This is a genomic window from Kitasatospora sp. NPDC096077 (assembly GCF_040303245.1).
GTDB lineage: Bacteria > Actinomycetota > Actinomycetes > Streptomycetales > Streptomycetaceae > Kitasatospora.
In genome coordinates, this window is record NZ_JBEOSV010000039.1 from 1 (window position 1) to 57,671 (window position 57,671).

The window sequence follows — 57,671 nt, forward strand, 5'->3', positions numbered from 1 at the left end:
GTCGCCGATGCTCCGCATGGACTCCCTCCTCCGCCTTGCGATGCACGCACCCCGACGCCGCGCGCTGATCCGACGCGAATTGTCAGACACGCCCTGGCTCTGTCCGGCCGATCCCGCCGGGTGCGGAACGGGGGTGCCGCCCGGACGGCGGCCGGGGGAGCCGCGCGCCGACCCGGCGGGACCGATCGGACAGGGCCCCGGCCCGACCCCCTTCCGTCGGGAACTCCGCCGCGCCCGCCCGTGGTTCAGGAATCAGGGAACCGGGACGGCGGAGCCGTCGGAGGGGAGCACCGCATGGACGGCGAGGCGATCATCGAGCAGGTGATGACCACGGAGGTCAGGGCCGACCCGTACCCGCTCTACGCCAGGGCGCACGAGCTCGGCCCGGTGGTCCCGGCCGGGGACGGGATGTTCGTGGTGAGCGGGTACGCGGCGGTCAACCGGGTGCTGCGCACCCCCGCCTTCGGGGTGGCGACCGCCGACATGACGGCCGGCGTCGCCCCCGAGTTCGCCGAGCACTCCTCGCTCGCCCTGTTCGGCCGTTCGATCCTCCAGCGCAACGCCCCCGACCAGCCCCGGGTCCGCTCGCTGATCGCCTCGGTGTTCACCGCCCGGCGGGTCGCCGCGCTGCGCCCGGCCGTGGTGGCGGCCGTCGCCCGGCTGCTGGACGAGCTGGCCGAGCGGGGTGCCGACGGCTCCCCGGTGGACTTCATGGACGCCTTCGCCTTCCGGCTGCCGGTCGGGGTGATCTGCGAGCTGCTCGGCGTCCCGGAGCGGGATCGCTACCGCTTCCGCGACCTCGCCGCCGACCTGACCGTCGCGCTGGAGATCATCCAGGACCTCGACGACCTGGACGCGGCCGACCGGGCCGCCGACGAGCTGTCCGGGTACTTCGTCGAACTGGTCGCCGAGCGCCTGGCCCGCCCGCAGGACGACCTGGTCAGCGACCTCGCCCGGATCGCCGTCGCGGACGGAGAGCGGCTGTCCGGCCCCGAGCTGCTGGCCAACCTGGTACTGCTGCTGGTGGCCGGCTTCGAGACCACCACCAACCTGCTGGGCAACGGCCTCGCCCTGCTGTTCCGCCACCCCGGGGCGGCCGCCGAGCTGCGCGGCGGCGCCGTCACCCCGGCCGGGTTCACCGACGAGGTGCTGCGCTTCGACTCCCCGGTGCAGGCCACCGCGCGGGTCGCCCTCGACGAGGGCCTGGCCGTCGAGGGGCTGCCGGTCCCGTCCGGCAGCGGGCTGACCCTGCTGCTCGGCGCGGCCAACCACGACCCGGCCCGGTACGACCGCCCCGGGGTGTTCGACCCGCACCGCACCGACAGCCAGCCGCTGAGCTTCGGCGGCGGCCAGCACTTCTGCCTGGGCTACCAGCTGGCCCGGCTGGAGGGCGAGGTCGCGGTGTCGGCCCTGCTGGACCGTTTCCCCCGGCTCGCCCCCGGTGGCGTCCCGACCCGGCGTGACCGCCTGGTGCTGCGGGGTTACGAGACGCTGCCGGTGACGGTGCGGTGACCGCCCGCCGCCGGTCCGGTCCGCGGCCCGGTCCGGAAAACCGGGACGTTCGGCCGTTCGTGACCAAGCCATTCGTAAGGGAGCATGGAGGGACGAATCCGGTCATTCCCGGCGAATGACCGGAGCCGGTCAGCCAGGAGGTCCTCGCCGTGTCAGCACCCCGCCCGCCGCAGCTCGCGGTCGCGCAGCCCCGGGTGCCGCGCTGGGTGCCGTGGCTGCCGGTCATCCTGCTGGTCCTGGACCTGACCGCGGAGGTCCTGGTCCCGGACGCGGTCGCCGCCGGCTTCCTGCTGACCGCCCTGCCGGTGGTGGCCGCGTTCAGCTACGGCCCGGCGCTGACCGCCGCCACCACGGGCGGCGCGCTGACCCTTCAGCTGCTGCTGGCCCTGCGCGCGGGCCACATCAACGAGCAGCACCACATCTGGGTCTACATCGCCACCGCCCTGTCCGGCGTGATGGGCACCGCCCTGTCCTGGCAGCGCACCCGGCAGAACCGCAACCTGCTGCACGCCCGTACGGTCGCCGAGACCCTCCAGCGCACCGTGCTGCGCCCGGTCCCGGAGCGGGCCGGCGGCCTGCGGGTGGCCGGGCTGTACCGCCCGGCCCAGGCCGAGGTGCTGGTCGGCGGGGACCTCTACGAGGTGTGCGACACCCGCTTCGGGGTCCGGGTGCTGCTCGGCGATGTCCGCGGCAAGGGCCTCGGCGCGGTCCGCACCGTCGCCGACGTGCTCGGCGCCTTCCGGGCGGCCGCCCACGACACCCCGGGCCTGGTCGAGCTCGCCGACCAGCTGGACCGCGCGGTGCTGCGCGACGCGGCCGACCGCGGCGACGACGAGCTGTTCGTCACCGCCGTCCTGCTCCAGTACCGCGCGGGCACCGACTGCGTGGAGATCGTCAACCGCGGCCACACCACCCCGCTGCTGCTCGCCCGGGGCACCATCGCCCCGGTGCCCTGCGCCGACGAGCTCCCGCTCGGCCTCGGCCACCTCGGCCCCGAGGACGAACCCGCCAAGCCGACCACCGTCGCCCTGCCCCCGGGCCACACCGTGCTGCTCTACACCGACGGCGTCAGCGAGGCCCGCGACGCCGACGGCGCCTTCTACCCGCTCGCCCCGCGGCTCGCCGCCCTCGGCAGCACCGCACCCGACCGCCTGGTCTCCTTCCTCGCCCAGGACGTCCACGAGTACGCCGGCCTACTCGCCGACGACCTCGCCGTCCTGGCCCTCACCCCCGAATGGGCCCCCTGACCGCCGGCACCGCCGACACGAGCGACGCCCGGCCGGGAGACCCGGCCGGGCGTCGCTCATGCATCGCGGTCTGCCTACAGGTCGTAGTTCTGATCGAACAGGCCTCTGACCTGCGTAAACACCAGCCTCGCGGAAGATCATTTCACAACCAGAGCACACGCGGCGGCCTCAACGGATGAAACAGGTCGAGAAGCGTCGAGCAGTGTTAATCGGGCCGCACTGGGCTGCCGCGTCGGTTGCTCAGGGCTACTGGGAAGCATTGCGGTTGCTCACGGGGAACGCCCGGCGGTGCCTGCTGGTCGCGGAGAAGTGTGCGAGCCCTCGAAGGTCAGCCCGATCCGCTGCCGGACAGGTGTAGCGCTATCAGGATATTCAGGGACACTCCCCTCGTGGCATGCGGCCGTGACCGGGGGAAAGTGGAGGGTCATGGCGGGAGGAGGCACCCGTATGGCGGCCCCCGCCCGGCTGCGCCGCCCTTGCCTGCATTGGCGGCTCCTGCATAGAAATCCTGGAGTTTTTCTGCATCGCGCTTGCTGGCGAGGGCACGAAGGTCCTCTGGTGAGCGTGTGCCGATGAGCCTCTCAGGATCAGTGTTTCCCCAGATCTTGTTGCCAACGACGGGAAGGGTTCCTCCATCAAGTTTCGGTACACCCACATACCCGCCGCGCGGCGGCAGTGGATTGCTCAAGTCCTCAGCAACACCATCCGATCCCACACTGAACCGGGCGTCGTTGCAATTGTGCACCAGGACCGGCGTGGTACCTGCCAGCACATAGTACGTGTGGAGCTCAGCGATGGTGAGGTCGTATGCGGTCCGAGGAATGGTGTCGTAGTTCCGTACCGTCAGGACGGTGAGCGGGCGGCCGTCTGCCGTGCGGAGTTCATCCCCGGTGCGGAGTTCCGAGGCGTTGGTCCAGCGCTGGGTGGTTTCGTCCCAGAAGAAGTGGTGCTGGGTACTGGTGAGGTTCTCCGTCTTTGCAGGTGCGCCGGTGGAGTCGGCGGCCTGCAGGGTCAGGTCGGTGAAGTGCTCGTCGTCCGGTGTGCGGATCGTGCGGGTGACGGCCTTGGACTCGGTCTTGCCCGTTGCCGGGTCCGTTGCCTGGACCTGGTCGCCGGCCTGAAGAGTCTCAATGGCTTGAGACGTGCCGTCTGCCAGGAGGACGCGGGTGCCTGGCAGGAAGCTGTGGGCATCCGGCAGCAGACTGGTGAAGTCGCACGCTATGTTTGAAAAAGCGTCCGCTTCTTGTTCGATCTTCTTTGCTTCGTTGGACGCCTTTTCGGCCTTGCCGGCCAGCTGCCCGGCCTTGCCGAGACGCCCGCCGGGAATGAGGCCGGAGAGGTTCTGGGCGGCGCTCAGGTAGTTGCCGTCGTAGGCGTCCATGACGGCGGACCCGGCAACACCGACCGCGTTCAGCCCTGGGATCACCTGAAGCGTGTCGAACAGTTCGTGGACGCTGTCCTTGACTGTTCCGCCGTGGTACATGACGAAGACGTGGTTACCAACGTAGTTGGGGTGGTCCTTCGTTCCGCTCCATTGGTTCCAGTAGGCCTCGGTCCAGGACCCGTCACGCTCGAGTTTGAACGTTTCGGTGGTGACGTTGCCCTTGTCGTCGGAGCAGGTCCCGAACCCGCCGCACACGCCCTCGGGCCGAAGGCGGCTGGGATCGCCGAGGTTGACGGGGTTGTCGGTCCAGGCGCCGGTCAGCCGGCTGAGGTGGTCATAGGTGAAGCACTGGGTGTCGGTTGCCGAGGCGTCCTGGATGTTCGTGACCGAGGTGATGCGGCCGGACGGGGTGTACGTGTAGCTGGTCTGGTCGACGGCGATCGTGTTGACCTGGCGGTCGATGCAGGAGTTGATGACCCGTCCGGTCGCCCAGTCGTACTGCTGGGTCGAGACGACCTGCGTGCCGTAGTCACCGGCGATCGTGCGGATGGGGCGGGCGAGCGGGTCGTAGTCGACCTGCATGACGACTGTCTGGCCAAGACTGGCAGTGGAGAACAGGAGTCCCGTGTTGCTGTTGGCGTAGGTGACCGACTCGGCCGGCAGCCCACCGGCGGCCGGGATGTTTGTCTTCGTCAGAGCACCGAGGACCGAGCTGTAGGAGTTGGTTGTGGTGTAGGTGCCGGCGAGGGCGCCCTCCTGGGAAGGAATCGTGATGGAGGTGCCGAGGGGCCGGTACGCGGTGTCGTAGCCGGTGACGGCCTTGGTGTAGGCGGCGCCGCTGGCTCCGCCCACGTACCGGGTGGAGGATGCCGGTTGGCCCTTGACGAGGGTGTCGTAGGTCCAGGACGCCAGTTGGTTCGCGGGTGCGACGCTGCCGTTGTACGTGCCGGTCTTCCGGCCGAGCAGGTCGTATGTGTAGGCGAGGGTGCTGCCCTTGGCGTCGGTCGTGTGGTCGATGCGTGAGTTGACGTCGTAGTAGGTCTGGGCCGTACCGGTGTCCGGGTCGGACGTGGAGACCTGCCGGCCGCGCAGATCGTAGGTGTAGTTCCAGGTGTTGCCGCTACTGTCGGTGCGGCCGGCGGTTTGGCTGACGGGCGTGTACGCGTATGTGGTGATGTCCGCGTCGGCGCTGTTGCTCGTGGCGGTCGGCGTTCGGTACTGCCAGCGAGCGATGGTCCGGCCTCGGGCGTCGGTCACGGTCGAGGTGGCTGTTGCGCCGCCTGGAGGGGTCACGTCGGTGCGGTCGGCCCCTGGGTAGGCGGTAGTGGTGGCCCACTGGGGGTTGCCGTTCGAGCGGAACTCCGAACGGACGACGCGTCCGTTGCCGTCGTAGGTGTTCCAGCTCTGGCCCGGAACCCGCCCGTCGGCCACGGGGATGAAGATCGAGTTCCCGGGGAACGAGCTCTTCTCGTAGTACGGGGCGGAGACCTTGATCGCCCAGCCATGCGTGTCGTACACGGTGTCGGTGATCAGCCGGCCGTTGGGCCGGGCGTCGCTGGTGCGCTGGCTCTGCCGCGGGCGGCCCAGGCCGTCGTAGAGGTCGATGTTCGCCGAGTAGGTGCTCGCGCCGCCGTTGAGGGATTCGGTCTTGACGGTGGAGGGCCCTGCGGTGCCCCGGAGGGAGTAGGTGAACTTCTTGCTCGGCAGGTCCTTGGTCGGGCGATCAGGTGTCCACACCGCGGTAAGACGGCCGAGCGCGTCGTACTGCGAGGTGGTGACGCGGGCGTTGGCATCGGTGCTGTTCGGTACGGATCCACGGGCCGGATCCTGTGTTGTCGTCGTGGCCCAGTCGGCTCCCATGGGCCCGGTGGTCCGCACCTGGGTCCGGAGGGCACCGGAGGTAGGCGTGAAAGCGATCTTGGTGACTGCGGGAGCAACCGACGGTCCGCTGACCTGCACGCCGGCGGCGTCGCACGTGGAGCCGTCGGTGGTCGCCGTCGACAGGCTTCGGCCGTAGGCGTCGAAGGTCGCGCTGCCGAGGTTCACATAGACGGGATTGTCGGACTGGTCGAAGTGATCAAGTGCCTGGGAACTGGTCGGCTCACCGAGTGCACCCGCCTTGCCGAACGGCTTGCCGTCGTAGATCGTCCGGCCAGCGGAGAGTGCGCTGGTGGATGTGGCAGCGCCGGAGCACGCCCCCTGGAAGGTGGTCTTCTGCGATACGAGCGTGAGCAACTGCGGATTGTCGCTTGCCGCGTAGCCGGTCGTGGTGCAGATCTCCGGGGCGGCTGCAGTGCCGTCGCCCTTGTCGTCGACCTTGATGACACGGTTGCCGTTGGCGGGTTCGGTGGTCGTGACCGTCGTGGTCGTCCGCCAGGAGCCGTCGGCGAGTTTGGCCTTGGTTGTCGCGGTGCTCTCGGAGTCCGTGTACCAGGCGAAGACCTGCGGCGCGCCGGCGCTCTGGGCGTGGGTCGCGGACGTCTTCTGTCCGTTGTAGGTGCTGCCGGACATCGCGGTGACCGTGCCGCCGGCCCGGTCGTAGGTCTCGGTGGCGACGACCCGGCCGGCCAGCTGGGCGCTGTCGGTGACCTTGCCTCCGTGGGGGCTTGCCACGTCGGGCACGGTGCGCACGGTCTTGCCGTCTGCGAGGTAGTCGCCGACCATCCCCCGCAGGTAGGTGACCTTCTGCTGGGTCTTGGGCACCTCACCGGGGTCGGCGTTCCCGGTGGTGGTCACCGTCTGGTAGCCGCGGAACTGGTCCCAGGTACGGGTCTTGGGGTCCGTGAACTCGGCGTCGTTGCGGTGCCAGGCCGTGCCACCGTCATAGGTGTACTCGGTGGTCTTGGCGACGGCGGGAGTGCTGACGAGGTCCTGCTCGGTGACGGTCCTGACGAGGGGCTTGTCGAACCAGTCGTTGACCGGGTCCTTGGAGGACTGGTCGGGCAGGTACCACTTGACGGGCATGCAGGCTTGGAGTTGCCGTCCTCGGACGCCGGCATGCGGTTGTTGACCCGGGAGCACTCGGGGTCGGCGTAGACGACGTTGATGCGCCCGCCCATCTCGGTGCTGATGCCCTGGATGCGCGGGCGCATGAACATCGGCGACGCGGGGTCCAGGCCGTCGACACGGTTGGCGCGCATCTTGTACGGGAACTGCACCGGGGGCAGGTCCTTGATCTCCGATTGTCCGTTGCTCGGGACGTGTTGGACGGAGTCGAGCTGCAGGAGGCGCTTGGTGCCGTCGCCGGGGTCGGCGAGCTGCTGGTTGAGGTTCCAGGTGTCGACGGTGCGGTAGGTGTTGTTGACCAGGACCTGAGTGCTGATCACGGTCAGTCGCTTGGTGGTGAAGGACGTCGGCGCGGAGGTGGTGCAGGAGCTGTTCGTGCAGATCTGGTCCAGTGAAGTTGCCCGCGTTGGAACCGGCGGCCCAGGCCGAGGACGGGGACATGGGAGACGCGGTGTAGTTGCCCAGCGCGCCGGAGGGTGCAGGCGCAGCGGGAGTGCGGCGGCGAGCACGGTGGGCAGCGGGCTGTGCTGGTGGAACGGGCCGAGGCCGAGCAGGGCGGCGGCGAGCACCGCGAGGTCGAAACGCAGCACCGGGCCGCGGCCGTCCAACGTGCCGTCGGCACGGCGGGCCAGCAGCCGCAGCGCGGTGGTGGTGGTGGCGAGCAGAGCGCAGACGGTGAACGGCACGTCCGGGGCGAGCACCACCGTGAACGCGCCGGTGGGCGGTACCGCGACCAGCAGCAGGGCGGTCGGGACACTCCAGCGGGCCCGGACGCCGAGCCGGGCGAGCGCGGCGACCGCGTAGCCGAGGGCGAGGGCGGCGGCGCCGGTCTGCGCCAGGGCGAGCGGCCCGGCGCCGAGCATCCGCAGCGCGGCCACGTACAGCCCGTACGGGTCCGCGCCACCGTGCCCGGCGGAGGCCGGGTAGGTGGTGGCGGTCCGCCAGTAGAGCCAGACCAGTTGGGCGGTGACCGCCACCGCGAGCGGCAGCCCGACCCGGGAGCGGACCCGCCGGTGGCGCCGTCCGGGCGGGGTGGTGCCGTGCAGCGGTGCCGGTCTGTGTCCGACGGTGGCGCTGCTGTACGTGGTCGGGCCTGCCCTGCGGTCCGCCCCCGGGCGGCCCGACCGATCGGGGCCCGCGGAGCGCGTGCGCGGCAGGCCAGCAGCCTCTGCCGGGACTGCTCCATGCCCCTGTCAGGACGTCCCCGGATCAATGTCCCCGGGCGGGAGCCGGATCAGTTGCCCCGGAGGCTCGCGACCAGGAGCACACTGCCGCCGACGATCCCGGCCAGCGCGAAGACGGCGCCGACCAGCCGGATGACGTTCGGGGTGGCCGATCCGGCTCCGGTGAACGAGTAGCGGACGATCAGGTCGAAGAACCTCTCGGCGAGGCCCGCGACGTTGAAGGCGAGCAGCAGGCCGCCGACACCGGCGATGACGAACCACAAGACGGTCAGTGCCGATCTGAGCACGGGGATCTCCAAAACGTCGGGGAACAACGATGAACGGGGGAAGGGGGCGGGACCCGCAGAAGTCGCGGGCCCCGCCTCGGTCGATCAACCAACAGGGTGTCACCCCAGGGTGAACAGGTGTTGGGTCCAAGTGTGGTCGATGGTCACACCCACGTCCGCACCGACTCCGACGCCGGCACCGGTGTTCACCAGGTAGACGTCGTTCCCACGCGAGTTGGTGGAACCGAAGGACTTCCCGACGCTGCCGATGAGCGCCGGGCCGGCACCCACCGAGCCGCCGACGCTGGCACCGTCGCCGGCGAGTTGGCTGATGTCGTCGGCGTTGGTGGTCAGCTTGGTGACGCCGACCGCGGCACCCGGGGCGCTGATCTGGAAGCCGGCAGTGCCGGTGACGCCGTAGTCCGACTTGCCGTCCGGCCGGGTTGTCCTGACCAGGCACCCGCTGACGCTGATGCCGACACCGACGGCGGCCCCTGCGTTGAGGCAGATGCCGGAGCCACCGGACCACTCGTCGATCTTGTCGGCGACCTTGTCGACGATCTTGTCCCAGAAACCGCGGTGCTTCTTCTTCTCCGCCTCAGCGGCGGCCTTGGCGGCCTCCGCGGCGCGCGCTGACTCGCGAGCCCTGGCGTCGGCCGCGGCCTTCGCCTCGGCGTTGCGCTGCGCCTGGGTCTTCACCCACGGGTTGGTCGAGTGGTCGGAGCCGCCGCCACCGTTCCCACCGCCACCGTTCCCGCCGCCACCGTTCCCGCCACCGCCGTTCCCGCCACCGCCGGTTCCGCACGGGTCGAGCAGGACGTAGTAGCAGGTCGGCTTGGTGACGATCCGGCCGTGCTCGCACTCACCGGAGTGGGACCGGCAGTAGTCCATCATGTCCGGGTCGTAGAGACCGGACGGGTCACTGCGGTTGACCGGGTTGTTGTGCGAGTAGGCGTACCCGTTCCACTGCAGTGGGTCGTCGCCGACCAGCAGCGGGTCCGGGCTGATGAAGCGCCCGTGGACCGGGTCGTACTCGCGGGCGCCGAGGTTGGTCAGCCCGGTGACGGTGTCCAGGACACCGCCGACGAAGCCCTTGGCACCGGCCCAACTGCCCGCCGTGGGCTGGGTCCCCCGCGCGTTGCCGAACGGGTCGGTGGGCCGCCGGGTGACGCTCTGCGCGGCGTCGGTGTCGATCTGCACCCCGCTGGTGCCGTGCGGGTCGGCGCACTGGTAGACCAGCTTGCCGCCGCCGGTCGTGGCCGTCACCCGGGTGATGGAGATCCCGCCGCTACCGGTGTAGTACCGGGCGTCGGACATCGACCCGGAGGCGGTGTCCAGGGTGAGCTCGTCCCTGCCCAGGTTGAGCGTGGTCTTCCCGGGGTTGCGGCGGATCAGCTGGTTGCCGTCCGCGTCGTACAGGTACGAAGTGCCCTGCGGCTGACCGGTCTTGGTCGCCCCAGCCAGCTTGTCCTCGCCGTTCCAGGTCAGCGTGCTGGTGCCGGACGCGTCGCTGACGGCGGTGGTGTTGCCCGCCGCGTCGTAGCTGAACGTCGCGGTGGCGGTGCCACCGGCCGAGCTCGTGACGGCCGAGGCCAGCGCGTGCGGGCCGCCCTTGCCGTCACCCTTGTTGACCGACTTCGGCGCGCCGAAGGTCTGGGTGGTGGTGACGTCCTTGGCGGTGTTGCCGGTGGTGTCGTGCTGCACCAGGGAGGTGCGGTTGCCGGTGGCGTCGTACCCGTAGGTCTGCCAGTACGGCGACGGACCGCCCACGCTGCCGGCCACCGGGCCGTTGGCGTTGGTGCAGGTGCCCACGCCGGGCACGGACGGCGCCGGCCGGGTGGTGACGGACCCCTTGTCGGTCCAGGCGTTGGTGAGCTGCCCCAGGTGGTCGTAGGTGAAGCACTGCAGGTCGGTCGCGGACGCGTTCTGCACGTCCTTCACCGAGGTGATCCGGCCGGCCGGATCGTAGGTGTAGCTGGTCTGGTCGAGCGAGGTGGTGCCGGTCTGCCGGTCCAGGAAGGAGTCGGTCAGCCGTCCGGTGGCCCAGTCGAACTGCTGGGTGGAGACCACCTGGTTGCCCCAGTCACCCACCGTGGTCCGGGTGGCCCGGCCCAACGCGTCGTACTGCACGTCCGTCACCAGCGTGGAGTTGCCACCCGAGGCGAGCAGCAGACCGGTGTTGGAGTACAGGTAGTCCACGCCCTCGGCCGGCAGACCGCCCATCGCCGGCAGGTCGGTGTGGATCAGCGACCCGAGGATCGGCGAGTACTGGTTGCCGGTGCTGTACGTACCCGCCAGCACACCCTCCGCCGCCGGAATGGTGACGCTGGTGCCCAGCGGGCGGTACATCGCGTCGTACCCGGTGACCGCCGTGGTGTACGCAGCCCCGGACGCCCCGCCCACGTACCGGGTGGAGGAGGCGAGCTGCCCCTTGCCGCCCGGCACCGTGTCGTACGCCCAGCCCGCCAACTGATTGGCCGCCGCCACACTGCCGTTGTACAGCCCGGTCTTGTGGCCGAGGACGTCGTACGTGTAGGCGAGCGTGGTGCCCTTGGCGTCCGTGGTGGACGTGATCCGGGAGTCACCGTCGTAGGTGGTGCGGGTGGTTCCCGCGTCCGGGTCGTTCACCTGGGTCTGCCGGCCGCGCAGGTCGTAGCCGTAGGTCCAGGTGTTGCCCGCGGCGTCGGAGCGGGCAGCGGTCCGGCCACCGGCGGTGTAGCTGGAGGTGATCACGGTCGCGTCGGCGGCGTTGCCGGTCGGCGTCGCCGTCCGGTACTGCCAGCGCTGCGTGGTGTTCCCCCGCGCGTCGGTGAAGGTGCTGATCGGAGCGGATCCCTGAGGGGGCGTCACGTCGGTGCGGTCCACACCTGGGTACGCGGTGCTGGTGACCCACTGCTGCTGGCCGTACGACACGAAGGCTTCGGCCAGCTTGCGGCCCTGGCCGTCGTAGGTGACCCAGGTCTGGGCGGGCACCTGTGCGTCCTGCGGGATGAACACCGTGCTGTTCGGCTGCGTGGTGCTCTCGTAGTAGGGCTCGGAGTTCTTCACGCCCCAGCCGTGCGAGTCGTACACGATGTCACTGACCAGCCGGCCCGTGCCGCCGGTGGCGGTGTTGCTCTGGGTCTGCCGGAGCCGGCCCAGGCCGTCGTACAGCTCGTTCTTGACCGCGTAGCTGCCGTCCTCGGTGAGCGTCTGGGAGCTGACCACCGTGGGGGCGGTTTTCCCGTTGATCGCATACGAGAACTTGTACCTCGGACTGAGGTTGGTCGCCCGGTCGGGCGTCCACACGGCGGTCAGCCGGCCCAACGCGTCGTACTGCTTGGTGACGGCGTTGCCGTTCTCGTCGGTGGAGACCAGGGCGAGGTTGCGGCCCGGGTCGAGGGTCTCGGTGGTGGTCCAGGCCGCACCGGTCGGGCCGGTGGCGGTGGTCCGGGTCGGCAGCTCACCGGTCGCCGGGGTGAACGCGGTCGTGGTGACCGCCCCGTTGGCGCCCGCCGAGGAGACCGCGCGGCCGTAGCCGTCGAAGGTGGTCGTCCCGGTCTGGTTGTAGACTGGCTGGCCGCTGCTGTCGTAGGAGTCCAGGGCCCAGGTGCTGGTCGCGTCGCCGGTGGCGCCGGCTTGCCCGAAGGCCTGGCCGTCGTACCGGGTCCGGGTGCCCGAGATGGTGTTGTCGGCGGTTGCGGCGGTGCCGCAGGGGCCGACGACCGTTCGGCGCTCCGAGACCAGCGTGCGGATCAGCGGGTTACTGCTGGTCGCGTAGTCGGTGGTGGTGCAGGTCTCCGGGGCGGCGGCGGTGCCGTCGCCCTTGTCGTCGACGGTGACCGGCCGGTTGCCGTTGGCCTGGTCGGTGGTGGTCACGGTGGCCGTGCTCCGCCAGGAGCCGTTGGCCAGCTTCGACCAGGAGGTCGCCGTGCTGGTGGTGGCGGCGTACCGGGCCACCAGGTTCGGCATGCCGTTGCTCAGCTTGCGGGTCGCGGTGGTCACCTCGGCGGAGGAGACCGTCGCGGACGCTCCGGTCACCGAGCCGCCGGCCTGGTCGAAGGTCTGGCTGCCGAGCACGCTGCCGGTCCGCCACGGCTCGTCGGTGACCGTGACCGCGCTCGCGCCCGGGTACGGGGTGAACGAGGCGGAGGCGCTGCGGGTCGAGCCGTCGGCCTTGCGGTCGCCGTTCATGCCGCGCAGGAAGGTGGTGACCTGCTGGGTCTTCGGCGCCTCGCCGGTGTTGCCGCTACCGGTGGTCTTGGTGACCGTCTGGTAGCCGCGGAAGTCGTCCCAGGCGCGGACCTTGGCGTCGGTGAACTCGCTGTCGTCCCGGTGCCAGGCGGCGCCGCCGCCGTAGCTGAAGTCGGTCGACTTGGTCAGCGTGGTACCGGTCGACGCGTCCTGCTCGGTGACCGAGCGGACCAGGTACTTGTGGAACCAGTCGTTCACCGGGTCGGTCGAGGACTGGCCGGGCAGGTACCAGTGCACCGGCATGCAGGCCATGGTGTTGGAGTCCTCGGACGCCGGCATGTGGCCGCTGACCCGGGAGCACTCGGTGTCGGCGTAGATCACGTTGATCTGGCCGCCGGTCTCGGTGGTGATCTGCTGGATGCGCGGGCGCAGGAAGGCCGGCTGGGCCGGGGTCAGCCCGTCGACCCGGTTGGGCAGTTCACGCGCGGTGAAGCTGACCGCCGGGACGGTGGCCGCGCTCTGCCCGTTGGTGCCGGTGCGCTGGATCGAGGCCAGCCACAGCGCCGGCTTGGTGCCGTCGCCCGGATCCGGGAAGGAGTGCGTCAGCGCCCAGGAGTCGACCGAGCGGTAGGAGCCGGAGACCAGCACCTGGGACTCGATCTTCGTCAGCTTCAGCGACGACCAGAAGGTCGGCCAGAAGACGGAACAGCTGCCGGTGGAGGCGCAGTTCTGGTCCAGCGGGGTGTCCGGCCAGTTGGCCTGGTTGGCGGTGGTGCGCTGCGTGGCGGTACAGGTGATCTGCCCCGACTGGTTGCACCGTTCGGCCGTGCTGAACAGCACCTTCGCGGCCGGCTTCACGCCGCCGTTCGCGGCGATCTGCTCGGGCAGCCGCTGGCCGTACGCGATCTGGGTCAGTTCGGTGGAGCGGACGTAGGCGGTCAGCGTGCCGGAGCCGCCGTTCTGGCCGGCGCCGCGGTTGTAGTAGTTCAGGTCCTGCTGGTAGCTGAGGGTGGTCAGGTTCTGGTGGGTGTCCACGACGTAGTCGAGGTTCCACCGCCAGGCCTCCTGGCAGTACGACGCCTTGCCCTTGGCCGCGTCGTAGCAGTCGTCGCCGCTGTTGGGCGAGTAAACCGGGAGGTAAGCCACCGAGTTGGTCGCCGGGTCGGCATGGTTGCCGCCGGGCAGGTGGTTCTGGCCGAAGTAGTACTGGATGCCGTCCGAGGTGGTGACCCGCCAGTACTCGCCGCCCTTGGCCTCGTTGGCGGCGCCGGTCAGCTGCTCGACCTTGGAGCCGTCGTCGCCCTGCAGGCGCCAGGTCCCGGTGGCGTCGTCGCGGACCAGGGCACCGGTGCGGCCGCCCAGGTTGAGGATCGCGTTCTGGCCGGCCCAACACTGGTCGCCCGACCCGGTGATGCCGTCCTTGGCACAGGAGCGGTAGGAGCGCTCGATGAAGCCGGGCTGGTAGTCCCAGCCCTCACCGATCCAGGAGGACTGCGGGTTCCGTGCGGAGTTCTTGCCGTCCACGGCGGCGGAGTTGTACCCGAGCACGACCGAGGGCGCGGCGCCGCCGAGCGCGGGGGGCAGCTGGATCGGGTACGAGTAGGTGAAGTTGCCGATGTTGCTGCCCGCGCCCCAGTTCATCGACGGGGCCAGCGGCGAGGCCGAGTAGTTGCCCGTCGCGCCGCCGGAGTCGGCGGTCGCGGCCAGCACGGTCGCCGACTCGGCGGTGGCCGACTGGGTGAACGCGGCCTGGACCACCCGTGAGCCGTCGGCGGCGGTCGCGGCGCTCTTGGTCGCGCCGGCCGCGGGCTTGGCGGCGAGCGCGACCTCGGCGGTCAGCACGCCGGTCTTCGGGTCGACCGCGGCGGCGACCGGGGTCTGCTGCCGGCACTCGGCCTTGTCCGGAGTGGTCAGCGCACAGGCGGGCAGCTGCACCAGCCTGGCCCGGTCGGCCCAGCCGACGCCCTGCAGGGTCTTCAGGTCGAGGGCGACCTGGAGCTTGCCGTCGCCGCCGTCGGGCGCGGTCAGGGTCACCACCGGGCCGGTGGCGCCGGCGTTCCTGCCCTGGTCGGCGGTGCCGACCTCGACCTTGACCGAGCCGACCGAGGACCCGCCCTTGGCCAGCTTCACCGGCAGGTTGCCGGCTTGGACGGGCTTGCCGTCGGCCAGCGAGATGGTCGCCGAGCCGGTCGGCGCGGCGGCCGTGGCGGCCGGCTTCCACTCCCCCGGCACCGGGTACGCCGGCGCCTGCGGCTTGCCCGCCGCCTGGTTCTCGCCCTTCACGGGCTTCTGGTTCGCCAGTGGTGTCTTCGGCGTCCACACCTTGCCGTGCGGCCGCCGGGACGCCAGCGCCTCCGCCGACGGCGCGCCCAGCAGCGGCATGACCAGCGCGACCAGGCCCACCACCCCGAGACCCCGTCGCAGGACGCCGGACGATCCGGTGCCGCGTGGCACCGGTGTTCGTCGTTCCCCCACAACCCCTCCCCATGAGACATGTCGACAAGGCGACCGCACATATTTGCGATCGCCGCGCGGTGGACCCTAGAGGCTGCAGGGACTGATGTGACATCAGTTTTTATAAATTAACCAAAAGGTGACGAGTACTAGCGGATTAACCGGTCTATTGCGACAACTTGAATCGGGCTTGACGATCCACTACTTCGCCCCCCATCGTTCCCGTCGAACGTCCGCGCGACAGGCGGACTCTTCGGGGAGGAAGAAAGCACTTCGATGTCCAACTTCAGACCGATTTCCGCCGATGCGCGGCGGAGGGCCAGGGGGGGAGGGCGTTCAGCCCGCCTGGTGGCCCTCGCCGCGACCGGTGCCCTCGGCCTCGGCATGCTCGGTTCGCCTTTCGCCCAGGCCGCTCCCAACCCACTGCCCGGTTCAGCCGCTCCGGCGGGCTCCCCGGCCGGCGCCAAGCCGGCCCTGACCGAGGTCCAGCAGGGCATCGTGGACGCGCGGGCGAAGGCCAGGTCCACCGGCAAGCCGGTGGTGGTCGACGCGATGACCACCGAGACCTCGATCACCCAGATCAACCCGGACGGGACCGCGTCCACCACCGACCACGCCGGCGACGTGCGCACCAAGCGCGGCAAGGCGTGGGCCGATCTGGACGCGACGCTGCGCCGCAACCAGGACGGCACGCTGGCTCCGGCGGTCTCGTCGATGGACCTGACGCTGTCCGGCGGCGGTACCGGCCCGATGGCGACGCTGACCACCGCGGAGGGCCAGAAGCTCGCCGTCACCGCGCCGTTCGCGCTGCCCGCGCCGACGCTGAGCGGCGACACCGCGACCTACCCGAATGTCCTGCCCGACGTGGATCTGCTGGTCACCGCGCTGGCCACCGGCGGCTGGCGGGACGTCATCGTGGTGAAGACCGCGGCGGCCGCCGCCGACCCGCGGCTGAAGAGCCTGCACTTCCCGGTGAAAGCCGACGGCCTGAAGGTGACGACCGACGCCGCGGGCAACGTCAGCGTCAAGGACGACGCCGGCAAGGTCCGGCTGCACGCACCGACCCCGCTGCAGTGGGACTCCACCCCGCCGGCGAAGGGCGAGGACTCCAAGGCCCCCAAGGGCTCGGCCCCGGCCGGCGACGACCAGGCGCCCGAGTTCGAGAAGTCCTCCCCCGCCCGGGCCGGCGAGGGCGCGCACGAGGCCCCGATCGCGATCAAGGCGGACCAGAACGGCTTCGACCTGACGCCGGACCAGACCACCTTCGGCAAGGGCACCGGCCCCTGGTACCTCGACCCGACGATCAGCGCCGACAGCGGCACCGCGCACTCGGCCCAGGTCCAGGAGTACCACTCCGGCACCACGTACTACGACGCCGTCGGCTCGCTCGGCACCGGGTACTGCGGCTACAGCGACTGCACCGGCTACGGCCGGGAGCGCGCCTACTTCTCGATCAACGTGAACCCGGCGATCTGGACCCAGCCGGGCGGCGCCCCGGCCCCGCCGACCGTGTACGGCTCCACGCTGTACGCCAACGTGGACGGCGCCTCCAGCCCGAGCACCAGCACCCCGCTCGGTCTGTACTGGACCGGCGCGATCTTCCCGGGCGTGACCTGGAACAACCAGCCCTGCAACGGCGGCGGCACCTTCGGCGGCTGCAGCAAGATCGGTGACTCGAAGTCCATCGTCGGCACCGGGCCGATCGCCTACGACGTCAGCTGGCACATGCAGCAGGCCGCTTCGCAGAAGTGGCCCACCTTCACCGTCGGCATCGCACCCGACGACGAGAAGAACAAGTACTACCGCAAGCACATCACCAACAACCCGCACATCACCACCAACTACGACCTGCAGCCGAGCATCTGGTACCCGCGAACCAGCCCGAGCTCCGGCTTCGCCAACGCCGACGGCAACGGCAACCCGGTCGGGTACGACTGCACCACTGGCGGCCAGAACCCCTGGTCCAACCCGGCCTGGATCGGCGCTAACCAGAGCGTCACGCTGATGTCGAACAACTGGTCCCCGGCGGGCATGAACCTGTGGACCAACTTCCGGATGTGGGATGACAACGACAGCAACAATGGCTGGTCGGGTCGCACCGGATGGCAGGGCAGCTACAACACCGCCCAGGTCAACGTTCCCTACGATGTGCTGAAGGACGGCCACCAGTTCGGCTGGACCTCCAACGCCTTTGACGCCGACCCGTACTGGAACGGCCTCGGCTCGGTCGACTCCTCATGGTGCTACTTCCGCGTCGACCGGACCCCGCCGACCGTGAGCGTCAGTTCCGAGCAGTTCCCGCCCTCGGGCACCACGCTGCCGGCTGACAAGATCAAGTACGCGAACGAGGCCGGCACCTTTGTTCTCTCCGGCACCGACCCGACGCCGGGCCCCGGACTGAACGCCTCGGGCCTGGCCTGCTTCCGGGTCAGCACCAACCCGACCCCGGTCACCGGCTGGCGCTGCAACGATGCGGGCATCGTCCGCCCGGACGCCAATGGCAAGGGCACGTACACGTACACCCCGGGCACCTGGGGCACCAACACGCTGTACGTCCAGGCACAGGACCAGGCGGGCAACTACAGCCAGCCGTACGCGTACAACTTCTACGCGCCGTTCAACCCGGCCTCCTCGCCGGTCTTCGGCGACGTCACCGGTGACGGCAAGCCCGACATCACGCTGCCGGACTCCACCGGTAACCTGCGGGTGGTCACCAACCTCGCCGACCCGGTGAACGCCGGCACCATTGCCGGCTCCCAGGCCGTCGCGCCCGCCAACTCCCCGTCGGGCAACTGGAACGGCCTGCAGATCACCCACCGCGGCTCGCTGCGCGGCCAGGTGCCGGTGGACGACCTGATCGTCCACGTGCCGGGCGACCCGCAGATGCTGATGTACACCAACGACGGGCACGGCAACTACACCCAGAGGACGCCGTTCTACCCGAGCGGCAACACCACCCCGGCGCAGGTCAGCTGTGTGGACACGGCAGGCCAGAAGGTGGACGCGACGCAGACCAGCGGCTGCCCGACCGGGGTCGGCTACGACTGGTCGAAGGTGACCCAGGTCCTCGCGCTCGGCAGCCCCGACGGCGAGACCACCACCCCGCTCAGCCGCACCTCGCTGGCCGTCGTGATCAACGGAGCGCTGTGGCTGATCCCGCCGGGCGGGAACAACGCGGTGCTGCTCAAGAAGACCGAGACCCAGATCTCCACCCTGCCCTGGGACGGCGCGATCGGCGGCCACGGCTACGACCTGATCAACCCGGGTCCGGCCAACGGCACGAGCTCCTGGACCGTCAACTCGGCCACCAGCACCGCCAAGCAGGCCACCCTGTGGGCGCGTGACCGGCAGACCGGCCAGATCCTGGCCTACCCGATCACCAAGACCGCCACCGGCGCCACGGACTACACCGCTCTGGCCGACCCGACCAAGGGCATTGTCATCGGCACCGGCTTCGACACCACCACCTTCCCGGTGGTCGGCTCGTCCGGTGACTTCGACGGCGACGGCGTGGCCGACCTGTGGGCCCAGAACTCGACCGGCAAGGTCGTCCTGTTCAAGGGCGTCGCGGACGACAGTGCCAGGCCCGGCGCGGTCACCTCACTGGCCGGCTCCACCGTCGTCGGCGACCCGCGCGGTCCCCTGGCCCGCTATCCGCTGACCGGCACCATCGCCGGCGACGCCGCGCACACCGCGGACTCGACCGGCAAGACCACCGCCACCATCCAGAACCAGGTCTCCTTCACCAGCGCCAACCTGGGCGGCGCTGCCACCACCGCGGCGGTGTTCAGCCACGGCGCCGCCGATGCGACCGACGGCCGGATCACCACCACGGCCCAGGTCGACACCGCACAATCCTTCACGGTCAGCGCGTGGGCGCGGATCGACAAGTTCACCGACGGCGTGGTCGTCGGCCAGGACGGCAACTCGACCAGCAACTTCATGATCTGGCCGGGCACCTGGACCTCGGCCGGCCCGACCTGGACCTTCGCGATGGCGCGCAGCGACTCCGGCTGGGACTACGACACCACCGCCCCGGCAGCGAACAGCGGCACCAGCCACGACTACGCCAAGCAGAACGCGGCCGCCCGCGCCCAGCTCGGCGTGTGGACCAAGCTGACCGCGAGCTACGACGCCACCACCGGGCAGATGAGCCTGTACGTGGACGGCGCGCTGGCCGCGACCGGCTGGCACACCGCCAAGATGGCCCCGACCGGCAAGGTCTCGATCGGCCGCTACGTCAACGGTGGCGCCAGCCACAACACCTTCGACGGAGCGGTCGCCGACGTGGCGCTCTACCCGTACCCGACCGTCGCCGGCTCGACGGCCGGTTCGGTCGTGTCCGGCCTGTCCAACGCCAAGTGCCTGGACGAGGCCAACTCCAGCACCACCCCGGGTGCCAAGGTGCAGGTCTGGGACTGCAACGGCAGCAACGCGCAGGCCTGGTCCTTCCGCCCGGACGGCACGGTCGGCCTGCCCTTCGGCGGCTGCCTGGACGCCACCAACGCGGGCACCGGCAACGGCACGCCGGTCCAGTGGTACACCTGCTGGGGCGGCCCGGGCAACGGGGCCCAGCAGTTCCTGCCGCGGGCCGACGGATCGATCTGGAACCCGGTCTCCAACCGCTGCGTGGACATCCCCCGCGGGGACCTCACCAGCGGCAACCAGGTGATCCTGTTCGACTGCAACGGCGGTCCGGGCAACCAGTACTGGCGGCTGAGCCCGGCCGTCTGACGGCCGTGACGCACCACCCGTGAGACCGGCCTCCCCCAGGGGAGGCCGGTCTCACGGCTTCCCGGCCTCCAGGGTCAGGCCCGCTCGGCGGCGCGCAGCGCGCGCAGTCCGCGTACCCCGATCGCGCTGATGGCAGGCCGAGTGCCAGCGAGGTGACGGCGAGCAGCAGGTGGACCCAGAAGAAGGCCGTCGGCGTCATTGGCCTCCGGGGCATTCTCGGGGCCCGCCGCGCCAACAAGTAGGCCAAGCCCACCCACCACAAGCAGCAGCCCCGCGCATACGCCATGGGGGCAGTGCCCGGACGGGGCAGTGCTCGGCGTGTCTTCGTCAGCAGCGGAAGTGTGGGGCTCGGCCACCCCAAGGGGATCTCGCCCTGAGGCAGTGGCTGGTGCGGCGGCGGAGGTGCCGGCGGGCGAGCCAAGGGAGCTCGCTGCGGCGTGGCGCGAGGCGCTGTCTGAGATCGACCCCTGGTGGGCGGCGGCGCAGCGCGCCGGGTTCGTCGGCCTGGAGCAGGAGCAGCAGGACCTGCTGACCGAGGAGGACCCGGAGCTGGCGGCCACGGCCGCCCGGAAGCAGGCCCAGAAGGAGAGGGCCGCGGCCCTACGCCGTCGTCCTGGATGTTGCACGCGCATACCTCGTTGCCCGGGCAGGAGGCGACCTTCGAGAACAACTACAGCCGCACCGGGTCACAGGGCGCCTTGCACATGGCGGCCGGCCCTGCTGCTTGGCGAGCACGGGTGACGCTTCGCCTGAGGGGTGGTAGTGAGGGTAAAGATCGAACCCGTTGAGTCAGCAGCCGCGAACGATTACTACTGTAAGTAGCGAGTGGCGTGCTACCCAATGCTGGCAAGGGCAGTGGGGGATCATCGCGAGTTCGATCTGCCCGTGCTCGTTTCACACTCATTTCACATCGCGAGTCCCAGAGGTGTTGCAGCCAGCCCCTCGCTAGACGTTTCCGCAGGTCAGAACCCTGCCCGACCTGCGGAAACGATGAGAGACCAAACTGCGTTTCCGCAGGTCAGAGGGGGTCTCTACAGGTCGTAGTACAGCTCGAACTCGTGCGGGTGGGGCCGGAGGGCGATCGGGGCGATCTCGTTGGTGCGCTTGAAGTCGATCCAGGTCTCGATCAGGTCCGGGGTGAAGACGTTGCCCGCGAGGAGGTACTCGTGGTCGGCTTCGAGGGCCTCCAGGACGGCCGGGAGCGAGGAGGGCACCTGGGGGACGTTGGCGTGCTCCTCGGGGGCGAGCTCGTAGAGGTCCTTGTCGACCGGCTCCAGCGGCTCGATCTTGTTGCGGATGCCGTCCAGGCCGGCCATCAGCATGGCGGAGAAGGCCAGGTACGGGTTGGAGGACGGGTCCGGGGCGCGGAACTCGATGCGCTTGGCCTTGGCGTTGGAGCCGGTGATCGGGATGCGGATCGCGGCCGAGCGGTTGCGCTGCGAGTAGACCAGGTTGACCGGCGCCTCGAAGCCCGGGACCAGGCGGTGGTAGGAGTTCACCGAGGGGTTGGTGAAGGCCAGCAGCGAGGGGGCGTGCCGGAGCAGGCCGCCGATGTAGTAGCGGGCGGTGTCGGAGAGGCCCGCGTAGCCCTGCTCGTCGTAGAAGAGCGGGGAGCCCTCGGTCCACAGCGACTGGTGGACGTGCATGCCGGAGCCGTTGTCGCCGAAGATCGGCTTGGGCATGAAGGTGGCCGTCTTGCCGTTCCGCCAGGCGACGTTCTTGATGATGTACTTGAACAGCATCAGGTCGTCGGCCGCGTGCAGCAGGGTGTTGAACTTGTAGTTGATCTCGGCCTGGCCGGCCGTGCCGACCTCGTGGTGCTGGCGCTCGACCTCCAGGCCGGACTTGGCCAGCTCCAGCGACATCTCGGCGCGCAGGTCGGCGAAGTGGTCCACCGGCGGGGTGGGGAAGTAGCCGCCCTTGTACTTGACCTTGTAGCCGCGCACGTCGCCCTCGGCGGCGCCGCTGTTCCAGGCGCCGGCCTCCGAGTCGATGTGGTAGAAGGACGCGTTGGCGCTGGTCTCGAAGCGCACCGAGTCGAAGACGTAGAACTCGGCCTCGGGCCCGAAGAAGGCGGTGTCGGCGATGCCGGAGGAGGCGAGGTAGGCCTCGGCCTTCTTGGCGACGTTGCGCGGGTCGCGGCTGTAGGCCTCGCCGGTGACCGGGTCCTGGATGAAGAAGTTGATGTTGAGGTGCTTCTCGGCCCGGAAGGGGTCGAGCCGGGCGGTGGCGAGGTCCGCGACCAGGGCCATGTCGGACTCGTGAATGGCCTGGAAGCCGCGGATCGACGAACCGTCGAACATCAGGGTCTCGGACGGATCGAAGGTCGCCGCGGGTACGGAGAAGTGCTGCATGACGCCCGGCAGGTCACAGAAGCGGACATCGACGAACTTGACGTCGTTGTCCTGGATGAACTGCTTCACTTCGGCGGCGTTGTTGAACATCCATCCTCCTCGGCGTGCGAATTGGGCTCACCCTAGGAATGGGTCGTTTCCAGCCGGTGACCCGCTCGTTTCCTAGATGTTAACCACGACCGCCGAACGGGCCGCAAACTCCTACGGGACGGGGCAAATCACCTCGCCGAGCTGGGGGTCCTCCGTGAAGTGGTCTGGACCACTTGGTAAGCCCGTCGAACGGGATTCACCCGGTCGTGGAGCAGTCCCCGAGCAGGCCGCGAGCGCTCCGCCGACGCCCCGCCCGCGCCCGGCCCGCGTCCCGTCCGCGCCCCGCCCGGAGGGGAGCCGGTGCCGGTCCGCGGCGTGAGCCCGGTTAGTGTGGATTCGTGGACACCAGAGAAGCGTTGGGATCGTGGATCGACGGCCCCAAGGCGGCCGCCGAGAAGATGGGCGCCGACTTCGGCTACCGCGGCGAGCGCCTCGGGCTGCCCAAGGAGGGCCCCGGCTCGATCGCCGGCCCCGGCCGACGGATCGGCGCGCTGTTCGTGGACGGCTGGCTGGTCTCGCTGGTCTCCTTCGGCCTGCTGGCCAAGGGGGACACGGCCGAGGCCAACCTGTGGACCCTCCCGCTGTTCTTCCTGGTCGCGGTGATCCTGCTCTCCACCTCCGGCACGACCCTCGGCAAGCGGCTGTTCGGCCTCCGGGTGGTCCGCCTGGACGGGCGCCGCGCGACCATCCCGCAGGTCCTGCTGCGCACCGTGCTGCTCTGCCTGGTGGTGCCGCCGCTGGTCTGGGACCGCGACACCCGGGGCCTGCACGACAAGGCGGTCGGCACCGTCGAGGTCCGGATCTAGTCCGGCCCCCGCGACAACGCGACACGCGACAACGCGACACACGACCGACAACGCCACAACGTCGAACGGCCCGCCCCGGAGGATCCGGGGCGGGCCGTTCTGGTGTCGTCAGGGGAGGGGCGGGTCAGCGGGCCTGGCCGCCCTTGGGCATCCGGGCACCCTTGGGCATCGGACCCTTGGGGATCGGCGCCTTGGAGAGCAGGTCACCCAGCGCGCGCAGCCGGTCGTTGGTCTCGGTGACCTGGGCGGCGGTGATGGAGCGGGGCAGTCGCATCAGGTGGATCTGCAGCTTCTTCAGCGGGATCTCGCCCTCGCCGGTGCCCACCACGATGTCGTGCACCGGCACGTCGCCGACCACACGGGCCATCTTCTTCTTCTCGGAGGCCAGCAGCTGCCGCACCCGGTTCGGGTTGCCCTCGCCGATCAGCGCGATGCCGGCCCGGCCCACGGCGCGGTAGACCGCGTCCTGGTTACGGGTGACGGCGACCGGGGTGGAGTTGGAGCTCCAGCCGCGCCGGATGTTGTTCAGCACCGCAGCGACGGCGCCCGGCTGTCCCTCCATCTGTCCGAACGCGGCGCGTTCGGCCCGGCGCCCGAAGACGATCGCCATGGCCAGGACGGCCACGATGAAGCCCAGGATGCCCAGGTAGACGGGATGGTCGATCGCGAAGCCGATGGCGAGGAACACGCCGAAGGTCAGCAGGCCGACGCCGGCGATGATCAGGCCGATCTTGGTGTCGACCTTCTTGGTCATGGTGTACGCCAGGCGGATCTGCTTCAGTCGCCCGGGGTTCTCGGATGTTTCCCTCGCCATAACGCTCATGGTACGTGGCACGGGTACGGGATATCCAAGCCCGGGTACCCGTTCGCCCGAACCGTGACCCTCGGGTCCGCTCACGGTCGCGCACAGCGACGCCGCGGCCTCAGCGGGGTACGGAGCGTGTTTCCGCGGCGCGCGAGGCACCCTCCGCGACCTCGGCGCCCTTCGCGACCTGGGCGCCCTCCGCACCCTCCGCGTCGTGCCGTCGGTCCGCCGCGTGCTCGCGGTCCTCGCACACCGCCGCCCAGGCGTTGCGGCGGGCGTGCCGCTGCCCGGGTGCCAGCAGGACGCTCTCGGCGAACCGCAGCGCCGCCCCCACCGACCGGATCCGCACCTGCAGCTGCATCCCGAACAGCTCCTCTCGTAGCCGGCCACGGCTGATCCCGACCGATCGCTGTCACCGATCACCGTCATCGATCACCGGTACCGATCACCGTGGCTGAGAAGAATCGAACGCCCACCAGGCGTCCATCATCCCCACCCCGTGTTACCAGTCCGTGACCAGGCAGTCAAAGCGCGGTGAAACCCGGAAGGGCGGAGCCGCAGCTCCGCCCTTCCAACGGCCCAGTGGCCGAAAACCGCTCTCGGGATCAGACCGCGGCCTGCTCGCGCCGCTCCAGCGCCTGCCGGTACAGCCGGCCGGCCCGGTACGACGAACGCACCAGCGGCCCCGACATGACACCCGCGAAGCCCAGCTCCTCGGCCTCCTCCTGGAGCTCGACGAACTCCTGCGGCTTGACCCAGCGCTCCACCGGGTGGTGGCGCAGCGAGGGCCGCAGGTACTGGGTGATGGTGATCAGCTCGCAGCCGGCCCCGACCAGGTCGGCCAGCGCCTGGCTGATCTCCTCGCGGGTCTCGCCCATGCCCAGGATCAGGTTGGACTTGGTGACCAGCCCGGCCGCGCGGGCCTGGGTGATGACGTCCAGCGAGCGCTCGTAGCGGAAGGCCGGGCGGATCCGCTTGAAGATGCGCGGGACCGTCTCGACGTTGTGCGCGAGCACCTCGGGGCGGGAGGAGAAGACCTCGGCCAGCTGCTCGGGCACCGCGTTGAAGTCGGGGATGAGCAGCTCGACGCCGGTGCGGCCGGCGGCGCGCTCGGCGGTCATCGCGTGCACCTGGCGGACGGTCTCGGCGTACAGCCAGGCGCCGCCGTCCTCCAGGTCGTCGCGGGCGACGCCGGTGATGGTGGCGTAGTTGAGGTCCATGGTGACGATGGACTCGGCGACCCGGCGCGGCTCGTCGCGGTCGAACTCGGCGGGCTTGCCGGTGTCGATCTGGCAGAAGTCGCAGCGGCGGGTGCACTGGTCACCGCCGATGAGGAAGGTCGCCTCGCGGTCCTCCCAGCATTCGAAGATGTTGGGGCAGCCGGCCTCCTGGCAGACCGTGTGCAGCCCCTCCTTCTTCACCAGCGACTGGAGGGCGTTGTACTCCGGGCCCATCTTCGCGCGGGTCTTGATCCACTCGGGCTTCCGCTCGATGGGGGTCTCGCTGTTGCGGACCTCCAGGCGGAGCAGCTTCCTGCCGTCGGGCGCGACAGCGGACACGTGCGACTCCTAGAACTAGACGGGGTACCCCCAGGGTACGCCTGTGGTTGTACGGCCTGTGCCGGGCCTGCCGCCCTGCAATCGCAGGGCAACACGGCTACCGGTCAGTAGATTCCCAGCGGCTGGGGCTTCCTTGGAGCGACCCGGGGGCCAACTGCGGAGCAACCCCGGCCTGACCCCCGGGACCAACCCCGGGCCCGACCGGAACGGGCTCAGCGGCTGAGCGCCGGCTCCGGCAGCTCCGCGAACACGTCCTTGAGGTGCCGCTCGACCGCCGGCGTCGCCTCGCCCACCGGGAAGTCGCGCCCCAGCTCGCCGGCCAGCGAGGCCACGCCCGCGTCCCGGATGCCGCACGGCACGATCTTGTCGAAGTAGGTCATGTCCGGGTCGCAGTTGAGCGCGAAGCCGTGCATGGTCACCCCGCGGGCGACCCGCACCCCGATCGCGGCGAGCTTGCGGTCGCCGCCGCGCTGCCCGGCGTTGGACGGCGCGTACTCGGGCCCGGCGAGCCGCGGGTCGATGCCCAGCGGCAGGCCCATCCGCAGGGTCAGCTTGCCGATGTCGACCACCTCGGCGGGGTCCACCACGGCGTCCGGGAGGTTCTGGCCGAGCACCCAGACCCCGCTGCGGCCCTCCACCCGGGTGGTCCCGACGCCGAAGTCGGCGGCGGTGCGGATCAGCGCCTCCTCCAGGCGGCGGACGTACGCGATCACGTCGATCGGGTCCGGCAGCTTGATGATCGGGTAGCCGACCAGCTGGCCGGGGCCGTGCCAGGTGATCTCCCCGCCCCGGTTGACCTCGACCACCGGGGTGCCGTCCAGCGGCAGGTCGGCGGGGTTGGTGCGCTTGCCCATGGTGTAGACGGGCGGGTGCTCCAGCAGCAGCACGGTGTCGGGGATCTCGTCCGCGACCCGCAGCGCGTGCAGGCGCTGCTGCTCCTCCCACGCCTCCTCGTACGGGACGACGTGCTCGCCTATGCCCATTCGAACGAACCGTACGTTCTCGCTCACCGCTGCCGCTCCTTGCCAGGCGTTCGAGACCAGCCTCGCGTTCGAGACCAACCTCGCCACTGTACGCCCCGGCCCGGACGGACCGGTCAGCCGCCCGCGCCGGGGTTCGGACGGACCGGTCAGCCGCCCGCGCCGGGGTCGGACAGCAGTTGCAGCCGCAGCGCCAGCTGCAGTTCCAGTGACCGTTCCGGCTGGTTCCAGTCCGGGCCGAGCAGCGCCTCGACCCGGTCCAGCCGCTGCACCACGGTGTTCACGTGGACGTGCAGGTCGTCCTTGGCCCGGGTGAGGCTGCCGCCGCAGTCGAAGTAGGCGCGCAGGGTGCGCACCAGTTCGGTGCCGCGCCGGGCGTCGTAGGCGAGCAGCGGGCCGAGCGTGGCGCCGACGAACCCGTCCACGTCGTGGCCGTCGCCGAGCAGCACGCCGAGGAAGCCGAGGGTGCGGGACGAGGCGCCCTCCCCGGCGCGGCCGAGTACCCGCAGGGCGCGGACGCAGCGCAGGCCCTCGGCGTACGAGGCGGCCAGCGCGGCCGGACCGGCGGCCTCCCGGCCCGCGCCGACGGTGGCCGGGAAGCCGGCCAGTCGGGCCAGCCGTTCGGCGGCCTGCCGGGCGGTCCGCTCGGGGTCGTCGGTGTCGCCCGGTGTGACGGGCACCAGCAGCACCACCGCCTCGCCGTGTTCGGCGCTGACCCCGCGGGAGCCGAACAGGTAGCGCCGGGCCGCGCCCGCCAGCCGGCCCCGGTGGTCGCCCGTCCCGTCGGCGGGTTCGGCGACCAGCACCAGGTGCGGCCGGGCGAGGTCGACGCCGAGTCGGCGGCCGCGCGCGGTGAGCCCTGCCGGGTCGCGCTCGGGGGCGGTGAGCAGGTCGGTGAGCAGTTCGCCGCGGACCCGGTTCTCGGTCTCCGCGACCGAGCGGCGCAGCAGCAGGAGCAGCGCGGTCACCACGCTGGCCCGCTCGAACAGCCGACGGTCGGCGTCGTCGAGGTCGGGCCGGCCACGCAGCACCATGGTGCCCAGCGTGTCGTGCCCGGCGAGCACCGCGCACACCCACAGCGCGCCGTGCCGCACCGACCGGCCCTCGGCCCGGGACGCGGCGACCGCCCCGACCAGTTCGGCGCCGGGCGCGGGCCGTCCGGCCAGCGGTTCGCCCTCGGCGTCCAGGACCGCTATCTCGCCGTCCAGCAGGTGGGCGACGGCGGCGGCCACGTCCGGCACCTCGGCGCCGCGCAGTACCAGGTCGGTGAGCCGGTCGTGCGCCTGCTCGGCGCGCTGGACGGCGGCGGAGTGGGCCCGCACCAGCCCGTTGGCGGCGTTCAGCTCGGCCAGCGCGGCCCGGGTGTCGGCCAGCGACTTGGCGGTGTCCAGGGCGATGGCGGCGTGCGCGGCCAGGGTGCAGAGCAGCGCGACCTCGTCGGGGGAGAAGGCGCGCGGGGTGCGGTCGGCGGCGAACAGCACGCCGATGACCTCGCCGCCGAGTAGCAGCGGCACGCCGATGATCGCCACCAGGCCCTCGTCCAGCACGCCCGCGTCGATCGTGCCGGTGTGGTGGAAGCGCTCGTCGGTGCGGTAGTCGGGGGTGGCGTACGGGCGGGCGGTCTGGGCGACCAGCCCGCCCAGCCCGTCGCCGAGGCTGAGCCGCAGGGTCTGGAACAGGACGGACACCGAGCCGTCGGTGACCCGCATGTAGGTGTCGCCGGCGGCCTCGTCCGGCAGGGTCAGGTACGCGGTGTCGGTGCCGAGCAGCATCCGGGCCCGGCGGACGATCGCCTGCAGCACGGCGTCCAGGTCCCGGGAGGCGGCGAGGTCCCCGGCGGTGTCGAACAGGGCGGTCAACTCAGCCTCGCGGCGCCGGTGTTGACGTAGGGTGCGGTGCACCCGCAGGGCCTGCCAGGTGGCGTCGTCGATCTCGGCGAGGACGCCGGCCGACGCCCCGCGGCGGCGGGCGTCGGCCAGCACCTCGGCGAAGTCCTCGGTGGCGGCGCCGGAGGCGAGCAGGTCGAGCAGCCGCCGCAGTGCGGGGGCGGCGCTCTCGTCGGGGTGGTTCACGGTGCGGGCCGCCAATCGGCGTCGGTTCCGACGGTTGCGAGGAATCGCGATGCTATCGCCTCGATCCCCAGGCCCCGTCCGGCCGATCCTGCCGGACGGACGGTGGGATCGACCCGACGGGCGGTGGGATCGACCGGACGGGCGGTGGGATCGACCGGACGGGACCTCAGGCCACGGCGGGCTTTCCGACCGTCGCGCCGTCCTCCGAGACCTCCTCCTCGACCGCCGTCAGGTCCTGTCCCCTGGTCTCCCGCGCGCACAGCACGGCCAGCAGGGTGAGCGCCGCGGCGGCGGCCATGTACACCGAGATGGGGGTGGCGCTGCCGTAGTCCTTGAGCAGCGCGGTCGCGATCAGCGGGGCGGGCGCGCCGGCCGCCACCGAGGCGAACTGGGCGCCGATCGAGGCCCCCGAGTAGCGCAGCCTGGTCGCGAACAGTTCGGAGAAGAAGGCCGCCTGCGGCGCGTACATGGCGCTGTGGAACACCAGGCCGACGGTCACCGCGAGCACCAACTGCCCGAACGAGTGAGTGTCCACCAGTCCGAAGAACACGAACGCCCAGACCCCGACCCCGGCCGCGCCCACCAGGTACACCGGTTTGCGTCCGACCCGGTCCGACAGCGCGCCGAACAGCGGGATCAGCGCGAACTGGATCGCCGAGGCGATCAGCACGGCGTTCAGCGCGCTCTGCTTGTCGAAGTGGGCGTGGGTGACGGCGTACGTCAGCACAAAGGTCGTCATCACGTAGTACGAGATGTTCTCCGCCATCCGCGCGCCCATCGCCACCAGCACCTCCCGCCAGTGGTGCTTCAACACCCCGACCAGCGGCGGCTGTTCGGTGGTCGGCCGGTTCTCCAGCGCCTGCCGGAACAGCGGCGACTCCTCCACCGCCAGCCGGATCCACAGCCCCACCGCGACCAGCACCGCCGACAGCAGGAACGGCACCCGCCAGCCCCAGGCCAGGAACGCGCTCTCCGACTGCACCGCCGTCATCAGCGACAGCACCCCGGCCGCCAGCAGGTTCCCGGCCGGCGCCCCGCCCTGGGGCCAGGACGCCCAGAACCCCCGCCGCCGTCGGTCCCCGTGCTCCGACACCAGCAGCACCGCCCCGCCCCACTCCCCGCCGAGCGCGAAGCCCTGCACCAGCCGCAGCGAGGTCAGCAGCACCGGCGCCGTCACCCCGACCGAGTCGTACGTCGGCAGCAGCCCGATCGCCGTGGTCGCCCCGCCCATCAGCAGCAGGCTCAGCACCAGAAGCTTCTTCCGGCCCACCCGGTCCCCGAAGTGCCCGAACACCAGCGCCCCGAGCGGCCGGGCCGCGAACCCGATCGCGTAGGTCAGGAAGGACAGCAGCGTCCCCGTCAGCGGATCGCTGTTCGGGAAGAACACCTTCCCGAACACCAGGGCCGCAGCCGTTCCGTACACGAAGTAGTCGTACCACTCGATCGTCGTGCCGATCAGACTCGCGGCCACCACTCGTGGGAGTGAACGGGTCGCCGCCGAACCAGGGGCAGGGGCATTCATGGGTCACCACTTCCAGACGCGGACGATGTCGCCACAAGGTAGGAACCCCACGCCCCACCGCATATGTGACAGACCCACACAGTCCCTGGGTAAGGCATGGCCCACACCCCCACAACCGCCTGACCCCTGAGCCGTTGCCCGATCCATTCGCCTTCAGGTCGAAAGAACGGCCGGGGGCCGGGCGACGAAATCGCCCGGCCCCCGGCCGCAGTGGCGCTATCCGTAGGGCCTGCAGGCCCTGCGGGCCCTACCGGCCACTAGTGTCGACAGTGCCAGGAAAGGTCCTCCACCCCCTCGGGGACGGTGCTGAACAGCACCCGGTACAGCGGGCCCTCCACCGGCTCGGTGCCCGAGGCGTTGAAGCGCACCGGGTACTCGGCGTCCTCCGCGGAGACCATCGTGAACCCTGCCTCCCGGACCAGTTCGGCGATGGCCTGCTCGGTGCCGGCGGCCGGTTCCTCGATCACCTCCACGCCGAGGATGCGGAACCTCCGCGGCCAGCCCCTGGTCACGCGCAGGAGCATGGCGTACGGGCCCACCATGGACAGCTTCAGCTTCCACTCGGCACGGCGCCGGACCAGGCCGTAGTCGAAACACACGTTGTCGTTCAGGTCGGTCATGTCCTCGACCTCGACGAGCTCGGCGAGCTTCGCGACCAGGTCACGGTGGGGCCGCTCGTCGAAGGCCCCGGCCGTGAAGCCGAAATCAGGGTCGTCCAGAGTGCCGTAGGTGAGGCGGGCACGGTCGAGATAGCCCTCGATGCGGGCCTCCTGGCTGCTGTCCCCAGGGCGTGCCATGGACCTTCCCCTTCCCCGTCGTCGCTCGGACCTTGTGCTGCGATCGGGTCCGACCGTTCTCGACCGGGCGGCGGTAGCGCGTCTCACCGAGCCGGTTCGAGCCGCGTCCGGCGCGGCCCGTCCTGCCTCAGTGTGCCGTCCAGCCGCCGTCGATGGGCAGGCTGGCCCCCGTGATGTAGGAGGCGGCGGGGGAGCAGAGCCAGAGGGCGAGGCCGGCGACCTCGGCGGGCTCGATCAGGCGCTTGACGGCGGTGCGGTCGAGCATGATCCGCTCCACCACCTCCTCCTCGGGGATCCCGTGGGCCAGCGCCTGGGCGGCGATCTGCTTCTCCACCAAGGGAGTTCGGACGTAGCCGGGGTTGAGGCAGTTGCTGGTGACGCCGTACGGCGCGCCCTCCAGGGCGACGGTCTTGCTGAGGCCCTCCAGGGCGTGCTTGGCGGTCACGTAGGCGGACTTGAAGGCGCTGGCGCGCAGGCCGTGGACGGAGGAGATGTTGACGATCCGGCCCCACTCCCGCTCGTACATGTGCGGGAGGGTGCGGCGCAGGATGCGGAACGGGGCCTCGACCATGACGCGTTGGATGAGCGTGAAGCGTTCGATCGGGAACTCGTGCACGGGCGCCACGTGTTGGAGCCCGGCGTTGTTGACCACGATGTCGGCGTCGGCCGGCAGGGCGTCCACGGCCTCGGGGTCGGCGAGGTCGGCGACGATCGCCTGCCCGCCGATCCGGTCCGCGAGTTCCCGGGCCGGACCGGCCGCGAGGTCGACCACGTAGACCCGGGCGCCGGCCCCGGCGAGGGTTTCGGCGCAGGCCCGGCCGATGCCCGAGGCGGCCCCGGTGACCAGGGCCGTGCGACCGTCGAGCGGGGTGGCGGTAGAGGTGTCCATGGCCGAGAACGGTAGGAATCCGGTGGCGCCGCTCCCATGTGGTGGACCGCTACAGCATCCTGTCGACCCATGGCGGTCACCACTATGACCATCGATCGACGGTTCGACCCCGGAAGGCCAAACCCATCCTGACCTCGCTTCCCCACAATGGGCGCGGTTGCTTCACCCGTTCGGAGGATTGCTCGGTCAGATCCACCCATAGCGCCCGAATGCTCGCTACATTCACGCCGATTCCCGACAGGGGGCGCCGCCCCAGGCGAACCGATGTGCTGGTGGAGCCCGGTGCGACGTCCGAGAGGTGTGACTGACATGCCCCAACGGCCTGCAACCGACAGCCCGGCGTACGGACCGCTCGACCCGCTCGGCCAGCGCCGAGGCCCGGTCGGCCGGGCCCTTCCGGACGCCTCCGACGCCCAGACCGCCGACACGCTGACCGCCGACGCCCCGACCGCCGACGAACTGCGGCTGCCCGCACAGGCCACACCCGCACAGGCCACACCCGCACAGGCCACACCCGCACAGGCCACACCCGCCCGGCACGAACCCGCCACGGCCCCCGCCCGGCACGAAGCCACCGCGGCCCCCGCGCCCGCGACCACCAGCGGCCACGGCACCCACCCCGGCGGCAGCCACACCGGCCACTCCGGCCCGACCCCGCAGAACGGCCAACTCGCCGCCCTGATCGAGGAGGCCGGCTTCTCGCACGCCGGCCTGGCCCGCCGGGTCGACCAGCTCGGCCTGGAGCACGGCCTCGACCTGCGCTACGACAAGACCTCGGTCACCCGCTGGCTGCGCGGCCAGCAGCCCCGCGGCGCCACCCCCGCGCTGATCGCCGAGGTCTTCACCCGCCGCCTCGGCCGCCGCCTCACCGCCCAGGACCTCGGCCTGGACGCCTGCGCCCCGGTCTACGCGGGCCTGGAGTTCGCCGAGACCCCGCAGGAGGCGGTGGACATCGTGGCGAGCATGTGGCGCAAGGACAACGGCCCGCAGTCCGAGCTGCGCCGGATCGCCTTCACCCCGGCCGGCCTGGTCGTCCCGAGCCGGGACTGGCTGATCGGCCGCACCGACGAGCGGGTCGCCCGGGACGGCTCCACCCTGGCCCGCCCGGACACCGCCACCGGTCCACCGGGTGCGGCCACCGGCGCGCCCGTGCCGGGCACGCCCGGCGCTCCCGTCGTGAGCCCGGCGCGCACCCAGCCCGCGGGCGCCCCGGGCCTCCCGGGTGCCCGCAGCACCGCCGGGACCACCGGCACCGCCGCCACCATCGGCCGGGTGCCCACCCAGAGCCGCCGCCCGCCCGCCGCCGTCGAACCGCCGTACACCGACCCGACCCGGGAGGCCCGCCCCGCGCTGCGGGTCGGCCGCGGCGACATCGCCGCCATCCGCGCCGTCGGGGACCTCTTCCGCGCGCTCGACCACGCCTACGGCGGCGGCCACGCCCGCCAGGCGCTGGTCCGCTACCTGGAGAGCGAGGCCGAGCCGATGCTGCGCGGCCGCTACGGCGAGCAGATCGGCCGGGCCCTGTTCGGCGCCGTCGCCGACCTGACCAGGCTGGCCGGCTGGACGTCCTTCGACATCGCCGCACACGGCCTGGCCCAGCGCTACTTCGTCCAGGCGCTGCGGCTCTCCCAGGCCGCCGGGGACCGCGCGCTCGGCGGCTACGTGCTGGTGACGATGAGCCAGCAGGCCGTCCACCTGGGCCACGGCCGGGAGGCCGTCCAGCTCGCCCGGGTCGCCCAGCAGGGCGTCGGCACCGCCGTCCCGCCGGTGGTCCAGTCGCTGATGCACGCGGCCGAGGCGCGCGGGCACGGCCTGCTGGGCGACGTCCGTTCCTGCACCACCGCACTGGTCCGGGCCGAGCGCTCGCTCGCGGCCTCCCGGACGGGCGACGAACTGCCGTCCTGGGCACGGTACTTCGACGAGGCGCAGCTCTCCGACGAGTTCGCCCACTGCTACCGCGACCTCCAGCAGTGGCGCACCTCCGCGCAGCACGCCGAGAAGTCGCTGCGGCTGCGCTCGCCCGCCTATGCGCGCAGCCGGATCTTCTGCCGGCTGGTGCTGGCCACCGCCCGGCTCGGCATGGGCGACCTCGACGAGGCCTGCACCATGGCCACCGACGCGCTGCGGGCGGCGGGGGAGATGCGCTCGGCCCGCTCGCTGGAGTACGTCCGGGACTTCCACCGTCGCCTCACCCCGTACCGGGGCAGTCAGGTGGCCCGAGCCTTCGAGGAGACGGCGCGCCAGGCGGGCGTGATCTGATCCGATCCCCCCGGGCCGATCCAACCAGGCCGGGTCAACCGGGCCGGGCCACCGGGGCCGATCCAACCAGGCCGGGTCAACCGGGCCGGGCCACCGGGGCCGGGAGCTCACCAGCTCTCGGCCCGGACCCTCGGCTGCCCGGAGTCCGCGGCCGCCGGCCGCGCCCCGCCCCGCACCCGCTGCGCCACCAGCGGGAACACCAGGACCGAGAGCATCCCGGCGCCGACCAGCGCCGCCGCCGTCGAGGACGGCAGATGCCCGGCCTCCACCTCGATCGTGGTGATCACCACGACCAGCGGCAGCGCCGTGGCCCCGTACAGCCCGAGCGCGGCCCGGTCCCGCCGGGCCAGCCCGGCCGGGGCGAGCAGTGCCGCCGGCCCGCCGCGCACGGTGAGGAACAGCAGCAGGAACACCGGGACGAGCAGCAGCGTGCCGGGGTCGTCCAGCAGCGCGTCCAGGTCGAACTTCATCCCGCTGACCACGAAGAAGATCGGCACCAGGAAGCCGAAGCCGATGCTCTCCAGCTTGGCCTCGATCACGTCCTCCTCGGCCTGCCGGATGCCGGCCAGCAGCAGCCGGGAGACGATCCCGGCGGTGAAGGCGCCGAGCAGCATGTCCAGGTCGAGCCAGAGCGCGGCCGCCACCATCACGGCCAGCACCAGGATCACCGCCCGGACCGCGAACTGCCCGGAGGTGCGCAGGGTGCGTTCGATCAGCCGGGTGGCCCAGGCCGGGCGCGGCCGGCGGGCGCCGAGGACGGCGACGGCGGTGATCACCGCGAAGGCGCCGAGGATGACCGCGGTCCGGGCGGGGGAGTTGCCGCTGAGCAGCACGGCGATCGCGATGATCGGCCCGAACTCGCCGACCGCGCCGGTGGCCATCACCAACGAGCCGAAGGGGGTGGGGAGTTCGCCGGAGTCGCGGAGGATCGGCAGGATCGTGCCGAGCGCGGTGGTGGTGATCGCGAGCCCGGCGAAGGCGCCGTTCCACGGGTCCCGGTTGATCAGCGCGCCCACACCGAGGGCCGCGACGAGCGAGACCAGCCACGCGGTGCCCGCCCGTTTCAGCGGGCCGCCGCGCAGCTTGGCGAAGTCGATCTCGTACCCGGCCAGGAACATCAGTATGGCCAGGCCGAACTGGGACAGCGCGTCCACCAGGTCGTCGACGTGCGCCCAACCCAGGACGTCCGGGCCGATCAGGACGCCGAGCACGATCTCGAACACCACGGTCGGTACGGCGATCCACCGCAGCAGCCGGTCGGCGAGCAGCGGCGCGGCGACGGCTGCGGCGGGGATCAGGATCAGCGCCACCGGCTGGGCGGAGGAGCTCACCTCGAAACCGGCCGAACAGCAGAAATCATCCGATGAACGGTCAGAACGCACATGCGGGAATCCTGGCACGCCGTCGGTCTGTCACCCCGGCAGACCGCTGGTGTGTCCGTCCTCCCGTACGGCCGCCCCGCGCAGGACCGGCTCGGGCAGCCCCGATGAAACCGGCCTCCGGTGCCCCGCGCTGCGCCGGCCTCAGGCCGCCGCCTCGGCCCCCCGCGCGCCGGCCGGCACCCCGAGATCGCCCAGCACCGCCTTCGCCGCCCGCCGCCCGGAGACCAACGCGCCCTGCACGGTGCTGGTGTCCCGGTGGTCCCCGGCGACGTACAGCCCGGCCAGCAGCCGCACCGGGCGGCGGGGGTTGTGCGGCGGCGGCATCGCCGGCAGCGCGTCCGGGACGTGCCGCACGCTGAGGAACTGCCAGTCCGCGGTCGGGACGCCGTACAGCTCGGCGAGCCGGGCCCGGACGGCCGGTTCCAGCCCGGCCGGGCCGCCCGCGTCGAAGGCGCGCCGCCCGAGCACGGTGCTGGCGATCAGCGCCTGTCCGGCCGGGGCGTAGGACGGGTGCAGCTCGCTGAGCACCAGCGAGTGCGAGACCAGCGGCGGGTGCCCGTTCGGCCGGTCGGCGTCGAGCAGCAGCACGGCCTCGCCGATCGGGGCGCGGTCGGCCGCGTGGAAGAAGGTGGTGACGGAGTGGAAGTCCGGCAGCCGCAGTCCGGGCAGCAGTTCGGCGGCGGAGCGGGCGTCGGTGGCGACCACCACGGCCTGGGCGCCGATCCGCCCGTGGGCGAGGGTCTCCACGCCGTCGGCGCCGATCGCGGTGACCCGCACGCCGGTCCGCACGGTGCCGACGGGCAGTGCGGCGGCCAGCTGGGCGGGCACGGCCGCGATCCCGTCGGCGGGCAGACAGAGCCGGCCGCGGGCGTAGGAGCGCAGTACCAGGTCGGCGATCCGGCTGCTGGTGCCGAGGGTCGGATCGCTGAGCAGCGCGCCGAGCAGCGGCCGCAGGAAGCCGTCGACGGTGCGCGGGGCGAGCCCGTGGCCGGTCAGCGCGCGGGCGGCGGTGGTCTCCGGCCGGGCCAGCAGCCGACCGGCCGGGGTGGTGGCGATCCGGCCGAGCCAGCTGCCGAGCCGGGCCTTGTCCAACGGGCTGCCGAGCGGGGCCCGGAGGGCGGCCTGTCGGGCGGCGGTGAGCTGCGGGTCCCCGGCGCGGTAGCGGCGGCCGGCGTTGTGCACGAGTACGCCGGGCGCGAGCGGGCGCAGGTCCAGGCGGTCGAGGTCGAGCGTCCGGCGCAGCTCGGGGTAGGCGGTGTTGAGCAGGTGGCTGCCGTCGTCGAGGCGGAAGCCGTCGAGTTCGCGGGTGGCCATCCGGCCGCCGATCCGGTCGGTGGTCTCCAGCACCTGGACGGTGAGGCCGTGGCCGGTGAGCGCGCGGGCGGCGGCCAGGCCCGCGAGGCCGGCGCCGACCACGACGACGTCCGGGTCGGACGGGCGGCGGGCGCGGCGGGTGAAGTCGTACGTGGGCACTGGGGTGCTCCCTCCCTGGTCCCGGGGCTCCGGCCGACGCAGGCAGCGGGGTGCCGGGACACGGTCCGAGGAAGGTGATGCCCAGTCGGTGTGAGCGTCAGACAAGTGCGATGGACCGGATGCGGGGCTCGCGAGGGGTTGTGCAGCGCCGGGCGGGGGCGCGGTCACGGACAGTGCGCCGTGGTGGCCGGGTTACCGGGTCGGCGGGCGCGTACGGTCACCGGGGGCGTGCGACGCGCCCGCCATGTGCTCCCGTGCGCCCCCTCTCCAAGCCCCTCCCGGAGCCCCTCCGACCCCCGTCCGGCATATGCCCCTGGCCAGGGCGAATGCCGTACGGGGACTACGCAGAACGCTGCGTCGCAGGGTCACCGGAGCGGTCGCACCACCGTTCCCGGCGGCCTCCCGGACCCCGCCCGCGCGTCACCGGACCCCACCCGCGCGCCGCGTCCCAGGAGGCCTCAGACCTCACGGGGCGTCACAGCGCCGCCCGCACCACCGAGTCCAGGTCCGGGTGCGCGAACCGGAAGCCCGCCTCCAACAGCCGCCGCGGCACCACCCGGTGGCTACCGACCACCTCGACCGCCAGCTCCCCGAGCACCGCCTTGAGCACGGCCTCGGGCACCGGGAACGGCGTCGGCCGCCGCAGCGCCCGGCCGAGCGCGGCGGTCAGCTCGGCGTTGGTGGCCGGCTCCGGCGCGGTGAGGTTGAAGGCGCCGGAGAGGTCGTCCCGGTCGAGCAGGAAGCGCAGTGCCGCCACCTCGTCGGCCAGTGAGAGGTAGCTCCAGTACTGCCGTCCGCTGCCGAGCCGGCCGCCCAGCCCCAGCTTGAACAGCGGGAACAGCCGTCCGCCCGCACCGCCCGCGGCGGAGAGCACCATCCCGGTGCGCGGGTGGACGACCCGGATCCCGGCCCGCTCGGCCGGCCGGGCGGCCGCCTCCCACTGCACGCAGACCTCGGCCAGGAAGTCGTCCCCGGCGGGGGAGTCCTCGTCGATCACCCGGTCGCCGGTCTGCCCGTACCAGCCGACCGCGGAGGCGCTCAGCAGCACCTTCGGCGGTTCCTTGAGCGCCGCCAGTGCCACGGCGAGCGTCTCGGTGCCGTACACCCGGCTCTCCCGGATCTCCCGCTTGTAGGACTCCGTCCAGCGGCGGTCGCCGACCCCGGCGCCGGCCAGGTGCACCACCGCCCCGACCCCGGCGAGCCCGTCCCGGTCGACCTCGCCGAGCAGCGGGTTCCAGCCGATCGCGGTGCTGCCGTCGGGCTGCGGCCCGGTCCTGGAGCGGTGCCGGACCAGCCGGACCACCTGGTGGCCGTCCGCCAGCAGGGAGCGGACGAGCGCCGAACCGATCAAACCCGTGGAGCCTGTGACAGCGATGCGCATGGGCCCATCCTCGCAGCTCTTATCGCCCGTCACCTTTCACAGGTGCCCCGTTAGCATCATGCGCCATGACCCGCGAAGACGATCCGATCATCCGCCCGGCCCGCCCCGAGGACGAGCACGCACTCGCCGCGCTCAACCGTGCCGCCTGGTCCCCCCTCTCCGAGGTCTCCCCGCGGCCGTCCGCCGAGGAGGGCGTCTTCGACGAGCGGCACACCCCCGACCAGTACCTGCTCGCCGTCCTGGACGGCCGGGTCGTCGGCTACGTCCGCCAGGTCCCGGCGACCCCACTGGAGTGCAACCGGCACGTCCGGCAGATCCAGGGCCTGGCCGTGGACGATTCGGCGCGCGGCCGGGGCCTCGGCCGCCGGCTGGTCGAGGCGGCCTGCGCGGCGGCCCGGGCCGGCGGCGCCCGCCGGATGACCCTCCGGGTGCTCGGCTGGAACGCCCCGGCCCGCCGGCTGTACGAGAGTTGCGGCTTCGCGGTCGAGGGCGTGCTGACCGAGGAGTTCCTGATCGACGGACGGTACGTGGACGACGTGTGGATGGCCCGCCGGCTGGTCGACTGAGCCCGTAAGTGAACTGACGCACCGTCAGTTCCGGCGGTGCAGAGTCGTGACGTAACCGCGCTGTCTGGGACGGGGATCCGCCGGGTACCGTACGCCCGTGAGCAACTCGACGCCTCCCGGGTGGTACCCGGTCCCCGGTGCGGACGGCACCCCCGGTCACGAGCGCTGGTGGGACGGCAACGCCTGGACCGCCGAGCTCCGGCCGCTCCAGGGCGGCGCCGGACAGCTCGCCGACGCCCCGACCCAGCCCTGGCAGCCGCCGGCCGGACAGCCGCCGCAACAGGGCTACGGCTACCCGGCGCAGAGCGGCTCGCCCGGCTACGGCTACCCGGCCCAGGACGCGGTCCAGTCCGCCGGCTACGGCTACCCGGGCCAGCAGCAGTACCCCGGTCAGACCGGCTACCCGGGGGGCCAGGCCGGCTACCCCGGCCAGGAGGCCTACCCGGGCGCCGGCTACGGCTACCCGCCGCCGGCCGCTCCCAGGAACCGGACCGGCCTGATCGTCGGCATCTCGGTCGCCGTGCTGGCCGTCGGCGGTCTCGTCGTCGGACTGGTGGTCGACAACGGCGGGGACGACAAGGCCGGCCCGACCCCGAACCCCACGGTCACCATCACCCAGAGTGACAGCCCGCAGCCGAGCCCCACCCCGACCCTGCCGACGCCGACCGTCCCGGCCCCCAAGCCGGTCCCCACCCTCAAGAGCACCGTCCCGGACCCCCAGCACGCGATCACCGTCCCGGTGTTCGACGGCTGGGACGCGGGGGCCAACTCCGCGAAGTCCACCGTCTACCTCGGCAGCGGCCGTTACACCTGCGCCGACGGCAACTCCTGCATCCGCGGCCAGTTCTCGGTCCAGAAGGACACCGCCCAGGGCGACACCCCCAAGGCCGCCTCCGACGCCGCGATGCCGGCCTACGCCGGGACGATCTTCACCGGGATCACCTCGCACACCGACTCCGGCTCCGGCTACGTGAGCGTCGCCGGCGTGCTCGGCTACGCCACCCGCTGGCACATCCGCACCTCGGACGGCACCCAGGGGTACGTCCTGCTGGCCGCCGTCCCGGCCAAGGGCGGCGGCTACGTGGTCTTCGAGGGCGGCGTGGACGACGACCCGGCCGCACCGGACGCCTCGGTGCTGGACCAGATCCTCAAGGGGATCAAGCAGGACGGCTCCGCGGCCTCCCCCGGCACCAGCACCTGAGGCGCCGCGACGAACCCTGGTGGGTTGGCCGGACAGGCCCTAGTCCCCGTACCGCTCCCAGAGCTTGGGGAAGCGTTTCGCCATCACGTCCGGGTCCTCGAAGTCCAGCGCCGTCCCGGCCGGCCGCCCCGGCTGCCGCCCGCCCACGTCGGGCAGCGGCAGCCCGGTGAGCTGCTCGTACGCCTCGTCGGCGGCGAAGCCGAGGTCCTCCGCCTCGCCGTCCTCCTCCTCGTCGAACTCGGGCAGCAGGTCGGCGAGGTCGTCCGGCTCGGCCAGCCCGCCCTCGAAGACCTCCCGGCCCTGGCCGATCAGCCAGCAGCGGAAGTAGTCGAAGGAGTCCTCGGAGGCGCCGCCCAGCAGCAGGTTGGCCGCACCCCACAGGTCGTGCCGGTAGGCGCGCTGGAACCGCGCCTCGAACAGCCGGGCGAAGTCGATCACGTCGTCCGGGGTCAGCTGGACCAGCTGTTCCACCAGCCTGTCGGCCTGTTCGTCGGGGTCGCCGTCGGCGGCCTCCCAGGTGTCGTCGATGATCTGCCAGAAGTCGGTCTCGTCCATCACCGCTCAAGCATCCCTGTTCCGTCGTCTCCACGCATGCCATGACCCGGCGGAATCCGCACCCCGGGAACGCCGGAGCCCCGCGCTGTCCGAGGACGGCGCGGGGCTCCGGTACGACCGCAGTCATTTCCGCGGCAGTGCCTTACAGGCCGAGCTCGACCTCGAACTCGCCGGCCTCCAGGATCTCCTTGACCGCGACCAGGTAGCGGGCGGCGTCGGCGCCGTCCACCAAGCGGTGGTCGTAGGAGAGCGAGAGGTAGGTCATGTCACGGATGCCGATGGCGGTGCCGCCGTCGGCCTCGATGACGACCGGGCGCTTGACGGTGGCGCCGATGCCCAGGATGGCGGCCTGGTTCGGCGGCACGATCACGGTGTCGAACAGCGCACCGCGCGAGCCGGTGTTGCTGATGGTGAAGGTCGCACCGGACAGCTCGTCCGGGGTGATCTTGCTGTCGCGGACCTTGGCGGCCAGCTCGGCGGTCTTCTTCGAGATACCGGCGATGTTGAGGTCGCCCGCACCCTTGATGACCGGGGTCATCAGACCCTTCTCGGAGTCCACCGCGATACCGATGTTCTCGGTGTCGAAGTAGGTGATGGTGCCCTCGGCGTCGTTGATCCGCGCGTTGACGACCGCGTGGACCTTCAGGGCCTGGGCGGCGGCCTTCACGAAGAACGGCATCGGGGAGAGCTTGACGCCCTCGCGGGCGAGGAAGCCCTCCTTGGCCTTGGCGCGCAGCGACATGATCTTGGTGACGTCCACCTCGACCACGCTGGTCAGCTGGGCCTGCTCGTGCAGGGCCTTCATCATGTTGTCGCCGATGACCTTGCGCATGCGGGTCATCTTGACCGTCTGGCCGCGCAGGGCGGACGGCGCGGCGGCGGCCTTCGGCGCAGCGGCCGGGGCGGCGGCGACCGGGGCCGGAGCGGCCTTGGCGGCCTCCGCGGCGGCGATGACGTCCTGCTTGCGGATGCGGCCGCCGACGCCGGTGCCGGCGACGGAGGTCAGCTCCACGCCGTGCTCGGCGGCGAGCTTGCGCACCAGCGGGGTGACGTAGGCGTCACCGCTGTCGGCGACCGGGGCAACCGGAGCCGGGGCAGCGACCGGAGCCGGAGCGGCAACGGGGGCCGGAGCGGCAACGGGGGCCGGAGCGGCGACCGGGGCAACCGGGGCAACCGGAGCCGGGGCGGCAACCGGGGCCGGGGCGGCAACGGGGGCCGGAGCGGCAACCGGAGCCGGAGCGGCGACCGGAGCCGGGGCGGCGGCGGCCGCACCCGGGGCACCGATCAGCGCGAGCTGGGCGCCGACCTCGGCGGTCTCGTCCTCGCCGACCAGGATCTTGACGACGACACCGGCGACCGGCGACGGGATCTCGGTGTCGACCTTGTCGGTGGAGACCTCAAGCAGCGGCTCGTCGATCTCGACCGTCTCACCCTCGGCCTTCAGCCAGCGGGTGACGGTGCCCTCGGTGACCGACTCGCCCAGCGCGGGCAGCAGCACCGGGGTGGCGTCGCCGGCCGGAGCAGCCGGAGCAGCCGGGGCGGCAACCGGGGCAGCCGGAGCAGCGGCGACCGGGGCCGGAGTGGCGGCAACGGGGGCCGGAGCGGCCTCGACCACGGGGGCCGGGGCGGCGACCGGGGCGCCGGTGCCGTCGTCGATGATCGCCAGCTCGGCGCCGACCTCGACGGTCTCGTCCTCGCCGACCTTGATCGAGGAGAGGATGCCGGAAGCCGGGGCCGGGATCTCGGTGTCGACCTTGTCGGTCGAGACCTCGAGCAGCGGCTCGTCGACCTCGACACGCTCACCCTCGGCCTTCAGCCAACGGGTGACGGTGCCCTCGGAAACGCTCTCGCCCAGCGCGGGCAGTGTTACTGAGACCGCCATGGTTTCAGCGACTCCTATCAAGTCTTGCGTACGGGAAGTACGGGAAGTACCGGAAAAGGGGGGTGGTGGGCGCGATCAGTCGTGCGCGTGCAGCGGCTTGCCGGCCAGCGCCAGGTGCGCCTCGCCCAGGGCCTCGGACTGGGTCGGGTGCGCGTGGATCAGCTGCGCGACCTCGGCCGGCAGGGCCTCCCAGTTGTAGATCAGCTGGGCTTCGCCGACCTGCTCGCCCATGCGGGCGCCGACCATGTGGACGCCGACCACGGCGCCGTCCTTGACCTGGACGAGCTTGATCTCGCCGGCGGTCTTCAGGATCTTGCTCTTGCCGTTGCCGGCCAGGTTGTACTTCAGGGTGACGACCTTCTCCTTGCCGTACAGCTCGACGGCCTTGGCCTCGGAGATGCCGACGGAGGCGACCTCCGGGTTGGAGTAGGTCACCCGCGGGACGCCGTCGTAGTCGATCGGCATCGGCTTGAGGCCGGCCAGGCGCTCGGCGACCAGGATGCCCTCGGCGAAGCCGACGTGGGCGAGCTGCAGGGTCGGGGCGAGGTCGCCGACGGCCGAGATGGTGGGCACGTTGGTGCGCATGTACTCGTCGACCAGGACGTAGCCGCGGTCCATCGCGACGCCGTTCTCCTCGTAACCGAGGCCGGCCGAGACCGGGCCGCGGCCGATGGCGACGAGCAGCAGGTCGGCGTCGATCTGCTTGCCGTTCTCGGTGGAGACGCGGACACCGGACTCGGTGTACTCGACGCCCGAGAAGCGGGCCTTCAGCTCGAACTTGATGCCGCGCTTGCGGAAGGCGCGCTCCAGCAGCTTGGAGGAGTTCTCGTCCTCCAGCGGGACCAGGTGCGGCAGCGCCTCGACGATGGTGACCTCGACGCCGAAGGACTTCCAGACCGAGGCGAACTCGACGCCGATGACGCCGCCGCCGAGGATGACGACCGACTTCGGGATCCGGTCGAGCTTCAGGGCGTGGTCGGAGGAGATCACGCGGTTGCCGTCGATCTCCAGGCCCGGGATCGAGCGCGGCACCGAACCGGTGGCCAGCACGATGTGGCGGCCTTCGATGCGCTGGCCGTTCACGTCGACCGAGGTCTGCGAGGAGAGCTTGCCCGCGCCCTGGATGAAGGTGACCTTGCGGGACGCCACCAGGCCCTGGAGGCCCTTGTACAGGCCGGCGATGACGTCGTCCTTGTACTTGTGGACGCCGTTGATGTCGATGCCCTGGAAGGTGGCCAGCACGCCGAACTCGGCGGCCTCCTTCGTCTCGTCCGCGATCTCGGCGGCGTGCAGCAGAGCCTTGGTCGGGATGCAGCCGCGGTGCAGGCAGGTGCCGCCCAGCTCACCCTTCTCGACCAGGGCGACGCTCAGACCCAGCTGAGCGGCGCGGAGCGCCGCGGCGTAACCGCCGCTTCCGCCTCCGAGAATGACTACGTCGAAAACGGTGCTGGCGTCGTTCGCCACGTCACGTCCTCCATGCAATGGGGTGGGTCGCCGGGCCGGTCGCGGTCCGGTGGGTCGGAAGCCTTTGTGGGGCGCCCAGTCGTGCCGGAAATACATCTTCGCACTTGTTCGCGGTAGCTGATGTCCGGGTCCACCCCAGGGGTGGTCCACGGAGTGGTCACCGGGGCGGGAACACCCCCGACGGAAGGGCATCATTGCAGCTCAAGGCCCTGTTGACAGCCGCCGGACGGGCGTCTTCCGCGGTGTTCGGGGCCGCCTCTTCCGCAGTGCGGAACAAAGTTTCGCCCGTGGCGAACAAGGGTGCGGTGGGGCGTTCGGGTCTACTCGTCGGTAACCCTCCGGGAACGCCGACGGGGGCCCGGCGCACACGCGCCGGGCCCCCGTCACGGGCTCAGGGCCGGAGGATCAGGCCTTGCCGTTGGCCGCGGTGTGCTCCGCGAACCGGACCAGGGTGCGCACCGCGCTCGCGGTGCCGCCCTTCGGGGTGTAGCCGAACGGGGCGCTCTCGTGGAACGCCGGGCCGGCGATGTCCAGGTGCGCCCAGTCGATGCCCTCGGCCACGAACTCCTTCAGGAACAGGCCGGCGACCAGGCCGCCGCCCATCCGCTCGCCCATGTTCGCCAGGTCGGCGATGGTCGAGTCGGTCATGCCCTTCTTCAGCTCGGCCGGCAGCGGCATCGGCCAGGACTGCTCGCCGACCTCGCCCGCGAGGGTGTGCAGGTTCTCGCGCAGCTCGTCGTTGTTGGCCATCACACCGAAGGTGCGGGTGCCCAGGGCCAGCACCATGGCGCCGGTCAGGGTCGCCACGTCGACGATGACGTCCGGGTTCTCCTCGCCGGCCTTCACGATCGCGTCGGCCAGCACCAGGCGGCCCTCGGCGTCGGTGTTCAGGACCTCGACGGTCTTGCCGCCGTACATGCGCAGCACGTCACCCGGGCGGGTGGCGGTGCCGGACGGCATGTTCTCGGCCAGCGCCAGCCAGGCGGTCACGTTGACGACCAGGCCGAGCCGCTTGGCGGCGACCACGGCGGCGAACACGGCGGCGGCGCCGGCCATGTCGCACTTCATGGTCTCGTTGTGGCCGGCCGGCTTCAGCGAGATGCCGCCCGAGTCGTAGGTGATGCCCTTGCCGATGAACGCCAGCGAGGCCTTCGCCTTCGGGTGGGTGTAGGCCACCTTCACCAGCCGCGGCGGGTTGGCCGAGCCGGTGCCGACGCCCAGCAGGCCGCCGAAGCCGCCCTTGGTCAGCGCCTTCTCGTCCAGCACCTCGACCTTGAGGCCGTGCTCCTTGCCGGCCGCCTGGGCGATCGCGGCGAAGCTCTTCGGGTTCAGGTCGTTCGGCGCGGCGTTGACCAGGTCGCGGGCGCGGTTCATCTCCTCGCCGATCGCGGCGGCCCGCTCCACGGCGGCCTTGGCGTCCTTGCTGCCCTTGCGGGCGGTCAGCACGACCAGCTCGCCGACCGGCTCCTTGCCGGCGCCGTTGGCCTTGTACGTGCCGTAGGAGTACGAGCCGAGCAGGCCGCCCAGCGCGACCGCCTCGACCTCCTCCGCGGACTCGACCGGCAGGGCCAGCGCGGCCTTCTTGGTGCCGGCCAGGGTGCGGGCGGCGACACCGGCGGCGCGGCGCAGCGTCTCCAGGTCGTAGCCGGTCTCGGGGGCCTCGCCGAGGCCGACCGCGAGCACGAGCGCGGCCTTCAGGCCGGCGGGGGAGGCCACCTTGGCGGTCTCGCCCTCGGCGCCGGTCGCGCCCAGGGTGCCGAGGATCTCGGCCAGCTTGCCCTCGAACGCCTCGTTGACGGCCTCGGCGCCGGGGGCCAGCACAATGCCCTTGGGGCCCTTCGCGACACCGACCACCAGGGCGTCCGCGCGCAGGGAGGCGGCGGAGGAGGTGCTCACAGACAATGCAGTCACGTAATGCGTCCTGTTCTTTCGCGGTCCACGGCCGGTCGCGGCGTGACTGCCGAACCGGCGCAGCCCGCCGTCACGGACCGTCCGTCCGACGGGCCCTGCGGGTCCGGGCCCCCTGGCGCGCGCGTCCGCCGGAGCGGCCGCGCACACCAGAGGACCCGGCTCCTCGGTGCGCCGGGCGGGCAGGACCTGCGACGGTGCAGGGCTGCGGTGCTTCACGCATGGTAGTCCGCATGCTGGTATCACGCGCCGCCCGGTGTCAGCCGAGCAACGCCAGGGCGAACAGCGTGCCGGTCGCGGCGGTCTCCGCCATCGCGCCGAGCACGTCCCCGGTGATCCCGCCGAACCGGCCGACACACCGCCCTAGCAGCAGCCGGGCGCAACCGAGGCCGAGCACAACGGCCAAGGGGAGACGAAGGGTTGACCAGCCGTCGAGCGCTCCGACCGCGGCCAGGGCGAGCGCGGCGAGGGCCGTCCCGGCCGCGGCCCCGGCGGGTGTGACGGTGCCCGCCACCATCGCCCCGAGCCCACCCGGGCGGGCGGCCGGCACCGACCGCCGACAGCCCCAGGCGAGCGCGCAACGCGCGGACACCGCCGAGGCGAGCACCGCGAGCGCGCCGCGCGTCGTCGAGTGCCCGAACTGACCGGCCAGCGCGGCGACCTGGGCCAGCAGCACCAGCAGCAGGGTCAGGACGCCGAACGGGCCGATGTCGGACTGCTTCATGATCCGCAGCGCGTCCTCGGCCGGCTTGCCGCTGCCCAGCCCGTCGGCGACGTCCGCCAGGCCGTCCAGGTGCAGACCCCTGGTCAGCGCGGCCAGTACCCCGACCGCCGCCACCGCACCGAGCGACCCGCCCGCCCGCCAGGCCACCAGGGCCCCGCCGACGGCCGCGATCCCGCCCAGTACCGCCCCGACCACCGGAGCCGCCGTCATCGCCCGGCCCCCCGCCGCCCGGTCCCAGCGCTCCACCCGCACCCGCAGCACCGACAGCGTCCCGAACGCGAACCGCAGCCCCTCGCCCCACGTCGCCCGCTCGCCGCCGCCGGCCATCGCTCCCACTCCTCCAGCACACCCGAACCGCACCGACAGAAACCCGTGCCCGCCCGGGCCGCACCCGGGCAAACAGAATCCCCGCGCCCCGACGGGGGCGCGGGGAAGCGCGCGGGCCGGACAGGGTCTAGAGCCGCCGCAACAGATCGGCCGCCGACGGCAGCTTCGGCTGCTCCTTCGGCGCCGACGGCACGAACGGCCGCGGTGCCTCGTCCGCGAGCGCGTCGCCCGCCGCCTGGAGCAGCGGCAGTGCGAGCACCGCGCCGACGCCCTCGCCCACCGTGATCCCCTGGTCCTGCAGCGGCGTCAGGGTCAGCCGGTCGTACGCCTTCGCCTGGGCCGGCTCGCCGCTGGACTGCCCGGCCCGCCACCACTCCGGCGCCCGGAAGGCGATCCGCTGCGCGACCAGCGCGCAGGCCGAGGAGACCACGCCGTCCAGCACCACCGGCAGCCGGCGGACGGCGGCCTGGAGCAGGAAGCCGGTGATCGCCGCGAAGTCGGCCCCGCCGGTGGCGCCGAGCAGTGCCAGCTGGTCGCCGAGCACCGGCCGGGCCCGCCGCAGCGAGTCCCGGATGGTGGCGCACTTGACCATCCAGACCCGGTCGTCGATGCCCGAGCCGCGCCCGCACACCGCCGCCGCGTCCGTCCCGCACAGCGCGCCGACCAGGACGGCGGCCACCGTGGTGGAGCCGACCCCGAGGTCGCCGAGCAGCACCAGGTCGGTGCCGGAGTCGGCCTCCTCGTCGGCCACCGCCATGCCGGCCCGGAAGGCCCGGACGGTCTCCTCCGGGGTGAGCGCGTCCTCGATGTCGATCCGGCCGGAACCGCGCCGGATCCGGTGGGCGACCACCTCGTCCGGGAAGTCCGCCGGGTCGACGTCCACCGCGACGTCGACCACCCGCAGTTCGGCGCCGTAGCGCGAGGCCAGTCGGGCCACCGGGGCGCTGCCGTCGAGCACGGCCCGCACCCGGGCCGCGGTGCCGCCGGCGGCGGGCAGCCGGGAGACGCCGAGCGCGGCCACGCCGTGGTCGGCGGCGAACAGCAGCACCTTGGGCGCCGAGACCGGCCGTACCGGGGAACGCCCCTGTACGGACGACAGCCAGCTGCCCAGCTCCTCCAGCTTGCCGAGGCCGCCACGCGGCCGCCCGGCCTCCTGCCAGCGTTCCTCGGCGGCCCGCCGGGCGCTGTCGTCGGGGCGCTCGACGAGCGAGGAGAACGTATCGAGATCCACGGTCGTGTCCATCGTCCGGAAGGCTACACGCCGCAGGTGTGCGGGCTCGGCTTGACCGTCAGAACCTGTCCGGCGACGACCAGCTGCACCCGCTCCGAGGCGTCCGCCACGGCCATGTTGAGCCGGCCCAGGGTGTCCCGGAACCGCCGTCCGGCGGCGGTGGCCGGCACGACGCCCATGCCGACCTCGTTGCTCACCGCGACGGCGGTCCGCGAGGTGTCCGCCCAGGCCACGGCCAGTGCCTCGCAGCGGCGCTGCACCGCGGCCTCGCCGCCGGCCGCCCAGGTGGCGTCGTCCCAGGCCCCGCACTCGTCCATCACGGCGGTCAGCCACAGCGCCAGACAGTCGATCAGCACCGGCGCCCGGTCCGCGTCGTCGGCCAGCACGGCCTCCAGGTCGCAGGTCTCGGCGGTGCGCCAGCCGGCCGGGCGGCGCACCCGGTGCAGCTCGACCCGCTGGGCCCACTCGGCGTCGCCGTCCCTGGTCCCGCCGGTGGCCACGTACAGGACGTCGGGGTGCGCGGCGAGCAGCTGCTCGGCGCGGGTGGACTTGCCGGAGCGCGCGCCGCCGAGCAGCAGCGTGCGGGGGAGCGGGGGGTGGGTCGCCATGCCGCCCATCCTGCCCGACAGGCATACGGAAGATCGGGCCGGGCAGGCTATGGTGCGCAGCACTACGGCACACAGCGTCAGTGGGAGGAGCCGGGCATGGTCTGGACGTGGCGGTACGAGAAGACGGACGGCACTGCGGTGACGCCGAGCCTTGCCCAGGAGGAGTTCGCCGGCCAGGGGGACGCCGAGACCTGGATCGGGGAGACCTGGAAGCAGCTCGCCGAGGAGGGCGTGGACACCGCGGTCCTGCTGGAGGACGGCACCAAGATCTACGGGATGAGCCTGCACGAGGGCTGACCTCGCCGCGGGGCTGATCCCCGCACGAGCGGGCGAGTGACCGCTACTTCGCCCCGAACACGTGCAGCAGCGCCGCGACCTGCCGGTACGGGTCGGTGCGGGCGGCCCGGTCCTCGGCCTCCAGCAGCTGGGCCAGCTGCCGCCCGTCCACCGGCGGGGCCGCGTCGTCGGGGGCGTTGTCGGTGAAGACCCGGACGCCGTACCAGTGCCGCAGCGGCACCGACACCTCGGAGAGGGTGACGGTCAGGTCGGCGAGCCGGTCGGCGCGGGCGGCCAGCCCGAGCCGGTTGTAGTACCGGTCGCTCTCGAAGGCGTGCAGGGTGGCCCGCCAGTCCCCGGCGGCGGCGGGCCGCAGCGCCAGCGCGTCGCGGTTGCGGACCAGCAGCGAGAGCAGCCCGCCGGGCGCCAGCAGCCGGGCCAGCGAGGCGATCATCGGATCGGGGTCGGGCAGGTACATCAGGACGCCGTGGCAGAGCACCACGTCGAAGCTGCGCGGGCCGAACCAGCGCCCGCACTGGTGGCTGTCGCCGCTGAGCAGCTGCATCCGGCCGCGCACCTCGGGCGGCTCCTCGGCGAGGGCCCCCTGGGCGACGCCGAGCGCGACCGGGTCGGAGTCGATCCCGGTGACGTAGTGTCCCGCCCGGGCCAGCCGCAGGGCCTGGGTGCCCTGCCCGCAGCCGATGTCGAGGACGCGCTGCCCGGTGCGGCCGGCCAGCTGCTCGGCGAGCTGCCGGGAGACCAGCTCCTGCCGGACGAAGTCGCGCAGTCCGCCGAGCCGGTCGAGCCAGGCACCGGTGCCGCCGGCGAAGGAGCCGCTGCGCGAGGGCAGCTTGCGCTCCTGGCCGAGCCGGTCGTGGCCGCCGCCCCCCTGACCGGGGAGCCCGCCGCCCTGTCCGGGGAGTGCGTAGAGGCCGGGCCCCTCCCAGGACGGCGGGGCCCAGCCGGAGTCCACCGGTTCGGCGGTCAGGGCTTCTCCCCGCGCCGCACCTGCGGCTTGGGCAGGCGCAGCCGGCGCATCTGCAGGGTGCGCATGACGCCGTAGGCGACGGTGCCGCGGGTGTTCTGCCCGGCGAAGCGCTCGGCGAGCTGCTTGCGCAGGCCGAAGCCGAGGCGGACGAAGTCCAGGATGACCAGGACGAAGAACAGCAGGAACAGCAGCGTGGACAGCAGCTGCAGGGCCGGCACCTTGACGATGCTCAGCACCAGGATGACCACGGCGGCCGGCAGGAAGAACTCGGCGAGCGACCAGCGGGAGTCCACGTAGTCGCGGGCGAACTTGCGCACCGGGCCCTTGTCACGGGCCGGCAGGTGGCGCTCGTCGCCGTCGATCAGCGCCTGGCGCTGCTTCTCGCGCTCGACCCGCATCCGGTCGCGGGCCTGGCGGGAGGCCTCCTTGCGGTCCTTGGGCACGGTCACCCGGGTGCGCCGGCTGGCCTCGGCCTCGCTGCGCTTGGGGGTGGGGCGGCCCTTCTTGGCCTGCGGGTCGCGGACCTGGGGCGTCTCGTCCTCCAGCACGGTGGCGGAGGCGGCGGCATCATCTGAACGGCGTCGGAACACACCACCAGCGTACGGGGTGCGCGGCCGCGACCACGGGTCCCCTCGGACCCAAACGCATATCGATCCGTCCGGTCGTGTCCCGACCCGGGTCGCCCGGGCTCTTCCCGTAGGGGATCAATCGGATGGACTATGGGGAGGATGAGAGGCGGATCCACCCGGGGGATGAGGATCCGACGCTGGTCGGTGTAGCAGTCTTGTTGCAGGCAGGTGCACTGCGGCGATGGGCTCGCTGCACATACACTCGTCGTGTCTGGTAACGAGATTTAAGACCGCAGGCCGGAGAAGGGGGCACCCGAGGCCCATGAGCGACGGAATCATGAAGCGTATGGGGCTGATCTTCCGCTCCAAGGCGAACAAGGCCTTGGACCGGGCGGAGGATCCGCGTGAAACGCTCGACTACTCGTACCAGAAGCAGCTCGAACTGCTGCAGAAGGTACGGCGTGGCGTGGCGGACGTCGCGACCTCGCGCAAGCGCCTGGAACTCCAGCTGACCCAGCTCCAGCAGCAGTCCGCGAAGTACGAGGACCAGGGCCGCAAGGCGCTGTCCCTCGGCCGCGAGGACCTTGCGCGCGAGGCGCTGACCCGCAAGGCCAACATGCAGTCCCAGATCAACGATCTGGAGACGCAGTACCAGGCCCTGCAGGCCGAGGAGGAGAAGCTCACCCTCGCCTCCCAGCGCCTCCAGGCCAAGGTGGACGCCTTCCGCACCAAGAAGGAGACCATCAAGGCCACCTACACCGCGGCGCAGGCCCAGACCCGCATCGCCGAGTCCTTCTCCGGCATCTCGGAGGAGATGGGCGATGTCGGCCTGGCGATCCAGCGTGCCGAGGACAAGACGGCGCAGATGCAGGCCCGGGCCGGTGCGATCGACGAGCTGCTGGCCTCCGGCGCGCTCGACGACGCCAGCGGTCTCGGCCGCAAGGACGACATCGAGGCCGAGCTGGAGCGGGTGGCCGGCGGTTCCGACGTCGAGCTGGAGCTGGCCCGGATGAAGGCCGAGCTGTCCGGTGGCCCCGCCGCCGGTCCGGCCGCGATCGAGCAGGGCAAGCCGGCTCAGCAGCCGCAGGACGCCCACCCGCAGGACACCCCGCGCATCAACTACAACAAGTGAGCTGAACGCACCCACGAACCAGGAGAAGCGCAGCATGATCATGAGGGTCATGGGTGAGGGGCAGTACGAGGTGGGCGAGGACCACCTGAACCTGCTCAACCAGCTCGACGACGAGCTGCTCACCGCTGTGGAGTCGGGCGATGAGGACAGCTTCCGGCAGGCCTACGGCAAGCTGCTGGGCGCCGTGAAGCAGTACGGCACCCGGCTGGCGGACGACTCGCTGGAGCCGTCCGAGCTGATCCTGCCGAGTGCCGAGGCGACCCTCGACGAGGTCCGGGCCCTGCTGCTGTCCGAGGGCGAGGGCGTCATCCCGGGGTTCCCCGAGTACGAGTAGCCGCGCGGCCGCTGCCAGACGAAAGGGCGGGTCCCCTCCAGTGGGAGGGGACCCGCCCTTTCGTCGTTCTCCGGGCCCGGGCTACGGCAGGGCCAGCATCCGGTCCAGCGCGGCCTTGGCGTACTTCTCGGTCTCCGCGTCGACCGTGATCACGTTCGGCACCCGGCCCTCGACCAGCGACTCCAGCGCCCAGACCAGGTGCGGCAGGTCGATCCGGTTCATGGTCGAGCAGAAGCAGACCGTGCGGTCCAGGAAGACGATCTCCTTGTCCGGGTGCGCCTTGGCGAGGCGGCGGACCAGGTTCAGCTCGGTGCCGATGGCCCACTTGGAGCCGGGCTCGGCGGCGTCCAGCGCCTTGATGATGTACTCGGTCGAGCCCACCATGTCGGCGGCCGCGACGACCTCGTACTTGCACTCGGGGTGCACCAGGACGGTCACGCCGGGGATCCGCTCGCGGACGTCGTTCACCGAGTCCACGCTGAACCGGCCGTGCACCGAGCAGTGGCCGCGCCAGAGGATCATCTTGGCGTCCCGCAGCTGCTCGGCGGTCAGGCCGCCGTTGGGCTTGTGCGGGTTGTACAGGACGCAGTCGTCGAGCGAGAGGCCCAGGTCCCGCACGGCGGTGTTGCGGCCGAGGTGCTGGTCGGGCAGGAAGAGCACCTTCTGGCCCTGCTCGAACGCCCACTCCAGGGCGCGCTGGGCGTTGGAGGAGGTGCAGATGGTGCCGCCGTGCTTGCCGGTGAAGGCCTTGATGTCGGCGGAGGAGTTCATGTACGAGACCGGGACGGTGACGTCGGCTATGCCGGCGTCGGTCAGCACGTCCCAGCACTCGGCGACCTGCTCGGCGGTGGCCATGTCGGCCATCGAGCAGCCGGCCGCGAGGTCCGGCAGCACGACCTGCTGGTCGTCACCGGTGAGGATGTCCGCGGACTCGGCCATGAAGTGCACGCCGCAGAAGACGATGTACTCGGCCTCGGGGCGGGCCGCGGCGTCGCGGGCGAGCTTGAAGGAGTCGCCGGTGACGTCGGCGAACTCGATCACCTCGTCGCGCTGGTAGTGGTGGCCGAGGATGAAGACGCGGTCGCCGAGGGCGGCCTTGGCGGCCCGGGCGCGATCGACGAGGTCGGGGTCGGAGGCCGCCGGGAGGTCGCCGGGGCATTCGACGCCGCGCTCGCTGTTCGGGTCGGCCTCCCGGCCGAGCAGCAGCAGAGCGAGCGGCGTCGGAGTGGGGTCGACGCCGTGGGTCTCGGTGATGGTGGTGGTCACGGGCGGGTGCCCTTCTGTGCGGCCGAACCAGCGGTGGGGCCTTTTCGTCTATCTGACGCTATCTATTCTAACCGGTTAGCGTCAGAGTGACGATGGCCATCCTGTCGATGTGACGAGAACCGCTCTGCGGATCGGGCCCCTGGCGCGGCCGGATAGCCAATTCGGGGGGGTCGGCCGTGGCCGAATCGATATTTCGAAGCCTCCGGGTATGGCTGAGCCCATGAAAGCAATCGCGATCAACCGCTACGGCGGCCCCGAGGTGGTCGAGTACACCGACCTGCCCGACCCCAAGGTCGGCCCCGACTCCGTGCTGGTGCAGGTCCGGGCGGCCGGGGTGAACCCGGTGGACTGGAAGGTCCGGGACGGCGCCCTGGACGGCCTGCTGGACGCGCACTTCCCCCTGGTCATGGGCTGGGACGTGGCGGGCGTGGTCCGTGCGGTCGGCGGCGGGGTGACCGAGTTCGCCCCGGGCGACGAGGTGTACGGCTACGTCCGCAAGGACGCGGTGGAGCACGGCACCTACGCCGAACTGGTCTCCGCCCCGGTCCGCACCCTGGCCCGTCGGCCCGCCGCGCTGGACTGGGCGCAGTCCGGCGGCCTGCCGCTGGCCGGGCTCACCGCGTTGCAGAGCCTGAACGCGCTGGGGCTGGCGGCGGGGGAGACCCTGCTGGTGCACGCCGCGGCCGGCGGGGTCGGCCACCTGGCCGTCCAGCTCGCCCGGGCCCGCGGCGCCCGGGTGATCGGCACCGCGGGCGAGCGCAACCACGACTACCTGCGCGGCCTCGGCGCCGAGCCGGTCGCGTACGGCGAGGGCCTGGCCGAGCGGGTCCGCGCGCTCGCCCCGGACGGGGTGGACGCGGCCCTGGACCTGGTCGGCCGCGGCGCCGTCCAGGTCTCGGCCGAGCTGGTGGCCGACCCGGCCCGGATCGCCTCGATCACCGACTTCGGGGTCAAGGCGCTGGGTGGCCACTACGTCTGGGTCCGCCCGGACGCGGCCGGACTGGCGGAGCTGGCCGCGCTCGCCGACGACGGCCGGCTGACCGTCATCGTCGCCTCCACCTTCCCGCTGGCGCAGGCGGCCTCCGCCCAGGCGCTCAGCGCCGAGGGACGCACCCGGGGCAAGATCGTCCTCCTGGTGGACTGAGCGCGCCGGGTGAACAGACGGCCTTCTCGCCGTCATCTGTCGGCGATGAACTCGTTCAGGTCATCCGCCAGAATGGGTGGCGAACCGTTTCGGCAAGAGCGGCAGTGCCAGCGCCGCCGCGCCGGGACGCCCCCTCGCCCCCCGCACGACCCGTGGAGCCCCGCACCGATGACCAGCAGCCGAGCGCACGAGGTGATCGGGACGGACCTCGACGAGACCGACCGCCAGCTCCTCGCCCGCCTCGGCAGCGACGGTCGCGCCTCCTACGCCGAGATCGGCCTCCAGGTGAACCTCTCCGCCACCGCCGTGCGCCGCCGGATCGACCGGCTCCGGGCGCGCGGCGTGGTGCGGGGCTTCACCGTGGTGCTCGACCCGGCCGTGCTCGGCTGGCAGACCGAGGCCTTCGTCGAGGTCTACTGCCGGGAGCGCACCGCCCCCGAGGAGATCCTCGCCAGCCTGAGACAGTTCCCCGAGGTGATCGCCGCCTGGACGGTCACCGGCGACCCGGACGCCCTGGTGCACCTGCGGGCCGCCGACATGCGCCACCTGGAGGCCGTCATCGAGCGGATCCGGCGCGAGCCCGGCGTCCAGCGCAGCCGCTCCTCGGTGGTCCTCTCCCAGCTGATCGGCTGACCGCCGGCCCGCCCCCGTCCCGTCCCCGTATCGGACCCGTCAAGGTCGGCGCAGGAATCCTGCGCCGACCCGTCCGAACACGCCCGAAACCTGCCTGACCAGCCGCGTTCCGACGCGCGGCGAGGCCGCCCCGCTGCCTACGCTGATCACGTCCGGTCAGTGCGGTGAGGTCCTCCTGTCGCGAGCGGACCGCCCCCCGACACCCACAGCCGAGAGGGACAGCCGTGTCCGCAGCACCCGACCGCATGCACCGGCCCGACAACGACCTGGTCGACCTGGTTTTCGACTACATGCGGGAACGGCTGCAGTACGACCCCGTCCCGCTCGACCACCCCGGTGACGGCGAGCACCTGCGCACCCAGCTGGCCGGCCTGCTCAACCAGGACGGCAACGCCCCGGCCGACGTGCTCAAGCTGTACGACCACGAGCTGTCCCGCGCGGTCATCTCCGCCGACAGCCCCCGCTACCTGTCCTTCATCCCGTGCGCCCCGACCAAGGCCGCGCTGCTGTTCGACATGGTCGTCTCCTGCGCCTCGCTGCAGGGCATCTCCTGGCTGGAGGCGGCCGGCGCCATCGCCGCCGAGAACCAGGTGCTGCGCCTGATAGCCGACCGGGCCGGGATGCCCGCCTCGGCCGGCGGCTGCTTCGTCTCCGGCGGCTCGGCGGGCAACCTGTCCGCCCTGGTGGTCGCCCGCGACACCGCTCGCCGCCGGCTCGGCGTCGGCCCGGAGGCCCGGCTGCGGATCGCCGTCGCCGACCAGGTGCACTCCTCGGTCAAGAACACCTTCAACATCATCGGCGTCGAGGCCTTCAAGGTCCCGACCGTGGACCGCCGCTTCACCGGCGAGGCGCTGCGCGCCGCCCTGGCCGCCGACCCGAACCCCGAGACGGTGATCGCCGTCGTCGGCACCGCCGGCACCACCAACGAGGGCATCGTCGACGACCTGGCCGGCCTGGCCGAGGTCGCCCGCGAGCGGGACCTGTGGTTCCACGTGGACGGCGCCTACGGCGGCGCGGGCCTGTTCGCCCCGTCGGTGCGCGAGCGCTACAACGGCATCGAGCACGCCGACTCCTTCGTGGTCGACCCGCACAAGTGGCTGTTCGCCCCCTTCGACTGCGCCGCGCTGATCTACCGCAACCCGCAGCTCGCCCGCGCCGTGCACACCCAGGACGCCTCCTACCTGGACGTCCTGCACACCGAGGGCGACGAGTGGAACCCCACCGACTACGCCTACCACCTGACCCGGCGCGCCCGCGGCCTGCCGCTCTGGTTCTCGCTGGCCGTGCACGGCGTCCAGGCCTACACCGACGCCATCGAGACCGGCCTCCAGCTGGCCCGGGACACCGCCCAGCTGATCCGCGACGCCGAGCACCTGGAGCTGCTGTTCGATCCGCAGCTCTCCGCCGTCTGCTTCAAGCGCACCGGCTGGACCAACGACGACTACTACCGCTGGTCGCAGCAGCTGCTCGCGGACCAGATCGGCTTCGTCACCCCGACCGGCTGGGACGGCGAGACGGTCGCCCGCTTCGCCTTCCTGCACCCGGGCACCACCATGGAGATGGTCCGCGAGATCCTGGACACCATGGCCTGATCGGGCCCGTCGTCCGTCCGTACGGCCCCGCCGGTCCACCCGGCGGGGCCGTACGCACCTCCGGGGCCGTACGCACCTCCGGGGCCGCACGCCCTACAGGAACGCCCCGCTCGGCAGGTACGGCGCCGGCGGCCGCATCCCGCGCACCCCGACGAAGCCGGCCGTCTCCGGGGTCAGCCCGACCTCCAGCCCGACGTCCAACGCCCACTCCTGCTCGGCGGTCAGGTACTCCACCCGCGCCTCGACCCCGTCCGGCACCCGGGCCAGCGCCTCGCGCAGCAGCCGGGCCGCGATCCGCTTGCTGGTGGCCGCCAGCAGCCGCACCACCCCGCCGTCCCGGTAGCAGTAGCCGCTGCCGGCCAGCGCGTCGGCGACCAGCAGCTCCTCGAAGTGCCCCAGCATCAGTTCGTGGTCCGGGCCGTGCGCGGACCCGCGCAGCCGCCGGTCCACCGAGTCCAGCAGGTGCAGGTGGGTGGCGTTGCCGCGGTGCACCGGGATGTCGCCCGGGTCGATCAATCCCTCCCGGTCCACCCGGCCGGTCAGCCGCATCGCCGGGTGCAGGGTGAAGCCGGCCAGCCGGTAGCGGCGGGCCGCCGCCGGGGAGCCGGAGACGCAGACCATCCCGCGCAGGCAGCCCCCGGCGTGCGCCAGGGCCCGTTCGAACAGCAGTCGGCCGACGCCCCGGTCCCGCGCGGTCGGCCGGACCGCGAACAGCGACGGCATCCACAGGCCCTCGCGACGCATCGACAGCACCACCCCGACCGCCTGCCCGCCGCTCTCCGCCAGCCAGCAGCCCCCGGGATCGGTGCGCGCCAGGTGCCGGGTCCGGGCCAGCTGCAGCGGTGTCGGCCGGGGCGGCCGCGCGGGGTCGTCGGACGGTGCGGCGAACGCGGCGAGGGACACCTCCTGGACGACCTCCGCGTCCGCTGCGGTGTCCCTGAC

The 57,671-nt window shown here is 72.0% G+C and carries 40 protein-coding genes and 1 pseudogene (1 of these 41 running past the window's edge); 13 read left to right on the forward strand and 28 right to left on the reverse strand.

What is annotated here, in order from left to right; all coding sequences use genetic code 11:
* Positions 1-294 precede the first annotated feature (294 nt).
* Both ABTZ03_RS27930 and ABTZ03_RS27935 read left to right on the forward strand, forming a co-directional pair.
* Positions 295-1,512, forward strand: a complete 1,218-nt coding sequence (locus ABTZ03_RS27930) for a cytochrome P450 (protein ID WP_350515852.1) — start codon at positions 295-297, stop codon at positions 1,510-1,512.
* 149 nt (positions 1,513-1,661) lie between these two features.
* Positions 1,662-2,759, forward strand: coding sequence for a PP2C family protein-serine/threonine phosphatase (locus ABTZ03_RS27935; protein ID WP_350515853.1), 1,098 nt, complete (start codon positions 1,662-1,664; stop codon positions 2,757-2,759).
* 424 nt (positions 2,760-3,183) lie between these two features.
* Here ABTZ03_RS27935 and ABTZ03_RS27940 read toward each other — a convergent pair whose 3' ends face one another.
* The 4 genes from ABTZ03_RS27940 to ABTZ03_RS27955 form a co-directional block, all read right to left on the reverse strand.
* Entirely contained in the window at positions 3,184-6,807 is a 3,624-nt protein-coding gene (locus tag ABTZ03_RS27940; protein WP_350515912.1) for a polymorphic toxin-type HINT domain-containing protein, read from the reverse strand.
* A 68-nt stretch (positions 6,808-6,875) separates the two neighbouring features.
* Entirely contained in the window at positions 6,876-8,126 is a 1,251-nt protein-coding gene (locus ABTZ03_RS27945) for a hypothetical protein (RefSeq protein ID WP_350515854.1), read from the reverse strand.
* Between the two features lie 257 nt (positions 8,127-8,383).
* Entirely contained in the window at positions 8,384-8,620 is a 237-nt protein-coding gene (locus tag ABTZ03_RS27950; protein ID WP_350515855.1) for a hypothetical protein, read from the reverse strand.
* A gap of 99 nt (positions 8,621-8,719) precedes the next feature.
* Positions 8,720-15,226, reverse strand: a complete 6,507-nt coding sequence (locus tag ABTZ03_RS27955) for an RHS repeat-associated core domain-containing protein (RefSeq protein WP_350515856.1) — start codon at positions 15,224-15,226, stop codon at positions 8,720-8,722.
* Positions 15,227-15,574: 348 nt separating this feature from the next.
* Here ABTZ03_RS27955 and ABTZ03_RS27960 point away from each other — a divergent pair, with 348 nt between their 5' ends.
* Positions 15,575-19,960: a ricin-type beta-trefoil lectin domain protein gene (locus ABTZ03_RS27960; RefSeq protein WP_350515857.1), complete on the forward strand. Its 4,386-nt coding sequence runs from the start codon at positions 15,575-15,577 to the stop codon at positions 19,958-19,960.
* Here the strand turns inward: ABTZ03_RS27960 and ABTZ03_RS44285 are convergent.
* Both ABTZ03_RS44285 and glnA read right to left on the reverse strand, forming a co-directional pair.
* Entirely contained in the window at positions 19,878-20,246 is a 369-nt protein-coding gene (locus tag ABTZ03_RS44285) for a hypothetical protein (protein ID WP_502894603.1), read from the reverse strand. The genes ABTZ03_RS27960 and ABTZ03_RS44285 overlap by 83 nt on opposite strands.
* A gap of 745 nt (positions 20,247-20,991) precedes the next feature.
* Complete coding sequence (gene glnA / locus ABTZ03_RS27965) at positions 20,992-22,404, reverse strand: type I glutamate--ammonia ligase (RefSeq protein ID WP_350515858.1); 1,413 nt, start codon at positions 22,402-22,404, stop codon at positions 20,992-20,994.
* Between the two features lie 338 nt (positions 22,405-22,742).
* On the opposite strand from glnA, the gene ABTZ03_RS27970 reads away from it, so the two are divergent.
* Positions 22,743-23,210: an RDD family protein gene (locus ABTZ03_RS27970; protein WP_350515859.1), complete on the forward strand. Its 468-nt coding sequence runs from the start codon at positions 22,743-22,745 to the stop codon at positions 23,208-23,210.
* A 124-nt stretch (positions 23,211-23,334) separates the two neighbouring features.
* On the opposite strand, the gene ABTZ03_RS27975 is transcribed toward ABTZ03_RS27970, so the two are convergent.
* The 8 genes from ABTZ03_RS27975 to ABTZ03_RS28010 all read right to left on the reverse strand — a co-directional run bounded on the left by ABTZ03_RS27975 (position 23,335) and on the right by ABTZ03_RS28010 (position 31,834).
* Entirely contained in the window at positions 23,335-24,024 is a 690-nt protein-coding gene (locus tag ABTZ03_RS27975; RefSeq protein WP_350515860.1) for a DUF4191 domain-containing protein, read from the reverse strand.
* A gap of 109 nt (positions 24,025-24,133) precedes the next feature.
* On the reverse strand, positions 24,134-24,376 hold the full coding sequence (locus tag ABTZ03_RS27980; RefSeq protein ID WP_350515861.1) for a hypothetical protein: 243 nt from the start codon (positions 24,374-24,376) through the stop codon (positions 24,134-24,136).
* 244 nt (positions 24,377-24,620) lie between these two features.
* Positions 24,621-25,574, reverse strand: coding sequence for a lipoyl synthase (gene lipA / locus ABTZ03_RS27985; protein ID WP_350515862.1), 954 nt, complete (start codon positions 25,572-25,574; stop codon positions 24,621-24,623).
* A 212-nt stretch (positions 25,575-25,786) separates the two neighbouring features.
* Positions 25,787-26,557 (reverse strand): lipoyl(octanoyl) transferase LipB, encoded by a 771-nt coding sequence (gene lipB / locus ABTZ03_RS27990; protein WP_402429141.1) that lies wholly within the window; start codon positions 26,555-26,557, stop codon positions 25,787-25,789.
* Between the two features lie 146 nt (positions 26,558-26,703).
* Complete coding sequence (locus ABTZ03_RS27995) at positions 26,704-28,626, reverse strand: helix-turn-helix domain-containing protein (RefSeq protein ID WP_350515913.1); 1,923 nt, start codon at positions 28,624-28,626, stop codon at positions 26,704-26,706.
* A gap of 166 nt (positions 28,627-28,792) precedes the next feature.
* Positions 28,793-30,148 carry an MFS transporter gene (locus tag ABTZ03_RS28000; protein ID WP_350515864.1) on the reverse strand — a complete coding sequence of 452 codons (1,356 nt, stop codon included), beginning with the start codon at positions 30,146-30,148 and terminating at the stop codon, positions 28,793-28,795.
* Between the two features lie 257 nt (positions 30,149-30,405).
* On the reverse strand, positions 30,406-30,945 hold the full coding sequence (locus tag ABTZ03_RS28005) for a hypothetical protein (protein WP_350515865.1): 540 nt from the start codon (positions 30,943-30,945) through the stop codon (positions 30,406-30,408).
* A gap of 127 nt (positions 30,946-31,072) precedes the next feature.
* Complete coding sequence (locus ABTZ03_RS28010; protein ID WP_350515866.1) at positions 31,073-31,834, reverse strand: 3-hydroxybutyrate dehydrogenase; 762 nt, start codon at positions 31,832-31,834, stop codon at positions 31,073-31,075.
* Positions 31,835-32,143: 309 nt separating this feature from the next.
* On the opposite strand from ABTZ03_RS28010, the gene ABTZ03_RS28015 reads away from it, so the two are divergent.
* Positions 32,144-34,093, forward strand: coding sequence for an NsdA family TPR-like regulatory protein (locus tag ABTZ03_RS28015; protein WP_350515867.1), 1,950 nt, complete (start codon positions 32,144-32,146; stop codon positions 34,091-34,093).
* Between the two features lie 107 nt (positions 34,094-34,200).
* Here the strand turns inward: ABTZ03_RS28015 and ABTZ03_RS28020 are convergent, their stop codons facing one another.
* The 3 genes from ABTZ03_RS28020 to ABTZ03_RS28030 form a co-directional block, all read right to left on the reverse strand.
* A complete protein-coding gene (locus tag ABTZ03_RS28020; RefSeq protein WP_350515868.1) occupies positions 34,201-35,424 on the reverse strand; it encodes a cation:proton antiporter in 1,224 nt (407 codons plus the stop codon).
* A gap of 192 nt (positions 35,425-35,616) precedes the next feature.
* The gene (locus ABTZ03_RS28025; RefSeq protein WP_350515869.1) at positions 35,617-36,948 is read right to left on the reverse strand and encodes an NAD(P)/FAD-dependent oxidoreductase; all 1,332 of its coding nucleotides are present in this window, start codon (positions 36,946-36,948) and stop codon (positions 35,617-35,619) included.
* 475 nt (positions 36,949-37,423) lie between these two features.
* Positions 37,424-38,329: a TIGR01777 family oxidoreductase gene (locus ABTZ03_RS28030; protein ID WP_350515870.1), complete on the reverse strand. Its 906-nt coding sequence runs from the start codon at positions 38,327-38,329 to the stop codon at positions 37,424-37,426.
* A gap of 65 nt (positions 38,330-38,394) precedes the next feature.
* Between ABTZ03_RS28030 and ABTZ03_RS28035 the strand changes: the two genes are divergently transcribed.
* Entirely contained in the window at positions 38,395-38,895 is a 501-nt protein-coding gene (locus tag ABTZ03_RS28035) for a GNAT family N-acetyltransferase (protein WP_350515871.1), read from the forward strand.
* A 97-nt stretch (positions 38,896-38,992) separates the two neighbouring features.
* Positions 38,993-40,096: a DUF2510 domain-containing protein gene (locus tag ABTZ03_RS28040; RefSeq protein ID WP_350515872.1), complete on the forward strand. Its 1,104-nt coding sequence runs from the start codon at positions 38,993-38,995 to the stop codon at positions 40,094-40,096.
* 39 nt (positions 40,097-40,135) lie between these two features.
* Here ABTZ03_RS28040 and ABTZ03_RS28045 read toward each other — a convergent pair whose 3' ends face one another.
* The 7 genes and pseudogenes from ABTZ03_RS28045 to cobU all read right to left on the reverse strand — a co-directional run.
* Positions 40,136-40,651 carry a DUF4240 domain-containing protein gene (locus ABTZ03_RS28045; protein WP_350515873.1) on the reverse strand — a complete coding sequence of 172 codons (516 nt, stop codon included), beginning with the start codon at positions 40,649-40,651 and terminating at the stop codon, positions 40,136-40,138.
* Between the two features lie 142 nt (positions 40,652-40,793).
* Entirely contained in the window at positions 40,794-42,533 is a 1,740-nt protein-coding gene (sucB, locus tag ABTZ03_RS28050) for a 2-oxoglutarate dehydrogenase, E2 component, dihydrolipoamide succinyltransferase (RefSeq protein ID WP_350515874.1), read from the reverse strand.
* A 75-nt stretch (positions 42,534-42,608) separates the two neighbouring features.
* Positions 42,609-43,997 (reverse strand): dihydrolipoyl dehydrogenase, encoded by a 1,389-nt coding sequence (lpdA, locus tag ABTZ03_RS28055; RefSeq protein WP_350515875.1) that lies wholly within the window; start codon positions 43,995-43,997, stop codon positions 42,609-42,611.
* Positions 43,998-44,402: 405 nt separating this feature from the next.
* Positions 44,403-45,908: a leucyl aminopeptidase gene (locus ABTZ03_RS28060; RefSeq protein ID WP_350515876.1), complete on the reverse strand. Its 1,506-nt coding sequence runs from the start codon at positions 45,906-45,908 to the stop codon at positions 44,403-44,405.
* A 256-nt stretch (positions 45,909-46,164) separates the two neighbouring features.
* Positions 46,165-46,956 carry an adenosylcobinamide-GDP ribazoletransferase gene (locus ABTZ03_RS28065; RefSeq protein ID WP_350515877.1) on the reverse strand — a complete coding sequence of 264 codons (792 nt, stop codon included), beginning with the start codon at positions 46,954-46,956 and terminating at the stop codon, positions 46,165-46,167.
* Between the two features lie 127 nt (positions 46,957-47,083).
* Positions 47,084-48,199 (reverse strand): nicotinate-nucleotide--dimethylbenzimidazole phosphoribosyltransferase, encoded by a 1,116-nt coding sequence (locus ABTZ03_RS28070; protein WP_350515878.1) that lies wholly within the window; start codon positions 48,197-48,199, stop codon positions 47,084-47,086.
* 11 nt (positions 48,200-48,210) lie between these two features.
* A pseudogene (cobU, locus tag ABTZ03_RS28075) lies at positions 48,211-48,786 on the reverse strand (bifunctional adenosylcobinamide kinase/adenosylcobinamide-phosphate guanylyltransferase); the annotation flags it as partial.
* Positions 48,787-48,891: 105 nt separating this feature from the next.
* Between cobU and ABTZ03_RS28080 the strand changes: the two are divergent.
* The gene (locus ABTZ03_RS28080) at positions 48,892-49,092 is read left to right on the forward strand and encodes a hypothetical protein (protein ID WP_350515879.1); all 201 of its coding nucleotides are present in this window, start codon (positions 48,892-48,894) and stop codon (positions 49,090-49,092) included.
* A gap of 43 nt (positions 49,093-49,135) precedes the next feature.
* On the opposite strand, the gene ABTZ03_RS28085 is transcribed toward ABTZ03_RS28080, so the two are convergent.
* The gene (locus ABTZ03_RS28085; protein ID WP_350515914.1) at positions 49,136-49,858 is read right to left on the reverse strand and encodes a class I SAM-dependent methyltransferase; all 723 of its coding nucleotides are present in this window, start codon (positions 49,856-49,858) and stop codon (positions 49,136-49,138) included.
* Positions 49,859-50,055: 197 nt separating this feature from the next.
* Positions 50,056-50,649, reverse strand: a complete 594-nt coding sequence (locus ABTZ03_RS28090) for a DUF3043 domain-containing protein (RefSeq protein WP_350515880.1) — start codon at positions 50,647-50,649, stop codon at positions 50,056-50,058.
* A 301-nt stretch (positions 50,650-50,950) separates the two neighbouring features.
* Between ABTZ03_RS28090 and ABTZ03_RS28095 the strand changes: the two genes are divergently transcribed.
* Complete coding sequence (locus ABTZ03_RS28095) at positions 50,951-51,760, forward strand: PspA/IM30 family protein (RefSeq protein WP_350515881.1); 810 nt, start codon at positions 50,951-50,953, stop codon at positions 51,758-51,760.
* A gap of 34 nt (positions 51,761-51,794) precedes the next feature.
* Positions 51,795-52,094 carry a PspA-associated protein PspAA gene (gene pspAA / locus ABTZ03_RS28100; protein ID WP_350515882.1) on the forward strand — a complete coding sequence of 100 codons (300 nt, stop codon included), beginning with the start codon at positions 51,795-51,797 and terminating at the stop codon, positions 52,092-52,094.
* A gap of 81 nt (positions 52,095-52,175) precedes the next feature.
* Here pspAA and nadA read toward each other — a convergent pair whose 3' ends face one another.
* Complete coding sequence (gene nadA, locus ABTZ03_RS28105; RefSeq protein WP_400917748.1) at positions 52,176-53,360, reverse strand: quinolinate synthase NadA; 1,185 nt, start codon at positions 53,358-53,360, stop codon at positions 52,176-52,178.
* A 220-nt stretch (positions 53,361-53,580) separates the two neighbouring features.
* Here nadA and ABTZ03_RS28110 point away from each other — a divergent pair, with 220 nt between their 5' ends.
* The 3 genes from ABTZ03_RS28110 (at position 53,581) to ABTZ03_RS28120 (ending at position 56,729) form a co-directional block, all read left to right on the forward strand.
* Positions 53,581-54,504 carry an NADP-dependent oxidoreductase gene (locus ABTZ03_RS28110; RefSeq protein ID WP_350515883.1) on the forward strand — a complete coding sequence of 308 codons (924 nt, stop codon included), beginning with the start codon at positions 53,581-53,583 and terminating at the stop codon, positions 54,502-54,504.
* Between the two features lie 168 nt (positions 54,505-54,672).
* Positions 54,673-55,137 carry an Lrp/AsnC family transcriptional regulator gene (locus ABTZ03_RS28115; RefSeq protein WP_350515884.1) on the forward strand — a complete coding sequence of 155 codons (465 nt, stop codon included), beginning with the start codon at positions 54,673-54,675 and terminating at the stop codon, positions 55,135-55,137.
* A 224-nt stretch (positions 55,138-55,361) separates the two neighbouring features.
* A complete protein-coding gene (locus ABTZ03_RS28120) occupies positions 55,362-56,729 on the forward strand; it encodes a pyridoxal phosphate-dependent decarboxylase family protein (RefSeq protein ID WP_350515885.1) in 1,368 nt (455 codons plus the stop codon).
* 93 nt (positions 56,730-56,822) lie between these two features.
* Here ABTZ03_RS28120 and ABTZ03_RS28125 read toward each other — a convergent pair whose 3' ends face one another.
* Positions 56,823-57,671 carry the 3' portion of a GNAT family N-acetyltransferase gene (locus ABTZ03_RS28125; RefSeq protein WP_350515886.1) on the reverse strand. Its footprint extends 15 nt past the window's final position, so 849 of the gene's 864 nt are visible here — the last part of the coding sequence; its start codon lies beyond the right edge, outside the window; it ends in the stop codon at positions 56,823-56,825.

Bases quoted from the DNA above. Each gene is read 5' to 3' on its own strand.
- ABTZ03_RS27930 (WP_350515852.1), top strand. From the start codon at position 295: ATGGACGGCGAGGCGATCATCGAGCAGGTGATGACCACGGAGGTCAGG.
- ABTZ03_RS27940 (WP_350515912.1), bottom strand. From the start codon at position 6,807: ATGGTCGGCGACTACCTCGCAGACGGCAAGACCGTGCGCACCGTGCCC.
- ABTZ03_RS44285 (WP_502894603.1), bottom strand. From the start codon at position 20,246: ATGGCGTATGCGCGGGGCTGCTGCTTGTGGTGGGTGGGCTTGGCCTAC.
- glnA (WP_350515858.1), bottom strand. From the start codon at position 22,404: ATGTTCAACAACGCCGCCGAAGTGAAGCAGTTCATCCAGGACAACGAC.
- ABTZ03_RS27975 (WP_350515860.1), bottom strand. From the start codon at position 24,024: ATGGCGAGGGAAACATCCGAGAACCCCGGGCGACTGAAGCAGATCCGC.
- ABTZ03_RS27980 (WP_350515861.1), bottom strand. From the start codon at position 24,376: ATGCAGCTGCAGGTGCGGATCCGGTCGGTGGGGGCGGCGCTGCGGTTC.
- lipB (WP_402429141.1), bottom strand. From the start codon at position 26,557: ATGGGCATAGGCGAGCACGTCGTCCCGTACGAGGAGGCGTGGGAGGAG.
- ABTZ03_RS28000 (WP_350515864.1), bottom strand. From the start codon at position 30,148: ATGAATGCCCCTGCCCCTGGTTCGGCGGCGACCCGTTCACTCCCACGA.
- ABTZ03_RS28005 (WP_350515865.1), bottom strand. From the start codon at position 30,945: ATGGCACGCCCTGGGGACAGCAGCCAGGAGGCCCGCATCGAGGGCTAT.
- ABTZ03_RS28010 (WP_350515866.1), bottom strand. From the start codon at position 31,834: ATGGACACCTCTACCGCCACCCCGCTCGACGGTCGCACGGCCCTGGTC.
- ABTZ03_RS28015 (WP_350515867.1), top strand. From the start codon at position 32,144: ATGCCCCAACGGCCTGCAACCGACAGCCCGGCGTACGGACCGCTCGAC.
- ABTZ03_RS28030 (WP_350515870.1), bottom strand. From the start codon at position 38,329: ATGCGCATCGCTGTCACAGGCTCCACGGGTTTGATCGGTTCGGCGCTC.
- ABTZ03_RS28035 (WP_350515871.1), top strand. From the start codon at position 38,395: ATGACCCGCGAAGACGATCCGATCATCCGCCCGGCCCGCCCCGAGGAC.
- ABTZ03_RS28045 (WP_350515873.1), bottom strand. From the start codon at position 40,651: ATGGACGAGACCGACTTCTGGCAGATCATCGACGACACCTGGGAGGCC.
- sucB (WP_350515874.1), bottom strand. From the start codon at position 42,533: ATGGCGGTCTCAGTAACACTGCCCGCGCTGGGCGAGAGCGTTTCCGAG.
- ABTZ03_RS28065 (WP_350515877.1), bottom strand. From the start codon at position 46,956: ATGGCCGGCGGCGGCGAGCGGGCGACGTGGGGCGAGGGGCTGCGGTTC.
- ABTZ03_RS28070 (WP_350515878.1), bottom strand. From the start codon at position 48,199: ATGGACACGACCGTGGATCTCGATACGTTCTCCTCGCTCGTCGAGCGC.
- ABTZ03_RS28080 (WP_350515879.1), top strand. From the start codon at position 48,892: ATGGTCTGGACGTGGCGGTACGAGAAGACGGACGGCACTGCGGTGACG.
- ABTZ03_RS28095 (WP_350515881.1), top strand. From the start codon at position 50,951: ATGAGCGACGGAATCATGAAGCGTATGGGGCTGATCTTCCGCTCCAAG.
- pspAA (WP_350515882.1), top strand. From the start codon at position 51,795: ATGATCATGAGGGTCATGGGTGAGGGGCAGTACGAGGTGGGCGAGGAC.
- ABTZ03_RS28110 (WP_350515883.1), top strand. From the start codon at position 53,581: ATGAAAGCAATCGCGATCAACCGCTACGGCGGCCCCGAGGTGGTCGAG.
- ABTZ03_RS28115 (WP_350515884.1), top strand. From the start codon at position 54,673: ATGACCAGCAGCCGAGCGCACGAGGTGATCGGGACGGACCTCGACGAG.